Source organism: Nostoc sp. DedQUE02 (genome assembly GCF_034531035.1).
Lineage (GTDB): Bacteria > Cyanobacteriota > Cyanobacteriia > Cyanobacteriales > Nostocaceae > Nostoc.
In genome coordinates this window covers 1-57,671 of the sequence record NZ_JAVRBY020000021.1, presented here as the reverse complement: position 1 = coordinate 57,671, position 57,671 = coordinate 1, and the positions used below count along the sequence as shown (strand labels likewise).

The following is a 57,671-nucleotide window of genomic DNA, read 5'->3' as shown; positions in this document are numbered from 1 at the left end:
TAGGGGATCTCGTTACAAATAGTTTTATTAGAAACTTTTTTGTCAACAAAACTCGCGTCTGGAGATGTTTTTTCCATATCTACTAAGCTCGATTTTATCCATTTTTACGAAATACAAACAGTAGGGCTTAAACTCTTCTAGGGCAGTACTTTAAGTTTTTGGACTCGATCGATAATCAGTAACATGGAAAAAATATTTGGCAAAAACACTAGTTTTTTGCCAAATAAAGAAAGCCGTGTTCTTAATTTTGGATAAAGTCGAGCTAAGGGTAAGTTCGAAGATTCACATCAAGAAATGCTGTAAATTCCTCTTGTATAAAGCCAGCTAGCAGTTTTAGTTCACAAATAAAATTAAGTTAACTAATTATTCGCTTTTTCTCGATTTCATTAGATTCAATAACTCATTAGTAAATAATACGGGGAGTAATATATCCTGATACATATTAACCACATAAGTTTAAGCTCGTCAAGCCCCTATTACTCCTTTATTTATCATGCAAGAAAAATCTGAAACCTATGTTCAGAGAGGGTTTTTGCTATTGAACTTTTTTTGTGTTTCCTGTAGTTATACATAATATACAAATATATTTATTTATACACTTAAGTATAAAGGTTTGCCGCTAGCAATCGCTAATTTCATCCCAAATATGGCTTTTATCATTTAGCTTACTATGTGCATCAGAAGCTCACACTCACCGCTTGCGGTAAGTGTGAGTAATTCACGCAATTCGAGTTACTTGCTGATTCACACGGGGACGGCCAAAGCGTTCCCAAGCACTCCCGCCTCGCAGAAATAGCTCTAAAAAGCGCACTGGTTCTCCTGAATCGCCTCTTGACCAACCGGAACTACCAGGAGCAAAGGCTAAAGTTCCTTCGGACACCTTGAAGCTGCCATCAGAATACACTGCATCACTGACTACATCTCCAATTCGGATCACAATTTTGCTTTGAGGCTCTAAATTCAGTGTATGCGCCCCAATAGTTGTTTTGATGTTGCCGTAGCCATCAATCCAGGCAATTCGATTTGGTGGAACATCTGGGATTTGCTCACTCTTGAGGCTATCTCCCAGAACGCTAAAATCTTCACTCATAATGGCGGCCGCCGCCGGAGGAAAGACATCCCGTGAGCGAAACTGCGATCCACCACGAGAAACGTTGACCACTCGCAACTCCTTTGTATGGTCTTTGATAAAGGAGAGGGTGTAGCCTGCATTCACACCTACTACTTTTACACCATTGGATAAAAGCGCATAAGTTAGTCCTTCACCTTCATTGTCTCGACGGGCTTCAGGATCGTCCTGACGAGGGGCACAGTTATGATAAATTAGGCGATCGCTAGGCCCAGGGTTAAGTCCTAGTTGGGCAATCCAAAATCCCGTTGCCAATGTACTGAATGCTGGAACCGAAAGCAAATGAATTTGGGCATGGGGAAAAGCCATCAGCAGGCGTTGTGTGACTTCTGTAAATGCCGGATCTCCTGTACCGTAGTCTGCAATGACACTGATAAACATTTTGCTCCTCCTCCATTAGGGTAGTAATTTGAAACCAACCTAATTCATAATTCAAAATTAAATCCCGGATGTAACATAATTATGAATTATGAATTATTCGGTCATGATGTGATTAGGGACTGACAAAAAATAAATTATCCAAAATTATTTGTAAATTTGTAGGGGCGCCAAACCTTACGCTTCTAAGATTGGATGTTTTTTTCACTGCAAGTCCCTTACAGGTTGAAATAAGCAATTGTCTGCTGATTTCACTCCTATTAATAACGTTAAAGTCTTAGTCAACGCAATGAAAACAATCACTTCACTTTTTAGCGAAGAACGCAACCAACTTCAGACAGATATTGATAACACAACTAACATTGAGGAGATAGTTAAGTTGGTTCAAAACCGACTTGATGATCTCGAAAGAATTTACATTGAAAAGCTTAATTTGGCTCAAGTTCGTCTAGCTTCCTTTTTCCTGGATACTCTGCGGCAGTCCATCGCTACTCTTGCTGCGGCTAACTATTCTCAAATTGCTCCAACAGAGCAAAAGCAATTTACTAACCCAAGTACAAACCTTTTTTCCAGCAGATTAATCTTGAAGCTGCTAAAGGGGCTAATTTATCTAGGCATCTTAGGTTCGTTGTTCTCTTTAACTAAAACTAGTCCAGGTGCATGGATGGCTATCTTACTAACTTCTCTACTTCTAGGGATAGAAGTTGTACTTCAACTTGACTCAAACAACCAGCAAAATTCTATATCTTCAGAGCTATTGGAATTACCTAAACCTCTGCTTAGGGTTGATAGCAAAGTATTTTTAGATCATCTTGGCGATGCTCTCAACACTATCGACCTAGCAGTAGCTAGAGTAGAAGAATGGAATAAACATGAAGGCGACTTAGCAATAGAAGAACTGCCAGAGTTATTAAATTTTCTGCAAAGGCTAATGGGCGCATCAAAACTTGATAAACCCCAAATGGCTTACGAACTTGCAAAACTTCTGCCACAAATTTTAATGTCTCAGGGAATTAACGCTCAAATTTACCGACCAAATGACCCGCATAGCGATCGCAATTATTTTGACTTTGAGCCAAGTATCGACCCCGATACCAAAGATCACGTAACTCTAACTCCGGCTTTGTTGAAAGGCGATCGCTTGATTCGGCGCGGTAGGGTAATTGAGCCAACATATTCCTCTGCTAGAGAATAATAGACAATTAAGGATATGGAAATTTTAGAAACAATCGGTTTTGATTTGGGGCACGGTGAAACGGCTGTAGCTAAAGCTGTAGTAGAAAGCATCGACCCCCCCCAGATGCTGGAGATTAACAACAAGAAGAACCAAATTACAGCCCTTGGTTGGCATCCTAAACTCGGTTATCTTGTTGGCGAACAAGCATTAATTCAAGCTGGCGTTACCCAACTGACAATTTCATTCAAGCAAAAACCCAACAACGATCCCAAATATCGGGAAACAATCAGCACTTTTGTGGCAACCTACTACCGACTTTTGCAAGAAAGTAAACAACTCGAAGGTGGGGAAGGTAGCTATTTTTACATAGGTTGCCCTTCAGGATGGTCAATTAGCGATCGCACCGAATATCAAAAGCTACTTCAAGAAGCTGGCATTCCCCAACTAAATGTTGTACCCGAATCGCGGGCTGCTTTCATGCAAGCCAAGGAAGCCGGGAAACTGGAGTATGACAAACTTGTTGCATCGGTGCTAATTGTCGATATTGGTTCTTCAACCACAGATTTTACTCTGGTTAAGAGCTTAGAAGAGATACCCATAGATTTCGGGAGTAATACTTTAGGTGCATCTCTAATTGACAAAGCTATTTTTGCCAGGACTCTCGCTAACCACGAGCAAAAAGCATTACTCGAAAAAGTCTTTCAGGAATATCCGCATCACCAAGCTCGTTGTGAACTTGCTTGTCGCAAAGCTAAAGAAGATTACTTTTCTAATGAACAGCTATATACCGATCCTGAATCCTTTGCGCGTGGCTTCGAGTCGATTAACGAACAGATTTATTTTATTCCCCAAGTCAATAAATTGATCATGGAGGAAATTTTAAACCAGCCCTTACCGGAACTGGGGCATCATAGTTGGGTGCGATCGTTTAGCGACTCTTTAACCGAGGCGAAAGAAAAGCTAGAAAAACTTGGAATCGTACCCAAACTTTTGCTGATGACTGGCGGTGCATCTCGGATGAAGTTTACCCACTTACTTTGTCAAGAAATGTTTCCCGAACCAGAAACGCTGCTTCGCCCCGATCCAGAACCGGAACGGTGCATTGCACTGGGATTAGCACGAGTAGGACGATGGGATCTGCGTGCTGCTGCTTTTAAGGAAGAAGTCAACAAACTATTTACCTCGAACAAGCTCAAAGATTTGATTAAGAGGCATATCCCGGAGTTAATCGAATCATTAACTAAACCTTTGACAGATGGCTTAATTGTCAACGCAGTTAAACCTGGTTTAAAAGATTGGCAAAAAAACAAAATACGGACTTTAGCCGATTTGGAAACAGCTTTGATCGGTCGTGCAGAACAATGGCTCAAAAGCGATCGCGCTGTGCAGATCATTAATCATCAATGCGCTTATTGGTTTAGCAATAAAATCCAACCCGATTTAGCTGCACAAACCGATCCAATCTGTCGAAAGTTTCAGATACCTAGAAGCAGCTTAAGGTTTCAGGATAGCATTGACCCAAATTTTGTTAATCCAGAACTCCGAATTGGAGATGCTATTCTGGCTGAGACAGTGGGCTTTATTGTCAATGTAGTAATTGGTGGAGGCACTGTAGCTAGCATCATCACTCTTATATTAACTGGACATTTAACCTGGCCGATTGCACTAGTATATGGGGCTTCGGTGATGGCGGCAGGAATGGAGCTAAATCGCAAGAGTGTTCAAGAAGTAATCAAGACAAATGTGGATGTACCTAGTTGGGTTCGTTCTAGTTTTTTGAGTGATAGAAAAATCGAGGATATGTGTGAGCAAATAAAGCCTGAGTTAGAGAAAGTTCTTCAAGAACAACTAACAGCAGATCAAGAGGCTTTTGATAAACTGATTAGCAAAGTTGAGCAAGGACTTCAAAAAACCCTTTCTACCAAAGTTCAATCTTGCATAATTCTGATCCAATAGTGGTGATACAGCATAATTCAGTATGGGCTAAACCTTAGCTATCCGCTAACAGGAGCCAGAATTCAGAAGTAAAACAGGCTTTATATCTGCCTTTGGGACTTAGCTTATGTACTTCACTAACTTGAAATCTGCTGTATGTGAAATTAGTAAACTTTAGAAAAGAGAGAAAAACCCCATTTAAATTTAGTTATTGAAACGCAACAAGAATAATTATGTTATCTAAATTTTCTGTTTTACAGTGACTAAAATATGTAACCTGCTTAGAAGTCAATGATTCAAACAATAGTTGTATTTCTCATTGTTGGGCTGATTCTTACCGGGATTTTAATCAATCCTGTTCTAGTCAAAAGGCGAAGAAACCGTTTCAAACACCGTCCTTTTCCTCCACTGTGGAATGCAATTATTGAGAATAATCTTCCTATTTATCTGTGTCTCTCTCCCAATGAAATCAGACGACTTCAGGGACATATTCAAGTATTTTTAGCAGAAAAGCAATTTATTGGTTGTAAAGGATTACAGGTAACGGAGGAAATGAAACTGACTCTTGCTGCGATCGCCTGTTTACTTCTATTAAATGAACGTGGGCAATACTTCCCCAGACTTCGTTCAATTCTGGTGTATCCTAACGCTTATTTTGTTCAGGAAACAACTTCCATTGGAAAATATGTTGTTGAGGAAAGGCGTGTAGCAAGACTAGGTGAATCATGGACAAATGACCAAGTAGTATTGTCTTGGGAACAAGTCAAACAAGACATTAATAACTGGAGGGATGGACGTAATGTTGTGCTTCATGAATTTGCCCATCAGTTAGATCAAGAAGATGGTAAAGCTGAAGGAGTTCCGATACTGCAACACAACTCAGACTATGCTATTTGGGCGAAGGTGATGACAGAAGCATATCAGCAACTTTGTAATGATGTTCTACAAGGTGCAAAGACGGTAATGGATAGCTATGGCGCAACGAATCCCGCAGAATTCTTCGCCGTAGCAACTGAGACATTCTTTGAGAAACCACACCAATTGCTGTCTAAGCATCCGGCACTTTATGAGCAACTACAACGTTACTATCAATTAGATCCAGTGCAATGGACGTGAACTAAATAAATAGGCAATAATAAATCATATTATGTCTAGTTAATCAATCTTCCTTCAAAATATTTTACGAATCACGTTAGCGTAGCGGTTTTCATAGCCAAAATCTTCAAAGCTACAGCTTCAGGGACAGGCATCACCGATAAGCGATTTCCTTGTCTCACTAACATTAACTCTTCGGCGCTAAACTCTTCTTTGAGTATTGATAGCAAAATGGGGTTAGAAAAAGTCTCAACGAATTCCACTACAACTGTTTGCCAACGAGGGGATTCGGAACTTGATTTCGGGTCGTAGTATTTACTTTTTGGTTCAAACTGGGTCGGGTCAGCAATATCTTTTTTTACTACACGCATTAACCCAGCAATACCGGGAAGATTAGTGTTGGAATGATAAAAAAAAGCTAAGTCTCCTTCATGCATTTGGCGTAAAAAGTTGCGAGCTTGATAATTGCGAACTCCGTCCCAGATAGTCTCGCTTTGCTGTTGAAGGTCAGCAATACTATAGACTTCTGGTTCTGATTTCATGAGCCAATAATTCATTTACACAAGTTATGGATATACAAAAGTATTTCAATTTTGAGTATGTAAGTTTAGGAGAGGTGATTATTTCAAACTTAAAAGACAACTCTAAGAGGTATTACTTATGTTAGCGACTGCAAGTCGCGGCTACACAGACTTGTGTTGAGCATCTCGACTTACTTCGACTACGCGATAGTTGAATCTCGACTCACTTCGGCGCCGCTCAGTGCAAGTCGCTCGATTACCGCGTAGCGATGCACTGAGCGTAGTCGAAGTGTCGAAACTCAGTACAAGTCGCTCGATGGAGCCGGAGTCGAAATACAAAGCCTACCGTTAGTGTAATCTTTAACAGAGAATTATTGCTATGCTTTTTCAAGCACCTAAGCTATCCATCAAGATTTCTTGATGATTTTAATAATCTCTTATTTATAACCCTCAACTTAATTCGAGGGTTTTTAAGGTTGAAAAATTAATTTTTAATTTTTAATTTTATTGGGATTTAGCTAATTTACTTCAGCTTATAAATGCAGCCTCAATCATCTTCCCACGATTCTTGATTCAATAGGTCGATAATTCTATCTCTGAGTAGAAATTCATTTTTTTCTAACTCAAGTTCAAAATTAACCCAGTCACGATGAGGAATATATTTACAGATGGTATAAATTGGGTGCTGACGGTTAAGAAGTCCCTTTTTAACAAGTTGAAGTGCTTCTTCCTTGATAACCTCAATGTCGTATTTAACGGTAGTATTCATAGGTCGTTCCTTTATTTTCAATCAAGGAATTAAGAATCAAAACAATAGTTGCTTTGTCTCTCCCTTAAACTTATCAAAGAAAATTGGCGAGAATTGTGAAGAATCAAGACATTAACCGTTACTAGAAGTTAGATATCTCAGTAAGATGTTATTCATGGATCTAAGTATACCCTCTCTAGATAGATTCTTGCAGAAAACATCTGGTGAAATTAAATATACATCATTATGAACCCTTGTAGAGAACTAGCAGTGCTAGCTCTGTCTACATTTTCACCAGATATCTGGAGAAAGAAGGCTGGCAAGCTGTATCCAAAATAGCATCTAGATGTTCTCTGGGCGACTTGTCAGAAGGTAGGCTAGGGTAAAGAACATTCTCTAGAAAACTTATATTATGCTCCTGAATCTTGATAAAGTTCGTCAATATTTTCCGGCTCTAGCTGGTGAATGGACTTTTTTTGATAATGCTGGCGGATCACAAACTCTGAAAAAGGTAGTCGATAGAATTAGCGAATTTCTCTTAACTTCTGATGTCCAGTTGGGAGCTTCTTATGGGGTTTCTCAATTGGCTGGAGAACGATTGGCTTTAGCAACTAAGGGAATGGCTACTTTCATTAATGCCAATTCTTATAAAGAAGTGGTCATGGGGCCATCTACTACAATGATGTTGAAAGTTCTTTCAATTTGTCTGGGTCAAACCTTCACACCTGGTGATGAAGTGATTGTTACTAATTGCGACCATGAGGCCAATATTGGTGCTTGGGTAGCTCTTGAAAAACAAGGAATTAAGGTTAAAGTGTGGAAAGTTCGCCCAGATACTTTGGAACTTCATTTAGCAGATTTAGAACCATTAATGAGTCAGCGCACAAAACTGGTAGCCTTGACTCATGCTTCTAATGTCCTGGGAACCATCAACCCGATCAAAGAAATTGCTGCATTCGTACACGATCGCAACGCTATGATTTGTGTAGATGGTGTAGCTTATGCACCCCACAGATTAGTTGATGTCCAAGATTTAGATGTTGATTTTTATACTTTGAGTTTTTATAAAGTCTATGGGTCACATCATGCCTTACTTTATGGCAAAGAAGAACATTTATTAAGATTGCCTGGTCTTAACCATTATTTTATTGACCAGACAGATATACCTTATAAATTTCAATTAGGGAATGTCAATTTTGAATTAAGTTATGGAATGTTAGGTTTATGTGATTATTTAAGTGAATTAGCACAGTTGCACTATGGGAATGAAACTGCACCTGATTTGAGAAATCAAATGGTGCAAGCATTTGATTTAATTAGCATACATGAAGAACATATTAGCGATCGCCTCCTAAATTACCTCAACAGTAAGCCTAATGTGCGAGTAATTGGTCAATCAAAGGCTGACCGCCAAACCCGTGTACCAACTGTATCTTTTGTTGTCGATGGAATAAATAGCTCAACCATTCCGGCAAAAGTTGACCAACATTATATTGGGATTCGCTATGGCGACTTTTATGCTAAACGGCTGATTGAATACTTGGGGTTAGCATCGCAAGGTGGAATAGTCCGGGTAAGTATGGTGCATTACAATACCCTTGAAGAAGTTAACAGTTTGATTGAGGCTTTTGAGCAGATATTTTAAATAATTCGTAATACTCGCCAAAGACGAGTATTACGAATTACGAATTACGAATTACAAAGCTGTAAAACTTGCACTTCTTCTTGTGGCGAAATTAATGTTTGACCCACTGGGAGAACCGCTAAAGCATTGGTTTGAGCTAAATTAATTAAATTGCCGGAACTGTGACTACCACCAGCTTTGTGAAATTCATAAACTCCATCAATTAAATGCAATTTACCCCAAAGGTAAGTTTCACGTTTACCATTCGATCGCAATTCATCATGTGATCGCACTTTCAAAAATGCTGGTTCCCAACCTTCAGTCATTCCTGAAAGTTTCTTGATTGCTGGTAGCACAAATCGCCAAAATGTCACCAACACCGCAGCAGGGTTTCCTGGTAAACCAAAGTATAGTGCTGAATGTGGAGAGACGCGATTAATCGCGTCTGTACTGGGGAAAGTGGCGACAGTAATGGGTTTTCCTGGACTGATTTCCACAGCCCGAATGTGGATTTTTGCTTTTAGTGACTCTAGAATTTTGTCAACATAGTCATAATCTCCCACTGAGACGCCACCAGAAGAGAGAACTATATCAGCGATCGCAACAGCGTGAGTAATAACTTTCTCCAAAGCAACTGGATCGTCTTTTACAATGCCTAAAATTAACGGTTCTGCGCCACTTTGTCTCACCAACGCTGCCAGTGCATACTGATTAGAATCCACAATTTGCCCTGGTTGCAAGGGTTGATCGATTGTTACCAACTCATCACCAGTGGAAAAAATTGCCACACGCGGACGGCGGTAAACAGTTAATTGCGGACACTGTGCTGCTGCCAATACGGCAATTTCTGAGGCATTTAACTTAATTCCTGCTGGTAGTAGTTGTGTTCCAGCTTGATAAAAAGATGCTTTGTGTCTAACAAATTCTTGTGATTTTGGTGCATCCAGGATATACACGCGGTTTTCCTCGCGGCGTGTTTTCTCTTGCATGACTACAGTATCCGCACCTGCTGGGATTACCGCACCTGTGAAAATTCGTGCGGCTTGCCCTGGTTGAATCGTAGACTTGGGCTGATACCCAGCCGGAATTTCCTCAACAATTTCTAAAACGGTTGGTTGTTTGGTGCTGGAGTGCTGTACATCTTCGTAGCGAACTGCGTAGCCATCCATTGCCGAATTATCCCAATGAGGAAAATCTAGCGGACTGGTGACAGGAGTTGCCAAAATGCGACTATCTGCTGTCAATAAATCTACAACTTCTGTATCCCGTTGACGATCCAACGGCTGCACCAAATTTAAAATAATTGCTTGTGCATCGCTGACTGATAACATAGCGATCGCCTCCGACTTTTTTCTTTATCCCTGTAAACTAACACTGACCAATTTTAGATTTTGGATTTTGGATTGATTTCTGCTTGAGGGTAAATCCCAAACTACACACTGTGAGTAAACCGATAATTATGCTTCCTTCGGGGACTTTGGATACCTGAACCGAATTGTTACTTAAATCTAGGATTTGCTTTGTGCCTGCTGCATCTCTATTATTAAAACCAAATTCTTTTGTTAAAACCTCATCACTAAAACCTTCATCTATAAGCGCGAGATTATTATTAAGCCATGTGTCGCCAGGAAGCTCATCATCCTTGCCAACATCAAAGGGGCCAAAGATTTGCTCGGTAGTGCTATCAAAGTTGAATCTCAAAAAGCCGTAGTTAGATACCCCGCCAAGCACTGGAGTGAAACTATTTATCAGATTACTCAAGGGATCAAAAAAGGAAATTGAGAGAGACTGTAAGTTCTTCGTAGTTCCCAAACCAGCTTCAGAAATGATGCTGGGAGCAGTTGTTGCATCGTAGTTAAATGAACCTTTCGCTGAATAACCAGTGTCTCCTTTCCAATTAAAGTTAAACTCAGCAGCATGAGCCAGGTTGTTGGTGGTTATAGCGATCGCTAACACTAAACTAGTAGTTGCCACCATCCTCATAGCTGTTTTAATAAACAGATGTGTCATCGATACAACTTCCAAATTAATTAAAATAGTTCAAGCAAAGATTTTACCTTTTCTTAGTACACATTACCGCGAAAAGGGGTCGGAAATAAAAACTGTAATCCTACTAGACAAGTTTCATTCAAAAAGTGAATTTTGTACCTTATTTATGGTGAGTTATACTAAAAGTAAAGCTTATCTACAAATGAACGATTACGCCCTTGTGCTTTTGCTTGGTAGAGAGCTTGATCAGCTGCTTTGATTAGATCGAGAGTAACCAAATCAGTAACAGGTATTACTGCCGCAATTCCTATACTCAGTGTGATACATTGCTTTACAGGCGATGCAGTATGCGAAATATTCATCTGTTGAATAGCTTCATGAATTTGTTTGGCAACACGGATAGCCCCATTCCTGTCAGAGTCTGGTAAGATGACAGCAAATTCTTCTCCTCCATAACGAGCAACCAAATCTGTAGAACGTTTGACAGTTCGTTTGAGAGTTTGGGCAACAAGGGTTAAACAAGTGTCTCCAGCAGCATGACCATAGGTATCGTTATATTGCTTGAAATAATCAATGTCACATAGGAGTAATGAAAGAAAAGATTTCTTTCGTAAGAGATCGTGCCAGATGTGATTCAGGTTGATATCAAAAACTCGTCGATTGGCAATCTGAGTTAATTGATCGACCATAGCGAGATTTTCTAACTGCTGATTGGCAAGCTGTAACTGTTGACAAAGTTGTGATTGCTGGATGGCAATTGCTACTTGTGTTGCTAATTGCTTAAGTAGTTCACTTTCCCAAAGTTGCCACTCACGAGGAGCGCGGCAATGATGTGCAATTAACAAACCCCAAAGACCATCGCCTTGTAAAATTGGTACAACCAGCTTGGCTCTGACTTGCAACTGTTCCAATAACTCTAGATGACAAGCAGTTAATCCGCCGATGTAGATGTCTGGAGTAACCTTGATCGTACCCTGTTGATAGGACTGTCCCTGTGTCTCGACAAAATAGGTGTCTGTAATTTCCATATTCAGGATTGACTTCCAGCCTTCTGCCACAGACTCTGTGATGACGGTACCACTCCAATTGCTATTCAGGCGGTAAATAATCACGCGATCGGTTTGCAGAAAATGTCGCACATCGGCAACGGTTGTATTCAAAATTTCATCTAAATCTAACGACTGGCGGATGTGTTGAGCGATCGCAAAAACCATACGTTCTCGTTCTGCCTGGTTTTGCAGTGCAAGTTCAATCTGTTTCCGTGCTGTGATATCTGTAAATGAGGCAACCACTGCATAGGGTTTTAATTCATTGAGTCGAAACAATGGTTGAGAATTAATAGAAATCCAAGTTAAGCTGCCATCAGGTTTATGAACTCCCATAACAACATTAAATTGTGGTTGTCCGGTGTGTAAAGTAACGATGGCGGGATGGTTTTCTCCTGGAAAAGGAGTACCATCTTCATGAATGGCTCTCCATCGCGGATCGATAGAAGTTCGCCCCATCATTTGCTCAGTATTTAGCCCCAAAATTTTTTCTGCTCTTTCGTTACAAGCAGTAATGCATCCATCAGCTTGTTGCAGTACGATACCTTCTGCCATTGCTGTAATGACAGAACGATAACGTTCTTCGCTTTCTCTGAGTGCGATTTCTGTACGTAAGCGATCGCTGATGTCTTCAAAAATATATAACCTGCCAAAGTACCGATCTTGAATATCCCGAATCTGGCTGGAGAAACGCCGAATCGTGCGGCCATCTACAAATAAAATTTCATCCTCAACTATGGAACGATTCTCCTCAGACTGTAACGGTTTACAGGATTCAGCAAATGCTGTTAAATCTGCAATTAAAGGTAGACAATCGGGAATTATGTCATTGTTTTTCAACTCGCCAATTTGCATCTGGGTTTTCAAATGCTTAATACCCCAAATTTCACAGAAGCGATCGTTAAAATAAAGAATTTTATCTGTACGATTGTCAACAACATAGAATCCCAACAAAGAAGTATCTGTCATGGAGCGCAGCAAAGCTTGCTGCCAGCGCAACTCGTCTTCCACACGCTGGCGTTCTTTGATAGCAGATTGTTGAAGGGCGATTCCCAGTTGTGTTGCTACCAGTTGTAGAAATTCAATTTCTAAACAACTCCATTGGCGAGGACTACTGCACTGATGAGTAATTAGTAAACCCCACAACTGAGGAGATGAGGTAGAATTTCCAGACAGTTTCTGATTATTTACTAAAATTGGTACTACTAAATTGGCTCGAATCTGTAACTTGGTTAATAGCTGTTTGTAACAGGGAGCGAGTGGTTTAGTATCAATATCTTCAATCACACCTATTCGTCCCTGTTGATATTGCTTTACCCATTGGGCATTAAAGCAAGGATCGTAAATTAATTGTCCCTGAATTGGCATCCATTCTGGGTTGACAGATTCTTCAACGACTACTCCATCTCCATTAGGTAAGAAGCGATAAATAATAGTGCGATCGCTATCTAAAGTTGTCCTAACTTCGGTGACGACTACCTTGAGAATTTCCACCAATTCAAATGACTGATGTATTCGCACAGTCAGCTTTCTAATTTGATGAATAATTTGCTCTAAACTAATTTCATTACCCGATACACGATTGAAGAACATGGCAGTATTAATCAAATAGGAGTCAGAATACAAAATTTAGAAGTGGTGAATACTCTACCATCAAAGGATAAAGTTTTAAGGTGAGACTATATTAATTTTTTTCGCCCACTATTCCACTCGCTTTTAATCAATATTCGTCACCCACTCTTACAGAATTTATATTGAATTCTGACTGGAGCTAACGGAAACGTCTCCGGCTCCGCTTCTGATATCTCAATTATTCAGATGAAAGTATTAACATACAATACTAGTAAATAAGTTTGTAATTATAAAAAAATATTTAAAATTACTTATTTAACTAATTATCTAATTTCAATATACCCAAAGAATAAATTAAGCATGAACAAAATTTTTAAGATTTGCAGTAACTTCACAATATGGCGTTTGCGAATCGATTGAAATCACCTAAAAAATAGATATAAAATCTTTTTTGAAGGATTCAAACATTTTTTATATTTAGAGAACGTCTCAGAAATATTACCAATATTACTATATGATTCGTAGACTATTTATGAAAAATTTAAGTATTTTTATGAGGTATATTATCAAAGTATAATACACCAATATCTAAGAAAAACACGTAGTTTTTTGCGCTCATCCACCTTATATTTATTTCCAAAACAAAATATTAGTCTTATAGTATTAATTGCAATTTGGCACTCTTCTCTAAGGATACATTACGCTTGGCGGCTTATCTGCGAGACTCTAAACACGGTTGTGGATCGATAATTTTCATAACTAAAATAAGATTGCTAGCTATATATAAAACTTAAGCTTTGACAGAAAATACCAAATATTTGAATATGGATTTCAGGCATTAAACCTTGATTTTTCTATACTTTTTAGGCAGGACTATTTATCAAAGGATAATCGCTCAAAGGCTGAAAATACGTATTTTCGTTGATTTACAAGATAATAAATTTGTATAGTGCGTAAGTCCTAATATATTAAAAACAGGAGCGATCGCTACTTCCCAACCCCTAAATAAAATACTTATTTTGTATGACTATCGAACGACTTCCCCAAAAACACTATCCCAAAGCTGAGATTGGGCGGCGAGGTATGGCATTGGGACTTGATTTCCTTGGTGTCTGGTTAGTCAGTTCCCTACTGGGAGGCAGCGATATCGGGATTCAATTTCTTGAAATCTTAGTTTTTGTCATACTTTGGCTGTTTTTGCGGGTAGTGGTGGTATACAACAATCAAGGGCAAAGTTTAGGGCGTTGGGCGTTCGATTTAAAGGTGTTGGAAGTCGAAGATGGGGAAGTAGTGGGCAGAATTCCCGATTTGCTTTCACTAGTGAAGCGAGAGGCGATTATTGGCTTGGGTGCTTTGTTAGTGTCAATTGCCCTGAGCAATATTAGAGCCAATCCCACTGCTATACTGCTAGTAATTCCCCTAGCAATTGATTGCGGGACAGCCTTCTCTGATACCCAGATGCGGCAGGCTTTACACGATCGCTATTGTGGAACTTTCATCGTTTCGTCGCGTCGTGGCTACTCGCTCGATATAAAAGTTAAAAGATTAGTTGAAAATATACGGCGGAATGTGAGAAGATAGTCATTTGTGTTAATTCTCTTCAGGCTTCACTGTTTGTAAGATTATGGCTAAGAGTAAAGGTGCCCGCATTATTATCACACTAGAGTGTACTGAGTGCCGGACAAATCCAGATAAGCGTTCTGCTGGTGTTAACCGTTATACCAGTACCAAGAATCGCCGCAACACCACCAACAGGCTAGAACTGAAAAAGTTCTGCACCCACTGCAATAAACATACCGTTCACAAGGAAATTAAGTAGAGATGAGTTATTTCCGTCGTCGCCTTTCTCCGATCAAGCCAGGAGAACCAATCGATTATAAAGATGTTGATTTACTGCGTAAGTTTGTCACCGAGCGGGGAAAGATACTGCCACGTCGGATTACCGGGCTTACGTCTCAGCAACAGCGAGAGTTGACATTAGCAATTAAACGTTCGCGGATTGTGGCTTTGTTGCCATTTATCAATGCGGAAGGCTAAAACAGTTTTGGATTTGGAATTTTAGATTTTGGATTATTTAAAGAGAATGTCCAAAATCTGAAATCTGAATCAGAGAGTGTAAAATAGATTGCTGCATGAAAAACCCTTGGACTTAGGATTTAATAGCTGTCGGTTATAATATCCCTTTGGGTTCAGCAGTCGCTCATGGGGGAAACCCCCAAGACCGCGCTGCTTCACCAAAATCTAAGTTGCGCTTCCAGCGCACCAAAGGTGCGACCAAAATCTAAAATCTAAAATTATTAGAGTGCGAGAGTTGTGGAGAAGGGGACGCTAGTTGAATTTAGGGTTCAAGGCGATCGCCGTCTGGGCATCGTAGAACGTCCAGACGGTAAAACCCGCTGGTTTGTCGTAGACGATCGTGGTCAATCCCACAGCCTCGCGCCTAGACAAATAACCTATACAGTTACCAAAGAGACTTACAAGCCCTCTGAGATTGCCAATTTTCTCGAGCAGGTCAAGCCTTATTTAGACCCATCTAGTTTAGAAGTGGCTTGGGAATTATTGGTTGAAGATGGGGAAACAGTTACCCCAGACCAAATGGCGAATCTGCTATTTTCAGAATCAGCCGCGCCTGCTTGTTACGCCGCCTATTGCTTGTTATCAGACGACAAACTTTATTTCAAGCAAAAAGGAGACGCTTACGAGCCGAGAACTGCTGCTCAAGTGGCAGAACGCAAGCACCAACTGGAAGTAGAGGCACTAAAAGCTAAAGGACAGCAGGAATTTTTAGCTCGTGTAGAGCAGGCGCTCAAAGGTGAAGCAGTAGAGTGGCAGCGCCACGATCGCCAACGCTTAGAAGGACTAGAAAAATACGCGGCGCTAATAGCTGACACGGTGCGGACGGGGGTTAACTATGACTCCTTGGCTCGCGCTTATCCGCCCAGCGCTCCAGTATTAGAAACTATGACCATGCTGGGACGACCTACAACACCCCAAGGAGCCTTTCAACTATTAGTTGATTTGGGTTGCTGGAGTCCTAATGAAAACTTGTTCCTGCGGCGTTCTTCAATTCCGATCCAATTTCCTCATAAGGTATTAGAAGTGGCGCAACAGCGTTTGGATTTCCCGCCGATTGACTCAGATACAAACCGCCTTGATCTGACTCACCTGAAGGTTTACACCATTGATGATGAAACTACCACAGAGATCGACGATGGTCTAAGTTGGGAAGTACTACCCGATGGACGGGAACGCCTGTGGGTGCATATCGCCGATCCTACTAGATGGTTAGTGCCGGAAGATGAATTAGATTTGGAAGCCAGAAAGCGCGGTAGTACAGTTTATTTACCGACGGGAATGATTCCCATGTTTCCAGAGGTATTGGCAACTGGGCCAATGAGTCTGATCCAGGGAAAGGTTTGTTGTGCTCTCAGTTTCGGGATTATTTTAGGGACAACTGGGGGAGTAGAAGATTACAGCATTCACACCAGCTTAATTAAGCCGACTTATCGCCTCACCTACGAAGATGTAGATGAAATGCTGCAATTACGGGTACAAGCAGAACCAGAAATTGCGGCGATCGCAACTTGGGCACAAAAACGCAAAGCTTGGCGTTACGCTCAAGGGGCAATTAGCATCACTATGCCGGAAGCGACGATCAAAGTCAAAGGCGAGGAGATCCACATTGATATTTTGGACGATTCCCCATCGCGGCAACTGGTAGCAGAAATGATGATTGTTGCCGGTGAAGTTGCGGCTCGTTATGGTAAAACTCATAACATACCTTTGCCCTTTCGCGGTCAACCGCAACCAGAATTACCTCCAGATGAGGAATTGCTGCTACTTCCAGCCGGATTCGTTCGCGCTTGCGCCATGCGTCGTTGTATGCCCAAGAGTGAAATGAGCATTACGCCTTTGCGCCATGCTGGTTTGGGCTTGGATACTTACACCCAAGCAACTTCTCCCATCCGCCGCTACAGTGACTTACTCACCCACTTTCAAATTAAAGCTCATTTGCGGGGTGAAGTTCTGCCATTTTCCGCAGATCAACTTAAAGAAGTGATGATGACTGTCACCAGCATCACCCAAGAGGTGACAATGGTGGAACGACAAACTAATAGATATTATGCACTAGAGTATTTACGCCGTCATCCAGAGGAAACTTGGGATGTGACAGTGTTGATGTGGTTGCGAGAAGACAGCAACTTAGCCCTAATTTTGTTAGAAGATTTGGGCTTACAGTTGCCAATGGCTTTCAAACGTTCTGTGAAGTTGGGCGAACAAATAGTCGTGAAAGTTAGCCACGCCGATCCCCAAAAAGATATGATCCAGTTTCAAGAAATAATTTATCAGGAAGCCCAAACAGCCGCGAATTAACTAATTTGTCATTTGTCATTTGTCATTTGTCATTAGTAATAATCGCTACAGGTTAGTATTATCAATTACGAATTATTTTAGCCTTGCTCCAATTGCTTTCGGTTACTATATAGAGTAAATGGAATGAGGTAATAGTTGTGAATGTATCTTTGACCCCAGAACTGGAGCAGTTGGTTAAGGATAAGGTTAATAGTGGTCGATACCACTCAGTGAGTGAGGTGATGGGCGAAGCATTGAGATTGCTAGATGAACGCGCTCGCGTTCAAGAACAACGTCTAGCAGAATTGAAAGCTAAAATCCAAGAAGGTCTTGAAGCATCAGAGCGTGGTGAAGTAATTGATGGTGAAGAGGTATTTGCAGAAATTGAAGAAGATATCCGACGTGCTGAAGCTCAAATGCAACAAGCTGAGGCCGCTAAATAATGAGTCGGTATGTTTTAACAATTCCAGCCAAGCAAGACTTCAAAGAGATTAATCGCTATATTATCCGCTACAATCCTGATGCGGCTTGAAGACTCAACAAAAAAATTAAACAGCAGTGTAAACTGTTGGCTGATTTTCCTAATATAGGGCAAAGTTGCGATAATTTTGCCAGTGGTTTACGGAGTTTTCCAGTAGAAGATTATTTAATATTTTATCGTTCCATTGATGGCGGTGTGGAAGTTGTACGTATTGTCAGTGGTTATCGAGATTTAGAGATAGTTTTCTTAAGTGAGGATATCCCTTAATATTGCATTTGATGTAAGCGATCGCTATCTCTAGCCAATATGTCAGGAAATAATCACAAAGTAATTATTTTTGATACCACCATGCGTGATGGAGAATTGACGCCTGGTGTAAAGATGAATTTGCAACAAAAAATTGCTATCTCCCAATTACTCGAAGAAATGGGAGTAGATATTATTGAAGTTGGTTATCCAGCAATTTCTCAAAAAGATTTTGATGAAGTCTTTCATATTTCTAAAATAATTAAAAATTCTATTATTTGTGGGCTAGCTAGTTCTAATCCTAATGAAATAATCACTCTTGCTGAAGCAATTAAACCAGCAATTAGAGGTAGAATTCACACTTATACTCCGGTAAATATTAAAAATCAATCTAAATTAAGCACAGAAGAAGTATTAGCAACAATCAAAAAAAGTGTTTCTCTAGCACGCAATTACTGTGATGATGTAGAATGGAGCGCTTTTGATGCCCCCAGAAGTGAGCCAGGTTTTTTGTGTAAATCTATTGAAACTGCAATCAATAGTGGTGCTACTACTGTTAGTATTCCTGATAGCTTAGGTTTGGCATCGCCAGAAGAGTTTTCACAACTTCTGCAAATGATTTTTAATCAAGTATCCAATATTGATGAAGCTGTTGTTTCAGTACACTGCCATGATGATTTGGGTATGGCGGTAGATAATTCACTCATTGCTTTAAGTTGTGGTGTGAGGCAAATTGAATGTGCAATTAATGGTTTGGGTGCGAGGAAAGGTAACGCAGATTTCAGTAAAGTTGTGATAGAGGTTTTAAAAGAGGAGACTTATCAACTTGAAATTAACACTTCGTTAATCAGTAAAGCAGCAGAGCTAATTTTTGAAATAACTGGGATTGCAAAAGCAAAATAGTTTTTATAGGGTGTGTTACACCAAAGGCTAACGCACACTTTATAACTATCATACTTTGAATAGCATACTGGTTTTAATAACGGCTAATAAGTAATTTTTTCACTTTTACCTATTAACCGTTACTACATTTAACTAACTACTGCTTCAGCTTTTTCCTTAACTAGCACATAAGGTTTTTCTGCACCTTGTGCCAAATACTCAGCTAGCTGACTTTCAATTTGATCGCGCACAATTTGGCGATACTCTAGAAAATGCTCATTGTGGGCACAAACGGCGATGTAATGTTCAATAACTCCAGGGTTACGTTTGAGAATGCTAAATAAATGATGCCAGAATTTCCAACGGGTTTCCCGTTTGATTCCTTGTCGCCAAATCACAATCAGCAACGCTTTTATAACTACCCACTCTGGCATTTTCGCTGGCGCTTTCCAACTCGGCAAGCCCATCATCAAGAAGCAGCGATAGGTACGATCCAAATATTGTACTGGGTCGTATAAAGTACAGAATGCCTCAATATATTCTCTGGCTAGTTCTTCCAGGGGACGGGTAGGCAGGAAGTTCATCAATGTTGTTTGGTTGATGTTGCCATCTTGATTTTCCCGGAGTCGTCCTTCCTTTTTCAGGCGATGCCAAAGTGCAGTATTAGGTAACGCTTGCAACATGGCAAAGGTGGTTGAGGGAATTGCTGCTTGTTCTGCAAAGCGGACAATGCGATCGCCTGCACCTGCTTTTTCGCCATCAAACCCGATAATAAACCCAGCCATTGGGCGCAATCCCGCTTTAGTAATAGTTTGCACTGCCTCAGTTAGAGAACTGCGAGTATTTTGAAACTTCTTAGTCATTTGCAAACTATCCTCATCCGGTGTTTCGATTCCCAAAAACACCGCCGAGAAACCGCACTCAACCATCAACTCCAACATTTCTGGATCTTGTGCCAAGTCAACTGAAGCTTCCGTGTCAAATCGGAAGGGATACTTATGTTCTGCCATCCAGACTTTTAACTCTTTCAGCAACAATTTTACATTTCGCTTGTTGCCAATAAAGTTGTCATCCACCATGAACACACCCCGCCGCCAACCCAGTTCATAGAGATAATCTAATTCTGCTAAAAGTTGGGCTGGGGTTTTGGTGCGCGGTTTGCGCCCGTAGAGAACAATAATGTCGCAAAATTCGCACTGGAAGGGACACCCGCGCGAAAACTGCACTGACATCATGTCATAAGCATTCAATTCTAATAAATCAAAGCGAGGTATTGGTGTGCTTGTCACATCAGGTTTTTCTGTGGCGCGGAAAGTGCCAGATGTGTCTCCTCTTTTTATTGCCTCAATAAACATGGGCAGCGTGATTTCCCCTTCATCCAGAATCAGAAAATCTGCGCCAACATTCTCAACTTCATGAGGTACAGAGGTGGGGTAAGGGCCGCCAACTGCGACTAACTTGCCACGTTTTTTAGCTTCCTGGATTTGTTCAAGTAAATCTTGTTTCTGGACAATCATCGCAGAGAGGATTACCACATCTGCCCATGCCCACTCTGCTTCTGTTGCTGGGCGGATGTTGCGATCTACCAGCTTAAATTCCCATTCTTGGGGCAAAATCGCCGCTACTGTTACTAAACCCAGAGGTGGTAATAAAACCTTGCGATCGACTAACTCTAGGATTTTCTCATAAGACCAAAAGGTTTTGGGAAATATTGGATACACTAACAAGATTCGCATGTAGTATCAATCCTCACACTTTGATTGTTATCCCACTCTAACGAAAATAAAGAGTTATTGACTTTTTATTAAAACCCGTTTCCAGATAGAACCAAGAAATGTAAATCATTGCACCTCTGCCGCAAGTCAAAAGGCACAGCCTTTTATACTGGGAACGAGACAAAGAATTATTGACTATTTATCAGCCCGTTCAACGCCACTAATTTTTAAAACATCAGTCATGGTTGCACAATAATTTGGCAAGCCGAAACTATCAGGATTAATGAATTTTTCGTATGTAAAATGCCGATAGTTCATGCAAAATCTATCCCAAGCAGCCATCCGAATGCGAAACAGAACAATAATCAAATTAGCTAATGCTATGGATATGGGAATGCGAAAGTAAATCTTTTTGCCCAGATAAGCACAAACCTGTTTTACTGCTTGATTAGCAGTTAACGGTGCTTGACCTAAAACAAGCCGACGTGGCTGATTATCTTTAGCAGGACGATCAATCAAATATCGCACTACAGTTGCAATATCTTGTGCGTGGATAAAGTGAAAACTACCATCTGCTTTCAAAAAGCGAATCAAATTAATATATTTGGTAACTTCTGTAATACCAGATGTCACAGCAGAATAGGGTTTATTCGCATCACCACCCAATACTACAGTCGGAAAAACTGTGGTAATTTTGGGTGCGATCGCTAATTTGTCTTTTTTCTCTAAGCACTCATGTTTAGAACGGATATAATCTGTTCCAATTTCCCCGGCTTCTTTTAATGGTTGATTGTAGCGATCCAAAACGCTAGCTGTTGAAAAATAAATTACCTGTTGGCAACGTTCTGGATCTAACAGTTCCAGTAACTCTATAGTCTTGACGACATTAATATCAAATGTTTGCTCGCCACCCCAAGCTGTGGCTGTAAGTACGGCTGTATCAATTGTGTATAGCAAATCAGCAAACTGGCGAATATTTTGCATATCACCTTGCAAAACGTTGATACCTGAACGAGCCTTGGTATCAATTTGCAGTTTGCTTGGGTTCCTAACTAGTAGATACAGTTCGTGATCTGTTTCCTTAATTAAGGCTTCTGTTAAATAATGACCTACACAACCACTTGCACCAGTCACTAAAATCCGCTTCTGGCTCATAAAGAATTTATAAAACGTTAGGAGTTAAAACCAAAGAACTAATAATAAAGTTAAAAGTTCCGAATCGCAACTGATAACTCTGGAAATTTTAGATTTTGAATTTTGGATTTTAGATTGCAGGAAAAATCTAAAATCTAAAATCTAAAATCTAAAATTGTATGACTCCTAACCCTTAACTCCTGCAAGATTCAATTCCTTAGCTGTTTCAAAGAAGAAAGCGACATTTTCTTCTGGAGTTTCTGGTAAGACACCGTGACCGAGATTGAGAATATGACCCCAATTACCAGCTTTGCGAACGGTATCGAGAATGCGATCGCGGATAAACTGTTTAGAGCCGAATAACACGCCTGGGTCAAGATTTCCTTGCACTTTCATTTGTTTACCCAATCTGGCTCTTGCGTCTGCCATATCCACTGCCCAGTCTACAGTGACAATATCAGCCCCAGATTGTCCCATTCTTTCCAACACACCTGCACTACCGCTAACTAACAAAATCAAAGGTGTATCGGGGTGGGTTTGCTTAACTTGCTGGAAAACTCTCTGCTGATAGGGGAGAGCAAAGGTGTCATAATCTTGAGGACTCAATTGACCCGCCCAAGAATCGAACATTTGCACAACTTGAGCGCCACAGTCAATTTGGTAGCGGGCATAGATGGCGATCGCATCTGCTAATTTAGCTAACAGTTTATGCAATATCGTCGGATCGGAAAATGCCATGTTTTTGATGATGGAGTAGGTTTTAGAACCTTTTCCTTCAACTGCATAAGCTGCTAACGTCCACGGCGCACCCACAAAGCCCAAAACCGTTGATTTATCGCCTACTTCCGAACGCAGCGCTTGCAAAATTGTCTTGATAAATGGTAGAGCTGCTTCTGGTTCTAAAGGATGCAGAGCATCGATTTGTTCTTGAGTGCGGAGGGGCGAGTGAATGATTGGCCCTTTACCTTCGGCGATATCCATGTCAATGCCCAAACCAGGTAAGGGGGTGACAATATCAGAAAATAAAATTACTCCATCTGGTTGGAAAGCTTTCCACGGTTGCAAGGAAACTTCGATTGCTACATCTGGAATTTCGGAGCGATCGCGAAACGAAGGATACTTTTCTCTTAAGTCTCGATATGCTTTCATATATCGTCCCGCTTGTCGCATCATCCATACAGGGGGACGATCTACTACTTCACCACGAGCAGCCCGTAAGAGATGAGGAGTCGTTGAATAAACACCCATTTATTACTTCATCCTATTTATGCCACTGTTTAGCTTATCATTCTGGGATTACGCTTTTCCAGCAGGTTTTCAGGAAAAGGTGAATAGCAGGGCATAATAGTAATATTTTATAATATTTTGATTATTGGATTATAGTATTAATGCCAGCAAGCGCTACAATTTATTGTTTTTTTGGCTAGTACCACGTAGCAATACACCTCTGACTTCTGCATCAAGGGAACGTATGAGGAAAACTGCATAACAAAATGTGTCTCTACGCATGGCATAGAGACACATCCTTAAGGTTTTGGAACAGGTAACTGGATAAATTTATCCTTTCACTATCGCTTTCTGTTGTGAGCGTTTGAAGAGCGACATCATACCACAAGCACCTATTGCTACCACACCTAACATCGCACTAGGTTCAGGAACGCTGGCTAGTCTATAGGCGTGGTTATCTGTTTCAAAGGCAACACCATTTGAGCGCATCACAACTCGGTCAAATGTTTCTCCTGTATCAGCTACAAGATTGATAAACATATTAGCTTGAGAGCTAGTCCAACTACCATTAGCTATAGCAGTTGGCACATCTGCACCACTAAAAGTCTTTAACAACTGATTGCCTTTGTAAATGTCAACAAAGTTGTAATCATCTAATGAACCTGCATAAAAACCGAAGTAATTAACAGCTTGTTTGAAGTTAATATTGACAAAACCACTGTCGCCTGCGACATTACTACCTACGGGAGCAATTGTGAGAAATTTGGTGTTATCTCCATAAGGTGAGGCGTATTGACCAGATACGCTACCTTGAACGATGTTACTAGTAATATTAGAGTAAGTAACAAATCCATTAGGATCATTTGCTGTACCATCGTCAAAGGTAACAGTTTTGGCATCAGCGTAGCTAGAAAACGGGCCACTATTGACTTGCAGAGTTATGGCACTAGCCGGATTCGCACTCATGACTACAGCAGTCATTCCGAGTAAAGCTAAGGAGATTTTTTGCAGCATTCTAGTAATAAACCTTGAAGAACACAAAGATAATTAAGACTGAACTTTTATTGAAACCTAGCTATGAAAAACTGGTTTCATTACTCCAACAAATTAGAAGAAAACCACAAAGATTATTAGGTCTTTATATATGGCTGTTGTTGGGTAAAACAAGCTCAAAAATGTAAATTTTTCTTGATGCTTTGTAATCCTATTTTGATTTTTATAACTCGCAAAAGATACGGTGTATATACTAAAATATCTTTAAAGATTAAGTGAAGGCTCTTGTGCAATTGTAGTGGGCAGGACAAGCCCATCTAAATTACTTTTGATCGCAACCAAGGTTAAGAACCAACATATTGTTTGGTTTAGTTTCCCAGACTCAAAGAGATGCCTACGATGGACTACCCTTAAATCTTTAGCAAAAAGAATAGGTTAATTAAATTTTATTGAGAATAGGCTGTTCTTATTGACATAAGATTCTCGCCTTGAGGAAGTGGCAAGTGGGGAGTGGCGAGTGGGGAATGGAAAATAGGGACTGGTGATTGAGAAATAGGGTAAAACAAGAATCAATATTTAATTGAAGATTGAGCATTGGGCATTAGTTAATTCTCCCTCTGTTCCCCTATCTTTGCGATCTCCCTATTCTCTCACTCCCCTAACTTCTTATGCAAACTGACTCTAACAGTCCCGATCATCTTGCATCTGCTAATAACGAGCCTAATCTAGGAAAGTTTTTGATTCCGCGATCGCAGCGACAGAGGTTCTTTATTCAGTTTACCTTAATGACGCTCATCGGATGGGTTGTCGGTGGTGTTGCCAGTATCGCCTTAGAGAAAATTATTCTCTACAGTCTCTTACCTAGCGCTGCTACTCAACCACAAACATGGAGCATTTTGGTCAGAAGTCTCAGTAATGTTGTATTTGCAATGATTTTTGCTGCTGACCAAAGCCTTGTTCTTTATCGGTATTTACCAGGTTGGCAGTGGTTATTTGCTACTAGTATTGGTTGGCTGATTGCCAACGGCGTTTCTACAGCCTGGATTAACTACATTTCAACCATTGCCTCATCATCTTCTGAAGATACTTTTATTTTGGGATTTTTGTCTGCGATCGCTTATATTATTTCTGGTATTTGGCTGGGTATGTGCCAATGGCTAGTATTGAGGCGATATACAGCTAGCGTTTGGTGGTGGAATTTTCTGCCTTCAATCTCTTTTTTATTAATCACTATTTTAGTTTGGTTGCTTTTTCTGGTGCAAAATTTGATTCCAGAAACAAACCGTAACTTTATATTGTATTGGAGTGGACAAGGATTTACAGCAATAATTTTGGGGATTATACCAGCAATCGGCTTGTGTACCTTGAAAAGAAATTCACATCGCCAAAGTGGAATTTCTGGTTGATCGTAATTCAGCATCGGTTTTGAAACCTAGTTTTTGCAAGGCTAAGTAATACCAATTGGAAAAAAGAATGCGACAAATAGACCATTTGTAGAGACGCGATGAATCGCGTCTTTACCCAAGGATGTGTTGCAATCATTAATTGAATTGGTATAATTAACGTGAGTTCGATGAACCTCTCCCACAGTGAAAGGGAGGAGCAACGAGAAATTAGGGTCTTGGCTCCCCTCTGGGTGTCCAAGAGGGATTGGGGGAGAGGTCAAAAAAGGCTTGTCGAACTCACGTTATAATTAGACGCGATTAAACCGAACTATGTAAAGTTTTGTATAGGGAAAGATACTCATGTTAAAGGGGAAAGGTTTTTCCCTTTTCCCCTTACCCTTTACCCTTCTTAATATAGTTACATTTATTTCCGGCGGCTTACTTAAGTAAAAAGGAAGCCTTATTAGATTTCATCTAGATTGTAGGGAATCCCAAATTGAATCAAGGTTTGCTTGAGCTTGTTTGAGTGCTGTTTCTGGAGACGCACCTAGCATCGTGGCTTCGATGGCTCGACCTAAACTGTCAGACAAGCGACTATAGCCAGGAATGATTGGTCGAGAACCTGATACAGGCATTTGGTCAATAAAGACTTTCAAGACAGGTTTTTGCTGGAGAAATTCTTGATAAGCCTGACTTTGGACAGATTTGAGGTTAACTGGTAAAAAACCCGTTCCAATACTCCATTCTGTTTGGAATTCTTCACTTAAAACATACTCTAAAAATTTGAGTGCGGCTTGCTCTCTTTCTGGGGTAGTCTTCATCAAATACATGTTTCCAGTAGCTGTCACTGTAGCAGGTTTTACACTTGCAGGTATGGGGAATACTTCAAAGTCAACATTGGACTTCATTATATAAGTCCAAGGGCCTGTAATCTGCATAGCAACACGACCTGCGATAAAAGCGTCTTCTTCATAACCTCGCTCTGGAGGAGAAAGGGTTGCAGAACCATCTTTTAATAGGTCTTGCCAAAATTGTAAGGCTGCGATCGCACCTGGATTCGTCAAATTCGGATGGTTATTGGTAACAACTTCTCCGCCAGCGCTCAATAAAAAGGGGAACCAACTAAAGACAGTCCAATCTCCCTTCCCTAAAGGCAGTAAAATTCCGTACTGTTCGGGTCGATTGTCGCCATTCCGGTCTATGGTTAATTTTTTAGCAACTTCCTTCAGTTTTTCCCAAGTCTTAGGAGTTTGCGTAATTCCCGCCGCTTGGAAAAGTTTTGGTCGGTAAAAAATCCCTAAATTGGCACTATAAAGTGGGATTGACCAAAGATGATCGTCTAATTTTAATTCCTCCAATAGGTTGGGGCTAATTTCTGACTTCAGTGGTAATTTGTCTAGCCATGTTTCTAAAGGTTGAATTGCCCCTAGTTCCATAAACTGACCTGTCAATTGAGGATAGAATGACAGAATATCTGGGGGCGCATTGCCCACAACTGCTGTTAATATTTTTGGCAATTGGGGTTGACCTATAAATATAGATTCCACCTTAACATCAGCATGAGTTTGATTAAATTTATCTACTAGTTTGTTAAACACATCCCGATTAGCAGGGGGATTGATTGATTGCCATAGACTCAAATTAATTACTCTGTCATTCTTCTGAACTGTCCCCTGACAACCATATAAAAATATTAAAAATATACTTAGAATAATTCCCATCACTGAAAGCCGCAAAGCAGAATTGGTCAGCTGGCGGAAAAATTTCTGAAATTGCGATTGGAAAAGCATAATTTTCATGCCAATTTTTAGATTTATTAGGCATTTCTCACTTCACCCTTCTTAAACCACACCCTCGTATAGTCAATTCGATGAAAATTAAATTGCTCTATTTTCAAAGGTTCAAAACCATGTAAGGCTTTTTGACAACCATTGCAATGACCGTAGTCATCCATCTGAATAATTTCATTTAGAACAACACTCTCATAAAGGGTTATTGAAGTTATCCATATTTATTTTATCTCTGAGTTCATTAACACTTTATAGTTAAGAGTATCTACTTGATGTTAAATTTTATATAAAAATTATTTATATTTTTGCATCAGAGTTCAAATAGAATTTGATAACAGAGGTGCAGGAATATAACCTCCAGTAACTCAGGTAATTTTCATGATAAATTTTTTCTATTTTAGAAAATATTGCTCAAACACACTACATTTTGCCTCAATCTTTACGAATGATAATAAGTTAAGCAGGTAGACATTTATTGTATAATATATCTATTTACATTTTGACACAATTTTTATGGGAAACTCTACCAGGGCTTCTTTTTTAAGCAGCTTTTTAGAAAATTCATTTCACTTCAAGCATCATCTACAAGGTTTTTTACATTTAGAACCAGAAACCGTAGAGACAAAGTTAGCAGCAGCACAAGAAGAAATAAAAAACTTAGGACACAAAGATTTTAATTGGCAAGAAGCAAGTGCTTTCTATCGTGATAAAGTAGGAGAACTTTACTTATTTGAATTGGGGGCTTGGCATCTGTCAAGTCATGAGTATATTGGAGATATGTTACGGTTGATTGCAGATTATGCTCAAGGCCGAGTTTTAGATTTTGGTGGTGGAATAGGAACTCATGCCCTTGGCGCTGCTCTTTGTTCACAAGTTGAGCAAGTAATCTATTATGATATTAATCCGATCAATCGTGATTTTGTTCAGTATCGAGCTGAGAAACTGGGACTGGATAAAAAAATAGTTTTTGCTCTTGAAATGCCTACAAAAGAGAAATTTGATACGATTTTGTGTTTTGATGTTTTAGAACATCTGTCAGATCCTAGCCAGCAATTATTAGAATTTTATCAATGTTTGAACTCTGAAGGTAAAATGATAGTTAATTGGCATTTCTTTAAAGGTTTTAATCAAGAATTTCCTTTTCATTTAGATGATCATAAAGTAGTAGAAACATTTTTCCATACACTTCAGAGTCACTTCTTAGAGGTTTTTCACCCTTACCTGATTACAACTCGCTGCTACCGTAAGCTAAGTTGAATTTAATTTCATGTATTTTGGGTGGAGGTACAGCGAAACCCAATAATTACGTTGTTTAGGTGAAAAAATGCTCTTGATGAAAATACATTAACGACAAAAATGTACCATAAATTATTATTTATGTCCACTCCAATTGGTTCACTAGGTTCAGGATTGGGTGGCGGAGTGGAGTTGACCCTCTCTAACATTGCCAAAGAGATGCTGCGGCGAGGAAACAAATTAGAAATAGTCGCCCCCCAAGGATCTGTTAGCAGTTCATTACCTATTAAAGAAATTCCCGGAGAACTCCAGATCCCAGCCCAGAATCAGACTCGTACTGAGCCAATTTTTATCCCAAAAAATTCTGTTCTAGCGAATATGTGGGATTATGCTCGCCAAGTGCAAGCAGATTATGATTTGATTGTGAATTTTGCTTATGATTGGCTACCACTATATTTAACACCATTTTTTAACCGTCCGATCGCTCATCTCATCAGTATGGGTTCTTTAACAGATGTTATGGATCACATGATTGAACAGGTAGCAAATAATTTTCCAGGTACTATTGGCGTTCATGGTCAAACCCAGGCAGCTACTTTTACATTTGCAGATAAATGTAGATGTTTAGTAAATGGTTTAGATTTGTCTGTTTATCAGTTTTGTAGTCAACCTGGTTCTTACCTGGCTTGGGTAGGTCGCATAGCACCAGAAAAAGGGCTAGAAGATGCTGTAGCAGCAGCGAAAATTACGGGTATGCCGATGAAAATCTTTGGATTAATACAGGATGTACCCTACTGGGAGCAAATTTGTCAGGAATACCCTGATGCCCCGATAGAATATGGAGGATTTTTACCAACACATGAACTTCAACAAGAATTAGGTCAGTGTCGAGCATTAATTATTACTCCCAGATGGATAGAGGCTTATCCAAATGTCGCACTAGAGGCACTTGCTTGCGGTGTGCCTTTGATTAGTTATCGTCGGGGTGGTTTAACAGAAATTATTCAAGAAGGCAAAACTGGCTTTTTAGTGGAACCTGATAGTGTCCAAGGATTGGTAGAAGCTATTAAGCGTCTGGCTGAACTTGACCGCCAAGCTTGTCGCCAGAAAGCAGAAACTGAATACTCTTTAGAAGCTATGGGCGATCGCGTAGAAGAATGGTTTCAAAAAATCCTGAAAAAATGAATAATATTTGCGCTTAACTATGGCGCGATTGCTAATATTCCTGCATCCCCATCTAAAGTTACCTCTACACCCACGGGTAAAGCCGCATTGGGATTATCATGACCAAAAGGCAAATCGGAGACAACAGGAATACCCAAATCACCTAAGCGATCGCGCAATACTTCTTCTACACTAAAACTAGATATATTTGGCGGCGCTTCACAGCGAGTAAAACCCCCCAAAGCAATACCGCAGACTTGTGAAAAAGCACCACTCAAACGCCACTGTGTCAGCATCCTATCGATGCGATAAGGTGCTTCTGTAACATCTTCCAACGCCAGAATTACACCATCAAGATGTGGCAGAATTGGTGTACCCAAAAGGTGAGTAGCTACTGTGAGATTACCTGGTAACAAAGTGCCAGTAACCACACCACCACCCCAACCGCAACCTTTAAGAGGCGTGAAAGAACTAGCTTCTACCCAATCAAATAATCGCTTAATTGACCAATCTGACTCATCTACCAAAGTTGTCATTACCGGGCCGTGAACGCCGGAAATTCCTGCTGTATAAAGGCTCCATAATAAAGCTGTAATATCAGAAAATCCTATGAGCCACTTGGGAAGCCCTGATGACCAGTTCCAATCTTCTAAGATGCGGGTGCTGCCAAAACCGCCTCTGGCACAAAGGATACCACGACAATCGGGATCTTGCCATGCTGCTGCTAGTTGTTGACGGCGGGTTTCGTCTGTACCAGCTAGATATCCCCATTTATCATCTATCTGGGGACTGATTTCTAGTTTGTAGCCACGCGATCGCCAAATTTCTATACTTCGTTCAAATGCCTCAAATTCTCGCAAAGCACCACTAGGGGCAATTACTCGTAGTAAGTCTCCAGGTTTTAAGGGCGGTGGTAAGATTTTGGCTGGCATGAAAAAAGTTAGGAGTGAAAAGTATAATATTAACAATGATGCAACTGTGTTAACAATACAACAACTTCATCAATTGCCTGTCGCACAACTGTTGCAGATTGATCCGACTGATTTACGATAATACTAAAAACTAGCGGCTCATACTTCGGCGCATTCAGATATCCAGATAGAGAAACTACACCCGTTAATGTACCTGTTTTTGCTTGTACAATACCCTCAGCAGGTGTATCTTGAAAGCGACCCTTCAGAGTTCCACTTTTACCCGCCACGGGTAAAGATGCGCGATATATATATGCTGCTGGTGTTTTTGCCATTCCCCGCAAAGTTTGTACAAAAGCTTCTGGTGTTACTAAGTTACGACGTGATAAACCTGAACCATCCACTAAAATATAATTTGCTGGATCAACTCCTAATTTAGTTAAACTTGCTTTGACAACCTCTAAACCGACATCAGCACTAGTTTGATTTTTTAATCTGGGTTTGTTTACAGCTAATGCTCTCAGCAGTGCTTCAGCATATAGATTATTACTATTTTGAAGAGTTTCCATTAATAATTCAGATAAAGGTGGCGACTCTACAAATGCTATTTCTTGTTGATTCACACCACCATTTATTACTAATGTTTGTCCCAAGGTAATTTTTTCTGTTGCCAAAGCAGTACGGAAACGCCGTAAGAAGTAATAATTAGGGTCAACTACAGGTAAATCTATTAAAGACGGTTCAGAATTTGTTGTCAGTTGTCCTTGAATTCGTAGTACTGTTCCTGATAATTCGCGGGTAACATTGACATAGCTTGGTTGATTTTGGGGAACGGTTACTGACTGATTGATTATCCGCCACTGTTTTGCCTCGCCAGGATCAATCCACACTACTTGCAAAGATTTACCTACAGCCTGCGGTACAAGTTTGAAGCTAAAAATATTTTCATTCAGTATAAAGCTGCTGACTGGTACGCCATCACTTGATTGCACATCTTCCCATTGCCAGGTGGGGTTAACAATATCCCCTTGAATATAACTATCATCAGCGATCAATCGCTGAATTTGAGTAATACCTTTCTGTTTTAGCTGTTGTGCCAATGTTTGCAGTTGAGTATCGCTTAAGCTAGGATCTCCCCTACCGACAACACGTAAAACACCATTGCCATTCTGATAAATAGAGGTGCGAATCCGAAAATTAGCACCCAATTGCTGCAATGCAGCTGCTGTTGTCAGCAATTTGAGGTTAGACGCAGGAGTAAAATATTTCTCGGCATCTCGACTGTAAAGAGTTTGCCCAGTTGACAGGGGTTGTACCAAAATTCCCCAGCGCCCCCGACTAAATAAGGGACGATTGATTACAGCATCTATAGCTGTTCCCAGTTGGGTAGAGCAAATTGATTTTGTAGTGGTTGTTGGCGCGACTTGGGTTTGTGCTTTTGCAATAGAGCTAAATCCTATCTGGCTAGTGAAAAATATTAACAAAACACCCAGTGGTTGATTGAAAATCTTAAGTCTCACCAATTTTCCTTATCCCAAAGATAGATATTTTGACCTTGCCTACAACTTCTTTCCGGAGAGAGAAGAATTGGCTCAGTAAAGTTACTTAACTAGTATAGGGAAGATGTTCACATGTTTCATACGTGGGCGATCGCACAAACATAATTTATGGGACTACAAAATAGAAACCTAAGTCAACCTGCACATACAGAAATACGAAATCGAGGCAACGGTGTGAGTACATTTTTATCTGGTGTAGCTGTATTACTCTCTACTTTGGCTTTGGGATGTAGCGGCTATGTAGCTTATGAAGTTTTCACGTTACGGCAGACACTAAATGCTACTAATACAGTCAGTAACAGCCTTCCTACTCAAGTGCCAAGTCCTACAGCTACAACTTCTCCCCAAGCAACGGCCTCACCATCCCCAGCTAGTGCTACAACTTCAGCAATTAGCCCTGGTCAATTTGTACAACCTGCTTTTGGCAAAAAGGCAGAAGTTGAGTTACTTTCAGCAAAACGAATTAAAGATCCAGAAACTGGAAACCGTGATGTGGTAAATCTGCAAATGCGTATTCGTCGCCTTGCCACAGACGGAGTTGTTGGTAGCGATATTATATCTGTTGCTAGTACAACAGCCCGCAATCCTGAGACTAGCGTAACTTACAAAGGAGTTGCTCTTAATCGCTCAACAGGAACCGTTTCTTTGTTCCAAGTACGTCCACAAGCCTCCGCAGATGCTTATATCTGGCTAAGAGTTCCCGATGGTGTTAATAACTTGGACATTTTTGTGCCAGATACAGCCGCATTTAAAAATGTACCACTTTCTAATTAGTGGTCTATCGGATTAATTTTGATAACGTGCAAGATTCCCAACTTCTTCATGAAGTCGGGAATCGGAACAACTTAACTCAAACAAAATTATTTCATACTCTAAATTAGCAACCCCAAATTAAAGATGGTAGATGGCTGAGGTTGCAATTCAAAAAAGATTACTCCTCGTCTTCTTCCTCTTCTTCCTCTTCGTCTTCTCCGAACACTGCATCTATAAGTTCTTGTGCGCGTTCGTCTGAAATCTTTAAGGCTTCTTGAAGCTCAGAGATATAATCTTGTTCACTTTCGGGTACTTCTTCGTCAATCCCTACGACTAAAATAGCTGTGATGTATGCAGCTTCACGATAATTTCTATTGGGTAAGGATTCGATGGACTGGGCAATTAAATCTTCTGGTTCTTCTTCTTCAATCAAGCTGACGACTTTTTCGGTCAATTCTTCAAAGTCTTCTTCAGAGTAATCTTCAAATAAGTCAACACGGCCAAGAAATTCACTTAAAGCATATTCTTCTGTTGAAGAAATACCTTCACCATCAGCAGCTGCGGAAAATAACCCAAGGATTGCGATCGCAACTTCTGGTTCTAGAGCAACTGAACTAACACTACGGCCTTTGGGCAACTTGCGTTTAGACATAATTATCCTCTAAAAGTTACGTGATATTTCAGGAAGTCATATTTTGCGGTTTATCATGCTTCCTCGATTTATGATTCCCAAAATAATGCAGAAATATACATTGGGATGAATCTTTTTTTTCATAACAAATACGCAGATATAGCAATCCGATTTGATTTTTGTTCGCGAAGCGTGGCGTAGCTATACTTATTTGCGTAAGAGGTAATAGGGAATAGGCAATAGGTAAGAGGCAATAGGCAATAGGCAATAGGCAATAGGTAAGAGGCAATAGGTAAGAGGCAATAGGCAATAGGCAATAGGCAAGAGGCAATAGTCAAGAAACCTTTTTGAGTTGTAGTGATTTTTTTCAGAATGTAATGTTGGTGACAAATGTTGTAATGTTGATAACCAACATTGCAATGTTTCTTCTTAATGTTGTAATGTTGATAACCAACGTTGTAATGTTTCTCTTTAATGTTGTAATGTTGATGACTAACGTTGTAATGTTTCTCTTTAATGTTGTAATGTTGATGACCAACGTTGTAATGTTAGCTATGCATACTGTCTTGTAGAGAAGCGTTCCTGCTTTTTAGCGCAAACCAACAAACCCAATCCTCAGCCTTTTTTAGACAATTTTCCCAGCACTCAGCACTTTGCTATAGTCACAAAAACAAGCGATCGCCCTTGAGTTACAATAACACCTGCAAATACCTTGCAGAAAACTACCCTGGCAATTTTGACAGATGCAAGCAAGCATCTGATACCTAAACCAAATTTGACACTCAGGAGTTTTTTGTGCCTACTTTGAGAATTCTGCAACCTGGAGATGAAGCATCACTGGAGACATTTCTCTTACAACATACTGATACTTCTATGTTTTTGCGCTCTAATTCGCGAGCTGCGGGATTGCTTGACCAAGGTGCCAGATTTCAAGGAACTTACATAGCAGCCTACAAAGATCAAACTATAGTGGCAGTTGCAGCCCACTTTTGGAATGGGATGATCGTAGTCCAAGCCCCTGTACATTTGTCAGAGGTAGTGCAAGCAGTTGTGGCGCAATCTGGACGTGCTATTTCTGGAATTAGTGGGCCAGCAGCACAAGTCGAAGCGACAAAAAGCATTTTGGGATTTAGTCATCGACCGACTCAACTTGATAAGCCTGAGATATTGTTTTCTCTAACACTGCGAGACTTACAAATACCTCAAGCCTTAACATCAGCAAAGATGCAATGTCGTTTGCCACATCCAGAGGAGTTGGAATTACTCACCGAATGGTGTGCTGCTTTTGATGTGGAAACTTTAGGAGGAAGAGATACTCCCAGTTTAAGACCAGCTTGCCGTCTGGTAATTGAAGCCCGTCAAGCTACGGCTATGCATTGGGTTTTAGTCGCAGGAGATACCCCAGTATCCTATTCTGCTTTCAACGCTAGCCTACCTGATATTGTGCAAATTGGTGGAGTGTGGACACCGCCAGCGCTACGGGGTAAAGGCTACGCCAAAAGTGTGGTAGCAGGTTCGTTGTTAGATGCGCGATCGCAAGGAGTAAAACGTGCCATCCTATTTACAGGTGATAATAACCAAGCAGCCCAAGCAGTTTATCGAGGAATCGGCTTTTTGCCTACTGGCGAGAAGTATGGCTTAGTCTTATTTGAAGAAACTCAGGCTTGATAAATATTTATTGCGTTAAACACAATAATTGTTAAAGGCGCAAGACCTTACGCCCCAATACTTTTTGGTTAAGGGTGAAAGGAGAAAGGAAAAGGATTTGAATTTACCTTTCCCCTTTAACCTTTAACCTTTCCCCCAGACCAAAAAAGAGATTGTTGGGTTTATCCGAAAAGTATTGCCTTATGCCATTGCTATCCATTTATATTTCCCCTTTTTCTGGATTTGCTGGAATTGATTTTGTAGTCTTTACTGAAATTGATCGTAATACTTGAACTATGAGCCAGTATCGCTTCAAACAGTCATTTTCTGCTGATCCTAGCTTGAGCAATAAGCTTTTTGACTTGATGGAGGTCACATTTCCCGGACTCAGTAGTTTAGCAGAATGTGCAAAAAAACTAGGTGCATCCTGGGAAACAGCTTCAACTCCGTTTATCCGCTTTCATGATGATATAGCTATTACCCATGTGGGAGTGTTAGAAATTCCCATGCAAATAATGGGAGAAAGGCTGACTGTGGGAGGGATTCATGGAGTAGCTACCCGTGCAGAATTTCGTAGGAGAGGGTATTATCGTCAAGTGATGGCAGAAGTGTTGGAATATTGCGATCGCATTTACGAAACCCTAGTACTGACTACACCACAACCAGAGTTTTACTTACCTTTTGGCTTTCGTGTAGTCGAAGAACATATCTTCAAAGTTAAGTGTAACTCCACAGGTAGCACTGAAAGCTTCAGAACACTGGATTTTACAGATACGAAAGATTACACATTGCTACACAGACTTTTGGAAACACGCGCCCCTGTCTCTAATATAGTTGGCGTAGTCAAAGAAAAACCTGTGTTCTGTGTCAATGAAGGAAGTCGTCCTTTATACTATGCAGAAGATTTAGATTTAATTGCTTGTATGGAGATAGAAGATAGCCGACTTCATCTTTTCGATTTAGTTACAACGCAGATATGCCCTTTGAAGAATATTCTTGCTAAGATACCTCAACCCATTGAAGAAGTAGTGATTTACTTTAATCCAGAACTTCTCGATGTCAAAGATGTGGAAGCATTCACCCATGCATTTGATGAAACTGTGCTGATGGTTCGTGGTAAGTTTGCAGCCGAGGGCGAGAAATTTATGTTGCCGCGTTCTGCAAGGTGTTGAGTAGAGGAAAAAACAATTGAATCATAATAGAACTGAGAGTTTCATCATCAGGACTTCTTTATGATGTATCAAACTGACCCGCCGCGATCGCCAAAAGATGTATTGCCAACCATGTACGATCTTCCTAGTGAAGATCCAGAGGAACCTGGTTTGCCCGATCAATTTCATTTATTGCAACCTCGTCTGTTAGACGAAACCTTTCGTCCACAGAATTATTCTAGTGATGAAATATTTGTTGCTAGCGATCTGAATCTTTATTATGACCCGCGCCATCCACTGTGGCATAAGCGACCAGATTGGTTTGCCGTTTTAGGTGTTTCCCGTCTCTACGAACAAAGAGATTTACGTTTAAGTTATGTTGTTTGGCAAGAAGGAGTTCATCCTTTTATTGTGGTTGAGTTACTCTCTCCAGGTACTGAAAAGGAAGACTTGGGGCAGACATTGCGGGATATTAAGCAACCACCAGCAAAATGGGAAGTGTATGAACAGATTCTGCGTGTGCCTTATTATGTAGTATTTGATCGGTACAAATATAAATTAAGGGTATTTAAATTAGATGGCGGTCGTTATGCTGAGATAGCACTGCCAGAGTCGCGCTTCTGGATACCAGAACTAGAATTAGGCTTGGGTGTCTGGCAAGGACGCTATCAAGATGTAGAACAGCCTTGGTTACGATGGTATGATGGAACTCTCAATTGGGTATTGACTTCTACAGAACAGGAAAGTCAACGGGCTGAACGAGAAAATCAACGGGCTGAACAAGAAAGTCAACGGGCTGAACGAGAAAGACAACGGGCTGAACGTTTGATTGCACAATTGCGATCGCTAGGCGTTGAACCCGATGTAGATTAGCTTTTTGTCTACCTTATAGCCCTGCAAACCACTCATAGCCCTGATCTTCCCAATAGCCTTTTTTAGTAAGTAATAAATTGCTGACGAATGTAATTTGAGTTACCCACTTGCTTTGCTTATAGCCCAGTTTAATTGGAGATGCTAGGCGCATAGGCGCACCATTATCAACTGATAAGGGTTGTCCATTCTTTTGATAAGCCATGAGAGTTTGGGGATGTATAGCAGAAGCAAGATCCCAGCTTTCATAGTAGCCATCCGCAGATTTGAAGTAGACATAGCGGACATTTGACTTCGGCTGTACCAGCGCTACTAAATCTCGCAATCGCACACCTCCCCATTGAACGATCGCAGCCCAGCCTTCAACACAGATATGGCGAATTACCATTGAAGTCAAGGGCAGTTTTTGAATATCTGCCATGCTCAATTGCATTGCATTATTGACCTCACCATCAATTATTAAGCGAAACTGTGCCGGATCAATTTGCGGTCTGAAGTCAAAGGTATTAACCAGCAATTTATCTGCTTCTATGGCACTGACAGGAAATTCAGGTATAGGTTTTTGAGTTAAGAGGAGTGCTTCAAGACTTTGGTTTAGTGGTTCAGATATTTGATGCAGATTCTCTGAGAACAAATTTGTCCCACAGCCACCAAGAAGAAAGCCTACCCCAGAAAGTCCAGATACTTGCAATAACCGACGACGGGATAGGGTACGTTTGGGAAGAATCAGACTCATAGTAAAACCTGCAAGATGGATTGAGAAAACTTGCTATCTATAGCTTATAGCGATACATACGCCCAAATTGCACTCTACTCTCAATTTGGGCGTATGTATCGCTACAAAAACATGAGTGTTTATTAACTTTATTAATGATTTTTCCTGCGCGATCGCCATACTGCGATACGCTTGGGTTAAGGCTAAAAAATAAAACTGGTGTAAGTTGGGTTAAAAAACGAAACCCAATATGATCAAGGCTTTGTTGGGTAACACTAAAGTTCAACCCAACCTACGATTCTTCTTAACTTCTTGTGGGGTGGGCGACACAAAAGCCCGTATCCAAAGGCGCGCAAGATGCCCACCCCACAAAATTGGGTAATTTATTTGTTGGAAGTCCCTAACTGCTGTAAGTGTTGCTGAATCGAGGTATGAATTTGGATGTAGAGACGTTGCATTGCAACGTCTCTACAAGGATTTTTCATACCGCAATCAGTAACGCCCTGCTGTGAATATTTACGCAAATCTGATTATCATATCAGCGCTAATTAGCAATTAGGGTGGGCGCTGTTACCCACCCTCACACTCTTAACTTGCTACTGCTTCAGCAGGGGCTGCCTCAGCAGCAGTTATGGGTAAATAAACACTAACCTTTTTACGGGTTTTGCCCTTTCTCTCAAACATTACAACACCATCGATTAAGGCAAACAAAGTGTCATCGCTACCAATACCGACGTTGTTACCAGGGTGGAATTTAGTACCACGCTGACGCACGAGAATGTTTCCTGCACGTACAACTTGACCGCCATAACGCTTAACACCTAGACGTTGAGCATTAGAATCACGACCGTTACGTGTACTACCTGTTCCTTTCTTATGAGCCATGATTTCCTCTTGTGTATCTACTTCTTTTATTATTCAGCAACGGCTTCAACTTCTTCAGCAGGAGTCTCATCTATAACAGGAGTTTCCTTCTCCGGTTCTCCTTGGGCAGCAAACACTGCACCGTTAAGAGTGATGGAGTCAATCATAAGTCTGGTAATTTCCTGACGATGCCCCCGTTTTTTGCGGGTTTTCTTCTTCGGCTTCATTTTGTATACCAGGACTTTACGACCTCTGTAATGTCGCATTACAGTCCCTTCTACAGTTGCACCTGTTACTAATGGCTGTCCAATGGTAACTTCGCCATCGTGCTGCACGAGTAATACGGAATCTATTGTAACTTTTTCATCTGGTTCGATCGCCAGCAGTTCAATGTCGTAAAACCGCCCTGGCTCTACTCGTATTTGTTTGCCGCCAGTTTCAATAATCGCGTAGGTCATGGAATTGTCCTTGAGGTTGCCGTACAGGTAGCTGGTTTTGATCTCCTGTAGAGATGCTTTTGCCAGCCTTTGTAATATGTCTACCTGATCCGAGCAGGAATTAGACAGACAATCTAAAATTGTATTTTATTAATAGGCGTAAAGTCAAGCTGTAATAGGATTTTTTGCGTTTGGCATTGCTGTCTGGTCAATTTGAAGATGAAAAATCAGTTAATTACTCTGTGCGATCGCTTATTTTCCAAGAGTGGGGAAGAATGAGGCAACTGTAGTCATGAGTATATGTGTAGCCTATCGTAGACATTGCTCACTCGCACGAATGTAAATTGTATTTACAACAAATCAGAAAAAATACTTGTTAGATAAAAATTACTACTATCTTAGGGCTGAATCTACAAAAAATTAACATTAGTTAGTATTAGCTTAAAAGTTATATTTTTTTATCGAAATCAACACATTTTTCTTCTTTGTTTTAAGATGAAATGTAAGGTGTCTCATCTAGAAATTCTTTACAAAAGTTAGTGAATTCTGAAGAGTTAAACTATCACATTCAAACCTGATATTTCAAACAGGAGATTGATTGTCATGACACAGCAAAATGCTGCCCGACTTTTTCAAGCTGTCAAACAAGATCAAGCATTACAGCAAAGACTCAAAGCAACAGCTGATCCAGAAGCCTTCATCAAAATAGCTCAAGAGCGTGGCTATGATTTCACCGCCACAGAACTGGATAGTGAGATCAGTAAATTATCTGAAGAAGATTTAGCCGCCATTGTCAATCCAGGATGGGGGACTAGACGGCATATTTATCCTAGATAATTCTGTTATAGAAAACCGAACGTATAGGAACAACTGAATTGACAAGTTTTGCTCCTTAAGGGGATAGCGTTGCATCATCTCCTTTAGGGGCATTTTTGTTAAACGCAAGCTTCAAATCCTGGCTTCTTAGAAAAATTGGGGATCTCGTTATTCACGAATGATTAAGTATCACTATACAGTTCAGTTAAGAAAATAATCTGTTGATGTAAGGGAAGCAGGTTACAGCAGTAAATCTTAAGTAGTGGCGTGTTAAGGCTTTAGCCTACACATTACTAAATAAGATGGTGTATTAGGCGCTTTGATAATGTTTGTCGCTACAAATCATATCAAAAATATGCGCTTAACACACTCTAAAGTAGTTTTACTTTATCAAAGACCTCTTATCTATCTTCATAGGTAAAAGTAGAGAGAATAGCGAAAATGTCAGAAATCAGGCGAAGAGGACTAGTAGATACAGAATACCAACGATATGTGTTTAGTAAGTTCCAGTGATTTGCTTGTAACACCGTGCTATCACCATAAGTATAGATAATAACAGGACTTCTCTGCCTTTTAGCCTCATTAAATACGGCTTCAAAGTAATTAAAATCATTTCCTACTCCTAAAATTATAAGACTTTCATTATTTATATTGCTGATCTGCATAATATTAGTATTAAGAATTATAGGCTCTACTTTTTTGAATAATGGATTTTTTTTAATTTCTGCAAATTCAGCATTCATATCCCTATTGTTTTTATTGGGTGGGTCGAATATCTTAATTTTTCTATTCAAATTTTTAAATAATATTTTTCTCGTTTAAAAATAGTATTCAGAACTTTGTAAGTGATAAATGAACCAGTAGCTATCGAAAAAATGATTGTTAAGGTACCAATTAATAAGTCAAGATTACTTAGATTTTGATAAATAGTTTGACCGTTCATGCTTCATTTACTCCACTGAAAGGTGTTTTCGCTGCCTAACTGTCATCAAGATACTCGTAGATTAAAGCATAAAAGCTTTATTACTAGGGGACAAATGTATCAAATACTGCTGGCTATGTGTAGTGATATAGATCATTGACAAAATAGATAAATTAAACTTCAAGTTTATACGTTGAATAAATTTTTTCCTAAAGAGAAATATTCGTTACCAACCAGGGAAAAATACAAATTTTTTTTATTTTTACTGGAAACTCAGTATATAGTAGTGTAATTTACTAACAGATAAAAAAGTTACCTCCTACCAAACCATCTCAGCAGAAAATAAGACTACTGGTAGGTTGAGACTAATCACTCATTGCTTTGATTTAAGCCGATGACAAAAGATGCTCGCACACGCACAATTACTGCATTAGCCTGGTGTCTTGCTTGGGGCGAAAAGCACAATCTCAATCAGGATGAACTCAGTATGTTGCATCAAATGCGACAAGGATTGCAACAAGGGAAGGTTGTACCAAAAAGTATGCCATCTTTTGTGGAGCAAGCACAGCGACTCTACGATATTCCTGAAGACTACGCCCCCAAAACGCTAAAAGAGTTAAAGGACAATCCAGATTATTCAAAACTTTGGGAAGATAAAACGCCTATTGGCTTGGTTTATGGTGGTGCGACAAAGATTAAACAATATGTTTTTGAAGCGGCGAAACTGAACGATATTCGTGGTGCTTCGGCTTTACTTGATCGTATTAACCTTGATGATATTCCCAGTTTTTTTGGGGAAGGCAAGCGATCGCCAAAAATGAGAAAGTGGCTGAATGATAACCAATTCGTCGAATTAAGACAAGCTTTAATTCCCGAACTGATTATCTACTCCACAGGTGGAAGCATTCTTGCCTTTTGCCCTGCCGCATTTGTTCATCAACTCGCCAATGCAATTGAAAAACGCTACACTCACGAAACTCTGACTGCCAACTCCTGTGCAGTTGGTGACACTTTCCGCCTTTTAGAATTCCGGTTTGGGTTATTGCAAAAACCAATTGAGAATACACTATGGCTTGAAGAATACAAGAACAAACAAAATAATCCCATCATTAAAGCTTATTTTGACCAGTCGCACGACGAATCTTATCTTGACAAAGCAAAAGAACCTGAACCTAACTCAGACAAACTCAAAGAACTCATATTAGAAGCAAAATTCTGGCAACGCAAGAATTTTAACGAACTTGTGGGAAAACTTGCGAACCAATTTACCCACCGCCGTAACGGGAATGCATCACCAAAGGCAGAACGTCCCAGTCGTTGCTACCCGCCGATGTTTGAAACCCATCCCTACTTGCAACGGGATGGAACTGACAATCGATCTGCTGTGGCAGAAACGAATTTACCGGGAACGCCCAGTTTTTCTGATGCCCTAGCACGAAAAGTCATCGTCGGGCAGCGCAGCAAACGCGATGCTCGTCAGCATCGGGGGTGGTATAAGCATTTTCGTTTTCGCCTAGCATCAGGTGAAGAGAGATTATGGAAACCTGGCTATTTCCCAAGTTGGGTGACAAGGTTTGGAAAATTCCTAGAAAATGAAAATCACGAAGGTTCAGGATGCTTAGAGGAATATTATCGAGTAACAGAAGGTTCTCCAGTTACACAAGCTCTTTCTTTACGAGAAATCGGTAATGTTAGCACGCCTCGTGGCTTTGTGGGTTATATTTACGCCGATGGCAATAATATGGGTGGCTACCTCCGCCAGCACATTCGCACACCAGAAAAATACCGCGAGTTTAGCGAACAAGTTTTGAAAGCAACGCAGAATTCTGTCTATATTGCCCTGAAAAAACATCTTCAACCCCGCCAACTCAATCATCTCACTGACCCAGATAACATTAAACGTAATAGACAGTGGATTTATCCCTTTGAAATTATTACCATTGGTGGCGATGATGTCTTGTTAATCGTACCTGCGGATAAAGCCTTAGATATTGCCAAAAGCATAGGTGAAGAATTTGAACGAGAAATACTAAAATCATCAAAATTTAAGCTTAACAAACCTTACGATCCTGAAAAAGTCCACCGCTACCAAGGGGAAAACCCATCTGAGTATACATCTCAGTGCGAATTAAGTATGTCCGCAGGTGTGTTGATAACTGCTGAAAATACACCCATTTACTACGCAGAAGAACTTACCAATCAACTGCTGAAATCATCGAAGAAACTCGCTAAAGAACTGAAACGCAAGTACAACTATTATGGTGGAACAATTGATTTTTTAACATTAAAAGCCGTAACAATGATTGCGTCAAATATTAAAGATTTCCGTGAAGAAGGATTAACAAAAGGTAATCTAAACTTTTATGCTTCACCTTACACCCTTCATGAACTAGGAGGGTTATTGCAGACCGTGAAAGTATTGAAAAAAGCTAATTTTCCCAAATCGCAACTATATCAAATTCGCAGTTTGTTAGAGCGAGGTAAACATACTGCCATCCTCAACTATCGCTATTTCCGAGTCCGACTACAACAAGGACAAAACCAACTAGAAACCGGCTTTGAGAAGGCATGGTGTAAACCAAAAGATGAAACTAATCACGGTAATCTTGCTCCGTGGATGTCCAGAAAATCAAAAGAATCTGATGCAGATGCAGAAAAAACTATCTATGAAACTATTTGGCGTGACTTGGTAGATTTATACCCGTTTATAGTGGAAGATGACCAAACACCAGCTAATCAAGGGGAACAGCAAGAACAAGGAGTAAACCAATGATTTACCTGAATGCACTTCCTCAAAGAGTATCTGAACATTGGTCAGTGAGTGCAATTATTGATACTGCTTTGTGTATTGGTGCAGGTGGCTCATCGGGGTCGCTTGCAGATAAACCCATTGTCCGCAATGCCCAAGGACAACTCTTGATTCCTGGTTCTCAAATTAAAGGTAGGCTACGCCACGAATGTGAAAAACTCGCACGGGCGTTAGGCTGGCAAATTTTTTATGCACCAATAGCAACAGAACTTTGTCCAAATGAAGGTCAAGTTTGGAGCGAATTTAGAGAAATATATCAAGTTAGTGGCTACAAAGGCTACCACTGTGTTGTATCGCAAATCTTTGGCGATCCAATCTTACCATCCCGCATCATTGTGGATGATTTTACCTGTGCAACACCAAAAGACGAACTACCAGAAGTTTTGCGCCCTGGTGTCACCATCAACCGCCGTCGCCGCACTGCTGAAGAAAATAAACTCTATCTGCTAGAAACATCTCCTGCGAATACCCAGTTGGAATTTAAGGGTGATATTTACTTACAGCACCCCTTTGAGTCTGACAGTCCTGACTTAGCAAAGCCCTTAATTTTTGCCGCCTTACGTCGCATTCATGCTTTAGGAGGCAGTAAATCAACTGGTTTGGGATGGTTGCATTGGGAGAATTTACCGACGTTATCCTCTGATGACACAATATGGTCGAGCTTGGATGCCAAGCAGTATCTAGCAAATCATCAAGTTTCACTTGGTGGTGCAGCATGAAGAGAATTGAACTGACCATCACAGCATTATCACCCTTAGCAATTGGTCGTCAAAAACCAGGTGGTTCTATCAACGAGGTTGAACAATACATTCCAGGTTCGGTGTTGCGTGGTGCGATCGCTAAACATATCCTACACCGTGCTGGAATGGAACTCGAAAATCTAGCAGCGAACGGTGGTGACTTTGCAGACTTATTTTTGGAAGAAAACCCAGCCATCTTTCAAAATGCCTATCCCGCAGTTGGGAAAGTTGGCAGTAAGCATCAGATAGTAAATAATACGATCAAAGTTTTACCTGCAACTGCTGTTAGTTCCAAAGCCAATCCTGGCTTTTTATCCAAAGGGCATGGTGTATTTGATACGTTAATTGATTTTTTTTGCGCTGAACAATTCAATCATCATTATGACCCCAGCAGTTTGAACGCATTAGACGATAGGGTAGACTCGCGAGTCGAAACCTACAATTCGTTGTATAGCAAACATAACGGGAAACACTGCACTCATGCTGCTACAAGTCGTTTGTTGACGCGAGTTGGCATTAACCGTTACCGCGCTACATCTAGCGATGATATTTTATACAGTATCGAAGTTCTCAACGAAGCATTTATCGCTACAAATGAGGGTAAAAATAAGCAATGGGTTAACTACGTTTATCGCGGTTATGTTAACGTTCCTAATGACTCATTAGCCAAAAAACTCACTGATTTTATCAACGATAATTCTAAAGTTTTTCGGCTTGGTGGTTCAGTATCGCGTGGTCTGGGTAAAGTTGAAATTACTGCTAAAGAAATTCCATTTGCTAATGATATTTCTAGTCGCATTCATAGATTTAATCAAGCATTGTATAAACGCTGGCAAGATTGGTATGATGCATTTGGCGATCGCACACCTAACTCAATTAGTGATCGCACTTTCTTTACACTAAACTTGCACTCTGATGCAATTTTGACTGAAGATTGGCAGCGTACTACAGTAATTTCACCAAAAATGCTCAAGCAGTTTGCGGCTGTGAAAGACTCTACTAACTTAGAACTCCACACAGCTTACAGTAGTTATAGTTACAGTTCGGGTTGGAATAGCGCTTGGGGTTTGATGAAAGATGTTGAACTTGTAACTAATAAAGGGTCAGTTTATTTATTTAGCACTAGCACTCAAAATCGGCAAATATGGGAGAATGCACTCTCTAAATTAGAGTTGTGGGGTGTAGGCGAACGGACGAGTGAAGGGTTTGGACAGGTGGAAGTTTGCAATGAGTTTCATCAAATATTTCGGGAGTGTGCAGTATGACAAATTTGACTGAACAGCAACAAAAATTTGAGAAGCAAAGAGAGATACAACAAAAAGAACTTAAAATTCAAAAAGAAATTCGTCAAGTTGAAGATGATTTAGTCATAGCTATTGAGAAAATTTTGAAAGATGAAGATTCATGTAAGAACTTAGAAGAATCACAATATCGAAATTTAATGCACGTTGCTGATACAACTGATAGCACAGAAGTTATTAAGAATTTTTTACGATACCAATTAGGACGAGATAAAAAATGGGGACAAGGAGAAAACTCCCTCGCTAAAAAAATTATCAATGATATTGATAATTTTCTACCGCAAAAAGCTGGAGAAATAGTTAACAGAGTTAAATATCCCGAAAAATTAAAATATGTCAAATTGGAATTAACTCGGCGTTATCTCGGTTATGGCTCACGTCGTCTTAAATATCTTAAAAATGAAAATAAGTGACAAAGAAAAATAGCGTATATATTTTACAAAACACAAATATTCATAATTATGTTTGAAATCTTTAAAAATCGTCTAGAAATTATCGGTATTCTTGAAAATATTACAGCTTTAAGAATCAGTGCAGGACGTTCCACAGAACCAATAGGCTCGGATTTACCCGTGATCAAAGATGCTTTAGGTAGACCTCTAATACCAGGTTCGAGTTTCAAAGGTGCATTACGTTCGCGTCTCGAAAGTTTTTTGCGCGCAATTCATCTTGATTTTGCTGCCAACCCAGCCCAAGAAACAGATTGGTCAATTCCTCCAGATATGATGTCTGAATTTAAAGAGCAAATTAAAAATTTAAAGCCACAAGAAAAAGAGGAAGAATTACATAGTTTTATTATCAACAAAACTGATTTAGTTTCTTCGCTATTTGGTTCACCTTGGCTAGCAAGCAAATTCCAAATTCGTGATTTAACAGTAAGTGAACCTGAAAACAATTGGTTTGGGCAGTATCAAGAACGCGATGGCGTTGCCATTGATAGAGATACTGAAACTGCTGGTGATGGCAAACTTTATGACTTTCAAGTTGTACCAGCCGGGACTCCATTTATATTTCACGCAGTGATTGAAAATGCCGAAGAATGGGAATTAGGAATGTTGATGATTGGTTTGCACCAGTTTCAAACCGAACAAATTCCCCTTGGTGGCGGGCGTTCTCGTGGATTGGGAGTTGTTAAACTCATAATTAATGATATGAAGTGGGTTGATGTCCGAGATGAAAATTACAAACGAGATAAAAGTTACAAACCGCAAACAGACCCACAGAAAGTAAAAAGTTATCTCAAAGCTTTGATTGATAGCAACTCTAACCCAACTTCTCCCTATATTGATGCCCAACCTTTAAAAAAATTGTGGGCAGACACTTTTATTAATCACCTTTCTATCGAACTTCATAAACGCACCAATACTACAGCAAATTCTTCCCTTCAAAATCATGCATAAGCGATTTGTTAACCACTGCACACTTGACCTGACGATTATTCCAGATGGCCCAATTCTGATTAAATCTGGTCGGGAAGGTGCAGACCCCACTAAACCCCAGATGGAATTTGTCGAAACTTACCATAATGGTAGACCAACAATTTATCTTCCTGGTAGTTCCCTTAAAGGTGCTATCCGCGCCCACGCAGAACGTATTGTGAGAACAGTCGGTCATCCTGAATATGAAAAACCCTCTGACAACCCGAAACTTATTTGGGCGAACAATCCGTTGGATACTGATAAATACGATTATCTATATGAAAATCCTCAAGCTGAACAAGGAGTAAAAAAGAAATTACCCGCACCGAGAATTTATAAAGAATCATCCTTCACTGACCAGATATTTGGCAATATTGCGATCGCCAGCCGTTTCCGTATTCAAGATGCTTATCCTGATACCTCAGTACCAGTAAAAATCGAAGAACGTAACGGTGTGGCGATCGATAGAGTATTTGGTTCGGTAGCACACGGGCCTTTTGATTATCAAGTCTGCACTGGTGGCGCGTTTAAAACTAAAATCCACCTAAAAAACTTTTCGCTGGCACAGTTAGGATTAATTGCACTTGTGTTACGTGACTTAGATGCAGGCTGGTTTGGCATTGGGTTTGCGAAATCACGGGGGTTGGGTATAGTTCGCCTAGAGTACAACAGTGCTGTTGTGCAATACCCAGGTTGCATATTGCGCGACAAACAAATTTATTCATTTGGCAGTTCAACGCCGTGGGATAAGGTTTATCTTTTGGGCGCTGGGGAGTTTTTACAAGGTAATAATGGCAACCCTTATAATTACCCAACTAACGACCAAGAAAAACAAGAAGTAAAAGATATTTCGTTAACAGCAATGGATTTTAACTTTGGCGTACAACTGCGTTGGGATGGTGATGGTAAAAATGGTGTCCCAGATTTATTTACCAAAGCTGTTGATGCTTGGAGTCATTTGCTGCAAGCAGGAGGTGCGGTATGTGTTTCGTAGGGGTAAATCAGCAACCGCTATCTGCGGAAGAATTAATTAAATTACTTCAAACACTCTCAACTCCACCCAGTTATTACTTTTTACGCTGGGCGCATCGGGTTGGTGGGTTTTGGGAGCGGCGAAAAGACAAGTTTAACAACTTGGAAGATGATATACGCGATCGCCTACAACAAAATCCCATCAATCTGCAACCAAATCCTGTCAAAAATTCTACCCCCAAACAACCTAATAAAACTTTCCCCAGCCCACAAGGACAGTTATTTAATTCAATATTAGAAGTACGTTGGCAGCAAAAGCAAGGAAAATATCAAGTGTTACTTCTCAGTTCCCAAGATGAAGCAGCCATTTTTAAGCCTCAAGATGAGCAATATAATTTTCATGCCATTAAAGGTAATTGGGAAATTTTAGAGCAAAATGCCTTATTGCATTCAGCCACAGAAACTCGCTTTCCTAAAGGTTTAAATTCTGAAGAGATCAAAAATATTGCTCAAAGATATTTTCGGAATAAAGACACTGCTTCAGTTCACTTTGTTGCACTAACGATTAAAAATTAGCATGGTTAACAATTCCTCCCGTTCGCAAAATTTTGGTGGTTCAAATCAAGAACGTGGCCCCAGACCATACGATTTTGTTTATTTTCTTAACAAATCAGCAACTTCAAATAGTCCTCCCGGACACCATAAATATTTACCGAACCATTTACATGGCACTTTATTTATTACCCTAAAAGTTCAGACATCACTGCACATTTCAACTGGTGTAGTGTTGATGGGAAGCGATATTAATCGAGAAAACATTCCTTTAGTAAAAACAATGGTTCAAGGGAATGACAACGAACTATTAATTCAAGGTAGTTCTTTAAAAGGTTGTATCCGGTCAGTTTATGAAGCAATTACTAATAGTCGTGTGGGAGTCAAGCCCAAAAACCCTAATGAATACCCCAAAGAACGTCTACCAGCCACTGAGAAAAACCAACTTTGTCCTGCTAGTATAGTTTTTGGTGCATCTGGGGAAAAATGGGGATGGCAAGGGCTGATAACAATTCAGGATGCTCATTGTGAAGTGAGAGGTTTTGAAGTTGGTTTTATGCCTAATCTTTGGCGACCAAGACCGGATGAGAATCAGGCATATTATGATGAGAGGAAAACCGTAGGTTGGAAGTTTTATTACAATATGAAAAATTCTATTGACAAAGGTTTAGATAATGGTATTCCTGTCCAAGTAGCATTTAGAAATGACGAATTTAGCACTCAAGTAAATTTTAGAAATCTCAAGCCAGAAGAATTAGGAACTTTATTGATTGCTTTAGGACAAGATAAAAACTATCCTCTAGTCTTAAAAGTTGGTGCCGGTAAGCCGATTGGGATGGGGAGTATGAGCGTAGACATCGCTGAAGCTGAAATCGTTCAAAATCAAGCTGATTTATACAATCGCTATACGTCTTTGGCTCTACCAGAGAATCAAATTTTAACTGATGAATCGCTCAATGTTTTCATTCAAAATAAAATTCAACAAGCACACGAAGTATTAATTGAACAAGCTCAATTAAAAAAACTATCACAAATTCTCAGTCCTTCTACTAATCGTATCCCTCACGAAAGTTATTAATTAAATAACATGAGCAATCATATTATCTATCATATAGCTGATGAACATCTAGAAATAGCTCATAAAATTGCTAAGTTTTTAGTAAAAGAACAAGAGCGTATTGAACCAGGTAAAGAAGGTATTAATACTGAGTTAAGTAAATTGATCACTTATCTTGACTCGAAAATCAAACAAAATCTATATCTTGATAAAAAAGAAAGAAAACCATCAAGATTTTTTCAATATATTGAACAATTAGCCGAGCATGGAAAAATAATTGGGCATAGTAAAAAAACTACTAGTTACTATGAAAGTATTAATGAAATTTGTAATCAATATCTCAGATTGTATGAGAGAAAACCCTTAATAATTATACAAATATTGGGCTGGTCACAACGTTTAATGCGTTATTATAAAACAGTAGATATTAATGATGTATCTGATATTTTACCAATCGTATCAACAGAATCAGTAGCGAGAAAAACTCCTAAAGTAACAGAGACTTCCAATGTTGTAAAACCTATCAAAACAGAAGATATAAAAACATTAGAATCTCCTCCATTATCAAAGTCTTCTAAACCTGTACTTCCCAAATTGATAGAACCGAAGAAAGCAGAAGATTCACAAGCTTTAAAACCTCCTAAAATATCAGATTCTCCCCAGCCTATAAAACATCCTAAAACAGAAGGTTCAAAAGCTGTAGAGCCTCCAAAACCTTGGGAACGCTATCCTAAAAAACCATCTAAATAAGTTTCTGTGTTCATTGTTCAATAAGTCATATTTACCCCTAATTATTTTGTCCATGTGCTACATAAGCAGCATCAGCCACCATGCCCACTAAAGTAATTGCTGTATTCGCAGGTGCATAGTATCTACCTTTAATTGTTGTATTATTAATCGCTCTGAGTGCTGGTGGAGCAACGTAGATTATTAAAGTAGCTGTTTGTGGCAAAATCTGTAGGAATTCATCAATAATTCGCTTGGCAGTTTCTTCTCGTTTATCTGGTGGCAATTCAGAAAACTTTTTACCCGCAGCATCAATAGAGTTCTCTAAATCCAAAACACATACATCAGCTAAAAACTTCTGTGGAATTGTTGTTTTATTCCAAAATTTTACATATTTAAATTCCCTAGCTACCAGCAATTTATACTCATTTGTTTCTCCATCTGACGATGGTAAATAATAATCAACAGTAGTTGAACTAATAACCCTTTCGCGTTGTAATGTCCGTTTAACATTTCTAACTTCTTTCTTTACTAATCCAGCAATATGATTATCAATTTCCTGCTGAATCGTCTGACTAGCTACTTTTTTAGCATCATCTAAGTTTTTGCCAATCAAGTAGACCAGAAATCCGCCAAAAATAGTACTAAAAAAGGTAAATATCACTAAGGTAAATTGCATTGCTGCAACAAATCTGTTAAAGCTTTCACCTAGTTGACCGTTTGTCGCTTTGAGAAATTCTAACTGGCTTTTTAATAATTCAATATCATTGAGGTTTTTCGCAGGGGTTAATACTGGTGAAGGTGTGGGTGTAGGAGTTGGAGTTTGGGAAATCACCAAATCCCACAGGTGAGGTAAATCAATTGAGGGTAGCCAATTCATAAATATTTTGTTTATAGCAATTATTTAATCATGCGCGATCGCATCACTCTACAAATCCAACTTTAACTAAAAGCGATCACACAATCCACTCTAACTTTAACTAAATCCCAAATGTATTTTCATCCCCGTAAGGGGTAATGATTTGAAAACTTTCTTAAACAAGAGTATACCAAACTACTCACTCTTCAAAGCGCGTCGTGCCAACTTGACATAAGTCTTCACTGTTTCATAAGGCATCTCTAAATCTTCTGCCACCACCTGCAACGACTCGCCCATTTCCCGCCGTGCTAATATTGTCGCCCATTTTGAGGCTATTTCATCTGCGCGATCGCCACCCGTCCGCTTGCGTTTTGCTTTAAAAATCTGTGTTAAATCTTCAATGCGTTTTGCTAAGACAGTTTGCACATCAGGTATATCTTGGACAGCTTGAGATGACCAACCCAAACGTGTTTGTCCCAAGCCAAAAGTAGTTTTGTGACCAGTACCGCAGTAAGGTGCAAGTTTTCCTAAAGCAGAAAATAACTGCCCAAATTCTGGCTGTTTGGTTGCATCTTTAGCTAAACTCAACTCAATCGCCCCAGTAAATCCTGTGACTGCGCCTTTCTTCCCCGCCAATACCTTCGCGGTTGTCAGTTGGCAACGAGTAATCAATATATAATCATCTACCCAAGCCAGAAAAGCATCCTGGTCAACAGACATCCCTGAAAAGTCATTCCAGCGTCGCAGGTAGCTATGAAATACATTTACTGGTACTGGTAAGGGGAAGTGATGGCCTTTACGGCGAAAACTTGTAGGACTGAGAAATTTCAAAGCGAAAGTCTCATTAAGCTCAGATTCTAGCAGTTGCTTATAAGTCGTGGTCGGATGGGCAATTTTAACAGAACGAATCTGCAAAGGGGCATTTTTTAATTCCAGCACCTCTGGCAAATTTTCAACCCATTGCGCCATCCACTGTTGGACTCGATTAGATAAACCTGTGACGTACCAACGATAGGAGGTGTTTGCAGATAGTTGTATTTGTCTACCGCTACTGATAATCTCTCCATTTAAAGCTGAGATAGTAAACGGTTTCTCTGACTCTCCATCATGAAGGTAAGCAGACAGTTCAGAGTCTGTAGAACCTACTTGCTGGAGAAACCAGGCGTGTAGTCCAATAGTGTACTGAGGGAAGAGGTAACAATCTTTTGCAGGCACTAACTCAAATTCTAAGCCGATTAACTCTGTGTCCGGCGGCCATGTAAGCGGAGATGGAGCGATATTTGGCTTTTTTTGAGAGCGTCGAGGCATAGTATCATTTGAGCCACAGTTTCTATATTTTATCTTGTTTTCATCCCCAGCAGGGGATAAAGCTGTGAGTCGTGCTACTGCAATATGGGGTCAAATCAGAGAAAAAATAAAAATCCCTAGCAAACTGTTTGAGCGATCGCTAGGGATAAATAATATTATTGTCATACCAGCTAACCAAGTCTTGCTTCATCACAATTACCCTCCACTGTCCCGATCAAAGGACTTTAGAGAATATAATTTGTAGCAATAATCAGGATAACTGATATTAACAAAGACGCAGGTATTTAGATAAAGTCAATCAACTCAAAGCTTCATTATCGGGTAAATTTCGCACTCCTTGCACATCAAAAATAATCAAGAATTTGATATTTTTGATTGAATGTTGCAACACTTGTAAATAAGCAACTGCATCATTACGGCGGCGAAACCGTGCAACAACATTAGACTGTTGAACACCAGAATTCACGCCAGCATTATCCAACAGTTGTTCGTTAGATAAAACGCGAATAATGCACCACGGATGCAGTTGTTCTTGATAGGTCATAATAACCACCTTACAAATGCTCTAAAATACCCAAAACTCAGCTTTGAAATGACTATCATTACCGTAGGCTATGAGCATTTGCTAAGACAGAGCAAGATGCTATTGACAAATTACTTAAGTTGTGAATTTCTCGGCTATGATTCAAGATGGTCAAGGTGCAACCAGTCCAAAACCTGTTCGGGAATCTCCTCGAAATGTTCGAGAAAAAAATCCATCAAAGCCAGATGCAGTAAATCATTATGCGTAGGATAGCGTCGATTAGAACCATTTCTAAACCAGCCTCGAACTGTTGAATCCGAACGGGAACATATTAAGGCAATTAGTTCATAACTTACAGCCCATTTAGCATAAAATTGTGTTGGTGTCATGCTAAACTCCCAATTGCTATAAAGTAAAATCAGATGTCGTTCGCGTGTGGTGATTCGACGAATATTAGACATGATAAGCAAGTTAAAAGTTAAAAAGCAAAAGGCACTTACAAACAGCAATTTAAAGGAATTATCAAAAGTCAGAATTTATCAAGAGTCTAGTATGATTGATATATTCATTCATTAAAATTTCTCCTGACTCCTGAATTCTGACTCCTAAATTCTGACCTTGATTAGTGCGAATCTAAATGAGTAATGATGATGCTCATATCCTCCAGATAACGCCAGTAAAAGCGTTTCGCCATTGATGCAGAAGAACTCCAGAGTTCGCCATCTTTGCAACGATATCGATGGGTTCTTAAGCTGCGATATGTAGCTCCATTATTAGCGAAACATTCAAAAGCTTTATCGTATTGCTTGCGGTCTTTTGGAGATAATGAATCAAGTTGTTTTTGGGCTTTTGCAGCGAAAATCAAACGGAATTTGACAGCTTGAATGTGCATTCAAAAGTTTCCGAATGTCCAAACTTGACCGAAAGCGCAGAGATTTTTGCACAGGTGGAGCGCGTGCTTTTTTCCAAGCGTTCATTTTGTGATAATTTGTGTGGGTAATACTTTCTCAGGCGTTGCGTGAGCTAAACTATAAACGCAGCGTCATCTACTACAAACTCAGGTTGCGTTCCTAAAACTGCGACCTTGCAACGATTGTGTGCAGACATGGGATAGAATCTAACTTGGTCTTCGCGTTTGTTAACGAGTCGGAAGAGGTATTTGGATAGGCTTTGGTACTGTTTTTCATCCAACACACACTCGAAAACCGACTTTTGCACCCGCAAACCGTAAGCTTCTAGAAGTTTCGCCACTTTATTGCGACGGGTATCGCTCACGATGTCGTAGCAAACTAAATAAAACATCAGAGGAAGTAAAAAGTAAAAAGTAAAAAGGCAAAAGAAAGAAGAAAAGAGAGAGTTGTGTTAAGTTGGATTGAATTCAAACTTAAAAGCTTGAAGTTTAAGCATTTTTTTCTTTTAAACTTTACTTTTTACTTTTTATTTTTGGGGTTGATGAATCAAGATATAACTGAGAGAACATTTGACTTTGCGGTTAGGATAGTTAAATTGTGTCAGTCTTTGGAAGAAAAACCTGGAGTTCCACGCACATTAGCTAAACAGTTACTACGCTCAGGAACCTCAATTGGGGCTAATGTAGAAGAAGCAAGAGCAGGACAAAGCAAAGCGGATTTTATTAATAAAAATGCTATTGCTCTCAAAGAAGCTCGTGAAACTCAATATTGGTTACGCCTACTTGTTGCGACAGAAATTGTCTCACAACATGACCTCAATAAATTATTACAAGAGTCTGAGGAGTTGAAGAGAATTTTGGGAGCTATCATTGTAAAAAGTAAAAGGTGAAAAGTAAAAAGTAAAAAGTAAGAAGAAATGCGTAGATTAGATTACTACAAAAATTTCTTCCTTATAATTATCTTCTGATTTTTAACTTTTGACTTTTTACTTCATCCTCCTCTTCTCTTTTGCCTTTTAACTTTTTACTTTTTACTTCACTTGCAGGACGAAACTTTAACGCTAAGGGACGGTAAAATTCTACATCTCCCAGTAAAGATGCAAGATATTCTCGTACCTGTAAATCGAGACATTGACGATAACTTACTTCTCCGGCGTAAGGATGCAGTACAAAAGTTCGCAGTTTTGCTTCCCAATATTGGAGAAACTTTTGTAGAAGTTTCTGTGACTGGCTTTTCCCGTTACCATTCCCATTCCCATTGGTGTTAGTCAGATTGCGGACAAAATTTAACACCAAGTCATCGACAATAGGTGTGCTAAATTCCGCGGTAAAGTCCCATGCTAAAGGCAATTCCTGATGACTATCGCGGTGTAAAATTGCATAGTTGGGGTCAAGTCCTGCGGTTTTTAACAGTGTGTAAATATATTGATGCAGCAGTTGATTTCCCAGGTTTATTAGTTGGCTAATGCGCTTTGCAGTTGTACGCGGATATTCGTTGTAGAAGGTGATTAGAGAAGCAACGGCACAATAATAAATATTATCAGCTTCTTCGCTGTATTCGTGCAGTTCGTCGATTCCTGGTGCTATTGGTAAGTTGTCCATCAACAGCGTCAGGTAATTTAATGCGCGTTGAGTTGTGTGATTAGCGTGGTGGCGAGTCCAGCTTTGCAGAAAAGTATGCTGATTGTGCAATTTTGCCCAGATAATACTTTCTGCTGTAGCACGGTTAAATTCAGTATCGCGTGTGCGTCTACGTTGAGAAGTAAGATATTTTGCTTGTAGTTGAGATGGATTTTCTAGCCGTCCTAAATATTCCCCAGTTTGGGTTAGATATAAGACGGGAATCTGATGTGAATGAACGATTTGAATGACTTCTTTAGGTAAACTGATATTACCAAAGATGATGAACTGACTGAGATTACGAATTGGAATACAAATACGTTGATTTTGTTGATGAAACACCTTTAAATAATGGTGTTGAATTTGAAATGTTACGTCCTGTTCGGTGATGTAAATGGTAGACATAAATTGAAACCAACTAGGTTTAGTTGTAGGTGATAAAGTTTTCTTTTCTTACCTATATTTCAATTTTGTCAGGTTGATATATGAGTTCGTATTTGTGTAAATGCTATTTTTATATGACTTCGTATATGGGTTATATGAGTTACTAAAAAGGCAAATAGCAATCCTAATTCTCTGGTGGATGCAGATTTGCGTTCCTCAATAAACGGCGTAGATTGACAACACCAAAGCGGTTCAAACGTAAAGCGTCAACTGTTGCTCTACCACAAGCTGTTTTACCAATCACCTGGGTAAAATCATCACTCCAGCTAAAATGTTCGCTCCAAATTTGCTGTCGAGGATTATATAGTGCAATTTTTTCTCCCGTTTCTGGATCGCTGGCCTGTGTTTTGGTATGTTTATGACCGTTGCAACCAAAACAACTCCAAGCAAGATTTTCTAAAACTGTTTCCCCACCTGCTTGTCGGGGTTTTATATGCTCAACCGTAAAACTCTCAGTAGCAAATTGCTCCCAACAACGACAATACTCGCAGTAACCACAGGCACGAGATGCAACAATACGCCTCATTGATTCTGGGGTTCGCTCTGACATTAGGCGAAGTTGCTGTGTTTAGGTAAGAACTCGTTAATTAGCACTTTCAAATCAACTTTGCGAAGTTGAGCCAGTTTTATCAATGCTTCTGCACGTTCCGCATCTTGTTGTTCGACGCGTTCAACGTATATTAGTAGCTCTTGATACTCTAAGTCTGTAATTACTCCAATCTCGTTTTGCTGACGTAGATAAGCTAACCTTTCTTGTTCTTCGGAAGACAGACGGTGTTGAATAATTTGAAGCAAAGCGGCTTCGCTGATTTGAGGGTTTGGTGCTTCTGATACCTGTAAAGCTTCGTGAGAAAGGGCTTCTAAAAATTCGACCGCCTTTACTAAAGATTCTCTTGGTAATTGTTCAAGTAAAGCGATCGCTCTTTTACGAATTTCTGTAGGTACAGCCATTATTACCTGACCTCGTTTGCTTCTAGCTTAGATTATAACCATATTTCCCTGCTTTCTATTATGCGATCGCACTCTATCCTCTCAAGCAAAGAGGTTTTCATCCCCGTGAGGGGTAAGAGATTTAAAACACTCTTTACATTTTAAAAGGGGGTGTTAGGGTTTTGTTTCCATCCCCGTGAGGGGTAAGAGATTTAAAACCCTTCTCAACCAATAGTTGGTACCGAGGTAAATCTAGCAGGGTTTCCATCCCCGTGAGGGGTAAGAGATTTAAAACTATTTGGTGCTTTGGCAATGGTTTCTCAGTATCTTCAGGACTTACGCAACTGTCACAAGCAATGGCGCGGTGTAGCCGCGCCGCGCGCCAAGCAACTACACGATAAACATG

General features: G+C 39.9%; 57 protein-coding genes and 1 pseudogene (1 of these 58 running past the window's edge). 29 read left to right on the top strand and 29 right to left on the bottom strand.

Annotated elements, in window-relative coordinates:
- On the bottom strand, positions 1 to 77 hold the beginning of the coding sequence (locus tag RMX98_RS17760) for an aromatic ring-hydroxylating oxygenase subunit alpha (protein WP_322678058.1). It extends 1,174 nt beyond the left edge of the window; 77 of the gene's 1,251 nt are visible here — the first part of the coding sequence; the start codon lies at positions 75 to 77; its stop codon lies off the left edge, out of view.
- Positions 78 to 718: 641 nt separating this feature from the next.
- Positions 719 to 1,510, bottom strand: a complete 792-nt coding sequence (locus RMX98_RS17755; RefSeq protein ID WP_322678059.1) for a hypothetical protein — start codon at positions 1,508 to 1,510, stop codon at positions 719 to 721.
- 286 nt (positions 1,511 to 1,796) lie between these two features.
- On the opposite strand from RMX98_RS17755, the gene RMX98_RS17750 reads away from it, so the two are divergent.
- The 3 genes from RMX98_RS17750 (at position 1,797) to RMX98_RS17740 (ending at position 5,735) form a co-directional block, all read left to right on the top strand.
- On the top strand, positions 1,797 to 2,702 hold the full coding sequence (locus tag RMX98_RS17750) for a hypothetical protein (RefSeq protein ID WP_322678060.1): 906 nt from the start codon (positions 1,797 to 1,799) through the stop codon (positions 2,700 to 2,702).
- 15 nt (positions 2,703 to 2,717) lie between these two features.
- The gene (locus tag RMX98_RS17745; RefSeq protein WP_322678061.1) at positions 2,718 to 4,640 is read left to right on the top strand and encodes an Hsp70 family protein; all 1,923 of its coding nucleotides are present in this window, start codon (positions 2,718 to 2,720) and stop codon (positions 4,638 to 4,640) included.
- Positions 4,641 to 4,910: 270 nt separating this feature from the next.
- The gene (locus tag RMX98_RS17740) at positions 4,911 to 5,735 is read left to right on the top strand and encodes a M90 family metallopeptidase (RefSeq protein ID WP_322678062.1); all 825 of its coding nucleotides are present in this window, start codon (positions 4,911 to 4,913) and stop codon (positions 5,733 to 5,735) included.
- A 71-nt stretch (positions 5,736 to 5,806) separates the two neighbouring features.
- Here RMX98_RS17740 and RMX98_RS17735 read toward each other — a convergent pair whose 3' ends face one another.
- Positions 5,807 to 6,271, bottom strand: a complete 465-nt coding sequence (locus RMX98_RS17735; protein ID WP_409881327.1) for an EVE domain-containing protein — start codon at positions 6,269 to 6,271, stop codon at positions 5,807 to 5,809.
- 511 nt (positions 6,272 to 6,782) lie between these two features.
- Entirely contained in the window at positions 6,783 to 7,004 is a 222-nt protein-coding gene (locus tag RMX98_RS17730; protein ID WP_322678064.1) for a DUF4327 family protein, read from the bottom strand.
- A 391-nt stretch (positions 7,005 to 7,395) separates the two neighbouring features.
- Between RMX98_RS17730 and RMX98_RS17725 the strand changes: the two genes are divergently transcribed.
- Positions 7,396 to 8,628, top strand: coding sequence for a cysteine desulfurase-like protein (locus RMX98_RS17725; protein WP_322678065.1), 1,233 nt, complete (start codon positions 7,396 to 7,398; stop codon positions 8,626 to 8,628).
- A 44-nt stretch (positions 8,629 to 8,672) separates the two neighbouring features.
- Here RMX98_RS17725 and glp read toward each other — a convergent pair whose 3' ends face one another.
- The 3 genes from glp to RMX98_RS17710 form a co-directional block, all read right to left on the bottom strand.
- Positions 8,673 to 9,938 (bottom strand): gephyrin-like molybdotransferase Glp, encoded by a 1,266-nt coding sequence (glp, locus tag RMX98_RS17720; protein ID WP_322678066.1) that lies wholly within the window; start codon positions 9,936 to 9,938, stop codon positions 8,673 to 8,675.
- A 37-nt stretch (positions 9,939 to 9,975) separates the two neighbouring features.
- On the bottom strand, positions 9,976 to 10,617 hold the full coding sequence (locus tag RMX98_RS17715; RefSeq protein ID WP_322678067.1) for a PEP-CTERM sorting domain-containing protein: 642 nt from the start codon (positions 10,615 to 10,617) through the stop codon (positions 9,976 to 9,978).
- Between the two features lie 158 nt (positions 10,618 to 10,775).
- Positions 10,776 to 13,235 carry a diguanylate cyclase domain-containing protein gene (locus RMX98_RS17710; protein WP_322678068.1) on the bottom strand — a complete coding sequence of 820 codons (2,460 nt, stop codon included), beginning with the start codon at positions 13,233 to 13,235 and terminating at the stop codon, positions 10,776 to 10,778.
- A 1,002-nt stretch (positions 13,236 to 14,237) separates the two neighbouring features.
- On the opposite strand from RMX98_RS17710, the gene RMX98_RS17705 reads away from it, so the two are divergent.
- From RMX98_RS17705 to RMX98_RS17675, 7 genes and pseudogenes are all read left to right on the top strand, one after another.
- The gene (locus tag RMX98_RS17705; protein ID WP_322678069.1) at positions 14,238 to 14,795 is read left to right on the top strand and encodes an RDD family protein; all 558 of its coding nucleotides are present in this window, start codon (positions 14,238 to 14,240) and stop codon (positions 14,793 to 14,795) included.
- A gap of 43 nt (positions 14,796 to 14,838) precedes the next feature.
- Positions 14,839 to 15,033, top strand: coding sequence for a 50S ribosomal protein L33 (gene rpmG / locus RMX98_RS17700; RefSeq protein ID WP_069069844.1), 195 nt, complete (start codon positions 14,839 to 14,841; stop codon positions 15,031 to 15,033).
- A 2-nt stretch (positions 15,034 to 15,035) separates the two neighbouring features.
- Positions 15,036 to 15,251, top strand: coding sequence for a 30S ribosomal protein S18 (gene rpsR / locus RMX98_RS17695; RefSeq protein ID WP_012411240.1), 216 nt, complete (start codon positions 15,036 to 15,038; stop codon positions 15,249 to 15,251).
- A gap of 276 nt (positions 15,252 to 15,527) precedes the next feature.
- A complete protein-coding gene (locus tag RMX98_RS17690; RefSeq protein WP_322678070.1) occupies positions 15,528 to 17,588 on the top strand; it encodes a ribonuclease R family protein in 2,061 nt (686 codons plus the stop codon).
- 137 nt (positions 17,589 to 17,725) lie between these two features.
- Positions 17,726 to 18,010: a type II toxin-antitoxin system ParD family antitoxin gene (locus RMX98_RS17685; protein WP_322678071.1), complete on the top strand. Its 285-nt coding sequence runs from the start codon at positions 17,726 to 17,728 to the stop codon at positions 18,008 to 18,010.
- A gap of 101 nt (positions 18,011 to 18,111) precedes the next feature.
- Positions 18,112 to 18,315: pseudogene (locus tag RMX98_RS17680) on the top strand (type II toxin-antitoxin system RelE/ParE family toxin); the annotation flags it as partial.
- A 39-nt stretch (positions 18,316 to 18,354) separates the two neighbouring features.
- On the top strand, positions 18,355 to 19,197 hold the full coding sequence (locus RMX98_RS17675) for a 2-isopropylmalate synthase (protein ID WP_322678072.1): 843 nt from the start codon (positions 18,355 to 18,357) through the stop codon (positions 19,195 to 19,197).
- A 128-nt stretch (positions 19,198 to 19,325) separates the two neighbouring features.
- Here RMX98_RS17675 and RMX98_RS17670 read toward each other — a convergent pair whose 3' ends face one another.
- From RMX98_RS17670 to RMX98_RS17655, 4 genes are all read right to left on the bottom strand, one after another.
- Positions 19,326 to 20,912 carry a B12-binding domain-containing radical SAM protein gene (locus tag RMX98_RS17670; protein WP_322678073.1) on the bottom strand — a complete coding sequence of 529 codons (1,587 nt, stop codon included), beginning with the start codon at positions 20,910 to 20,912 and terminating at the stop codon, positions 19,326 to 19,328.
- 174 nt (positions 20,913 to 21,086) lie between these two features.
- Positions 21,087 to 22,046 carry an NAD(P)-dependent oxidoreductase gene (locus RMX98_RS17665; RefSeq protein WP_322678074.1) on the bottom strand — a complete coding sequence of 320 codons (960 nt, stop codon included), beginning with the start codon at positions 22,044 to 22,046 and terminating at the stop codon, positions 21,087 to 21,089.
- Between the two features lie 165 nt (positions 22,047 to 22,211).
- Entirely contained in the window at positions 22,212 to 23,273 is a 1,062-nt protein-coding gene (gene hemE, locus RMX98_RS17660) for a uroporphyrinogen decarboxylase (protein WP_322678075.1), read from the bottom strand.
- Between the two features lie 309 nt (positions 23,274 to 23,582).
- Positions 23,583 to 24,266, bottom strand: a complete 684-nt coding sequence (locus RMX98_RS17655) for a PEP-CTERM sorting domain-containing protein (protein WP_322678076.1) — start codon at positions 24,264 to 24,266, stop codon at positions 23,583 to 23,585.
- Between the two features lie 647 nt (positions 24,267 to 24,913).
- Here RMX98_RS17655 and RMX98_RS17650 point away from each other — a divergent pair.
- Complete coding sequence (locus tag RMX98_RS17650) at positions 24,914 to 25,651, top strand: hypothetical protein (protein ID WP_322678077.1); 738 nt, start codon at positions 24,914 to 24,916, stop codon at positions 25,649 to 25,651.
- A 449-nt stretch (positions 25,652 to 26,100) separates the two neighbouring features.
- Here RMX98_RS17650 and RMX98_RS17645 read toward each other — a convergent pair whose 3' ends face one another.
- Positions 26,101 to 27,429, bottom strand: a complete 1,329-nt coding sequence (locus RMX98_RS17645; protein ID WP_322678078.1) for an ABC transporter substrate-binding protein — start codon at positions 27,427 to 27,429, stop codon at positions 26,101 to 26,103.
- Between the two features lie 504 nt (positions 27,430 to 27,933).
- Here RMX98_RS17645 and RMX98_RS17640 point away from each other — a divergent pair.
- Together RMX98_RS17640 and RMX98_RS17635 are read left to right on the top strand one after the other, a co-directional pair.
- The gene (locus tag RMX98_RS17640; protein WP_322678079.1) at positions 27,934 to 28,677 is read left to right on the top strand and encodes a class I SAM-dependent methyltransferase; all 744 of its coding nucleotides are present in this window, start codon (positions 27,934 to 27,936) and stop codon (positions 28,675 to 28,677) included.
- Between the two features lie 120 nt (positions 28,678 to 28,797).
- A complete protein-coding gene (locus tag RMX98_RS17635) occupies positions 28,798 to 29,841 on the top strand; it encodes a glycosyltransferase family 4 protein (RefSeq protein ID WP_322678080.1) in 1,044 nt (347 codons plus the stop codon).
- Between the two features lie 17 nt (positions 29,842 to 29,858).
- Here the strand turns inward: RMX98_RS17635 and RMX98_RS17630 are convergent, their stop codons facing one another.
- Positions 29,859 to 30,752, bottom strand: a complete 894-nt coding sequence (locus tag RMX98_RS17630) for an LD-carboxypeptidase (RefSeq protein WP_322678081.1) — start codon at positions 30,750 to 30,752, stop codon at positions 29,859 to 29,861.
- Between the two features lie 29 nt (positions 30,753 to 30,781).
- Complete coding sequence (dacB, locus tag RMX98_RS17625; RefSeq protein WP_409881336.1) at positions 30,782 to 32,224, bottom strand: D-alanyl-D-alanine carboxypeptidase/D-alanyl-D-alanine-endopeptidase; 1,443 nt, start codon at positions 32,222 to 32,224, stop codon at positions 30,782 to 30,784.
- 240 nt (positions 32,225 to 32,464) lie between these two features.
- Here dacB and RMX98_RS17620 point away from each other — a divergent pair, with 240 nt between their 5' ends.
- The gene (locus tag RMX98_RS17620) at positions 32,465 to 33,064 is read left to right on the top strand and encodes a hypothetical protein (protein ID WP_322678108.1); all 600 of its coding nucleotides are present in this window, start codon (positions 32,465 to 32,467) and stop codon (positions 33,062 to 33,064) included.
- Positions 33,065 to 33,221: 157 nt separating this feature from the next.
- On the opposite strand, the gene RMX98_RS17615 is transcribed toward RMX98_RS17620, so the two are convergent.
- A complete protein-coding gene (locus tag RMX98_RS17615) occupies positions 33,222 to 33,695 on the bottom strand; it encodes a tellurite resistance TerB family protein (protein WP_322678083.1) in 474 nt (157 codons plus the stop codon).
- Between the two features lie 774 nt (positions 33,696 to 34,469).
- Between RMX98_RS17615 and RMX98_RS17610 the strand changes: the two genes are divergently transcribed.
- From RMX98_RS17610 to RMX98_RS17600, 3 genes are all read left to right on the top strand, one after another.
- Positions 34,470 to 35,342 carry a GNAT family N-acetyltransferase gene (locus RMX98_RS17610; RefSeq protein ID WP_322678084.1) on the top strand — a complete coding sequence of 291 codons (873 nt, stop codon included), beginning with the start codon at positions 34,470 to 34,472 and terminating at the stop codon, positions 35,340 to 35,342.
- Between the two features lie 275 nt (positions 35,343 to 35,617).
- The gene (locus tag RMX98_RS17605) at positions 35,618 to 36,493 is read left to right on the top strand and encodes a GNAT family N-acetyltransferase (RefSeq protein WP_322678085.1); all 876 of its coding nucleotides are present in this window, start codon (positions 35,618 to 35,620) and stop codon (positions 36,491 to 36,493) included.
- Between the two features lie 63 nt (positions 36,494 to 36,556).
- On the top strand, positions 36,557 to 37,345 hold the full coding sequence (locus RMX98_RS17600) for a Uma2 family endonuclease (RefSeq protein WP_322678109.1): 789 nt from the start codon (positions 36,557 to 36,559) through the stop codon (positions 37,343 to 37,345).
- Between the two features lie 13 nt (positions 37,346 to 37,358).
- Here the strand turns inward: RMX98_RS17600 and RMX98_RS17595 are convergent, their stop codons facing one another.
- From RMX98_RS17595 to rplU, 3 genes are all read right to left on the bottom strand, one after another.
- A complete protein-coding gene (locus RMX98_RS17595) occupies positions 37,359 to 38,078 on the bottom strand; it encodes a molybdopterin-dependent oxidoreductase (protein ID WP_322678086.1) in 720 nt (239 codons plus the stop codon).
- 567 nt (positions 38,079 to 38,645) lie between these two features.
- Complete coding sequence (gene rpmA / locus RMX98_RS17590; protein ID WP_099099325.1) at positions 38,646 to 38,942, bottom strand: 50S ribosomal protein L27; 297 nt, start codon at positions 38,940 to 38,942, stop codon at positions 38,646 to 38,648.
- Between the two features lie 29 nt (positions 38,943 to 38,971).
- Positions 38,972 to 39,379 carry a 50S ribosomal protein L21 gene (gene rplU, locus RMX98_RS17585; RefSeq protein WP_322678087.1) on the bottom strand — a complete coding sequence of 136 codons (408 nt, stop codon included), beginning with the start codon at positions 39,377 to 39,379 and terminating at the stop codon, positions 38,972 to 38,974.
- Positions 39,380 to 39,961: 582 nt separating this feature from the next.
- On the opposite strand from rplU, the gene RMX98_RS17580 reads away from it, so the two are divergent.
- Positions 39,962 to 40,195 carry a Nif11-like leader peptide family natural product precursor gene (locus RMX98_RS17580; RefSeq protein ID WP_322678088.1) on the top strand — a complete coding sequence of 78 codons (234 nt, stop codon included), beginning with the start codon at positions 39,962 to 39,964 and terminating at the stop codon, positions 40,193 to 40,195.
- Between the two features lie 380 nt (positions 40,196 to 40,575).
- On the opposite strand, the gene RMX98_RS17575 is transcribed toward RMX98_RS17580, so the two are convergent.
- The gene (locus RMX98_RS17575) at positions 40,576 to 40,917 is read right to left on the bottom strand and encodes a hypothetical protein (protein ID WP_322678089.1); all 342 of its coding nucleotides are present in this window, start codon (positions 40,915 to 40,917) and stop codon (positions 40,576 to 40,578) included.
- A 573-nt stretch (positions 40,918 to 41,490) separates the two neighbouring features.
- Here RMX98_RS17575 and cas10 point away from each other — a divergent pair.
- From cas10 to RMX98_RS17530, 9 genes are read left to right on the top strand one after another with little or no spacing between them, the layout of a single operon-like run.
- Positions 41,491 to 43,869, top strand: coding sequence for a type III-B CRISPR-associated protein Cas10/Cmr2 (cas10, locus tag RMX98_RS17570; RefSeq protein ID WP_322678090.1), 2,379 nt, complete (start codon positions 41,491 to 41,493; stop codon positions 43,867 to 43,869).
- Positions 43,866 to 44,624, top strand: coding sequence for an RAMP superfamily CRISPR-associated protein (locus RMX98_RS17565; protein ID WP_322678091.1), 759 nt, complete (start codon positions 43,866 to 43,868; stop codon positions 44,622 to 44,624). Before cas10 ends, RMX98_RS17565 begins: the two co-directional genes overlap by 4 nt.
- Positions 44,621 to 45,910 carry a CRISPR-associated RAMP protein Csx10 gene (csx10, locus tag RMX98_RS17560; protein ID WP_322678092.1) on the top strand — a complete coding sequence of 430 codons (1,290 nt, stop codon included), beginning with the start codon at positions 44,621 to 44,623 and terminating at the stop codon, positions 45,908 to 45,910. Before RMX98_RS17565 ends, csx10 begins: the two co-directional genes overlap by 4 nt.
- Positions 45,907 to 46,359: a hypothetical protein gene (locus RMX98_RS17555; protein ID WP_322678093.1), complete on the top strand. Its 453-nt coding sequence runs from the start codon at positions 45,907 to 45,909 to the stop codon at positions 46,357 to 46,359. The genes csx10 and RMX98_RS17555 overlap by 4 nt, the downstream gene beginning before the upstream one ends.
- A 48-nt stretch (positions 46,360 to 46,407) precedes the next feature.
- Positions 46,408 to 47,346: a CRISPR-associated RAMP protein Csx7 gene (gene csx7 / locus RMX98_RS17550; protein ID WP_322678094.1), complete on the top strand. Its 939-nt coding sequence runs from the start codon at positions 46,408 to 46,410 to the stop codon at positions 47,344 to 47,346.
- Positions 47,339 to 48,358: an RAMP superfamily CRISPR-associated protein gene (locus RMX98_RS17545; protein WP_322678095.1), complete on the top strand. Its 1,020-nt coding sequence runs from the start codon at positions 47,339 to 47,341 to the stop codon at positions 48,356 to 48,358. Before csx7 ends, RMX98_RS17545 begins: the two co-directional genes overlap by 8 nt.
- Complete coding sequence (locus RMX98_RS17540; protein WP_322678096.1) at positions 48,346 to 48,912, top strand: hypothetical protein; 567 nt, start codon at positions 48,346 to 48,348, stop codon at positions 48,910 to 48,912. The genes RMX98_RS17545 and RMX98_RS17540 overlap by 13 nt, the downstream gene beginning before the upstream one ends.
- Position 48,913: 1 nt before the next feature.
- Complete coding sequence (locus RMX98_RS17535) at positions 48,914 to 49,966, top strand: RAMP superfamily CRISPR-associated protein (protein ID WP_322678097.1); 1,053 nt, start codon at positions 48,914 to 48,916, stop codon at positions 49,964 to 49,966.
- A 9-nt stretch (positions 49,967 to 49,975) separates the two neighbouring features.
- Entirely contained in the window at positions 49,976 to 50,695 is a 720-nt protein-coding gene (locus RMX98_RS17530; protein WP_322678098.1) for a hypothetical protein, read from the top strand.
- Between the two features lie 37 nt (positions 50,696 to 50,732).
- Here RMX98_RS17530 and RMX98_RS17525 read toward each other — a convergent pair whose 3' ends face one another.
- The 6 genes from RMX98_RS17525 to cas2 form a co-directional block, all read right to left on the bottom strand.
- Positions 50,733 to 51,551 carry a hypothetical protein gene (locus tag RMX98_RS17525; protein WP_322678099.1) on the bottom strand — a complete coding sequence of 273 codons (819 nt, stop codon included), beginning with the start codon at positions 51,549 to 51,551 and terminating at the stop codon, positions 50,733 to 50,735.
- 174 nt (positions 51,552 to 51,725) lie between these two features.
- Positions 51,726 to 52,838, bottom strand: coding sequence for a CRISPR-associated endoribonuclease Cas6 (cas6, locus tag RMX98_RS17520; protein ID WP_322678100.1), 1,113 nt, complete (start codon positions 52,836 to 52,838; stop codon positions 51,726 to 51,728).
- A gap of 298 nt (positions 52,839 to 53,136) precedes the next feature.
- Positions 53,137 to 53,382 (bottom strand): hypothetical protein, encoded by a 246-nt coding sequence (locus RMX98_RS17515; RefSeq protein WP_322678101.1) that lies wholly within the window; start codon positions 53,380 to 53,382, stop codon positions 53,137 to 53,139.
- Between the two features lie 134 nt (positions 53,383 to 53,516).
- On the bottom strand, positions 53,517 to 53,822 hold the full coding sequence (locus tag RMX98_RS17510) for a hypothetical protein (protein WP_104898456.1): 306 nt from the start codon (positions 53,820 to 53,822) through the stop codon (positions 53,517 to 53,519).
- Positions 53,823 to 53,983: 161 nt separating this feature from the next.
- Positions 53,984 to 54,253, bottom strand: coding sequence for a hypothetical protein (locus RMX98_RS17505; protein WP_322678102.1), 270 nt, complete (start codon positions 54,251 to 54,253; stop codon positions 53,984 to 53,986).
- 131 nt (positions 54,254 to 54,384) lie between these two features.
- Positions 54,385 to 54,663 (bottom strand): CRISPR-associated endonuclease Cas2, encoded by a 279-nt coding sequence (cas2, locus tag RMX98_RS17500; protein WP_322678103.1) that lies wholly within the window; start codon positions 54,661 to 54,663, stop codon positions 54,385 to 54,387.
- Positions 54,664 to 54,720: 57 nt separating this feature from the next.
- On the opposite strand from cas2, the gene RMX98_RS17495 reads away from it, so the two are divergent.
- A complete protein-coding gene (locus RMX98_RS17495; protein ID WP_322678104.1) occupies positions 54,721 to 55,161 on the top strand; it encodes a four helix bundle protein in 441 nt (146 codons plus the stop codon).
- A gap of 67 nt (positions 55,162 to 55,228) precedes the next feature.
- Here the strand turns inward: RMX98_RS17495 and cas1 are convergent, their stop codons facing one another.
- From cas1 to RMX98_RS17475, 4 genes are all read right to left on the bottom strand, one after another.
- Entirely contained in the window at positions 55,229 to 56,296 is a 1,068-nt protein-coding gene (gene cas1, locus RMX98_RS17490; protein ID WP_322678105.1) for a CRISPR-associated endonuclease Cas1, read from the bottom strand.
- A gap of 163 nt (positions 56,297 to 56,459) precedes the next feature.
- A complete protein-coding gene (locus RMX98_RS17485) occupies positions 56,460 to 56,885 on the bottom strand; it encodes an HNH endonuclease signature motif containing protein (RefSeq protein WP_322678106.1) in 426 nt (141 codons plus the stop codon).
- Positions 56,885 to 57,286 (bottom strand): hypothetical protein, encoded by a 402-nt coding sequence (locus tag RMX98_RS17480; RefSeq protein ID WP_322678107.1) that lies wholly within the window; start codon positions 57,284 to 57,286, stop codon positions 56,885 to 56,887. The genes RMX98_RS17485 and RMX98_RS17480 overlap by 1 nt, the downstream gene beginning before the upstream one ends.
- 133 nt (positions 57,287 to 57,419) lie before the next feature.
- A partial coding sequence (locus RMX98_RS17475) for a hypothetical protein (protein WP_409881587.1) occupies positions 57,420 to 57,671 on the bottom strand: 252 nt, incomplete at its 5' end.

Coding starts and splice junctions, on each gene's coding strand:
- RMX98_RS17755 (WP_322678059.1), bottom strand. CDS start 1,510: ATGTTTATCAGTGTCATTGCAGACTACGGTACAGGAGATCCGGCATTT.
- RMX98_RS17750 (WP_322678060.1), top strand. CDS start 1,797: ATGAAAACAATCACTTCACTTTTTAGCGAAGAACGCAACCAACTTCAG.
- RMX98_RS17745 (WP_322678061.1), top strand. CDS start 2,718: ATGGAAATTTTAGAAACAATCGGTTTTGATTTGGGGCACGGTGAAACG.
- RMX98_RS17740 (WP_322678062.1), top strand. CDS start 4,911: ATGATTCAAACAATAGTTGTATTTCTCATTGTTGGGCTGATTCTTACC.
- RMX98_RS17735 (WP_409881327.1), bottom strand. CDS start 6,271: ATGAATTATTGGCTCATGAAATCAGAACCAGAAGTCTATAGTATTGCT.
- RMX98_RS17730 (WP_322678064.1), bottom strand. CDS start 7,004: ATGAATACTACCGTTAAATACGACATTGAGGTTATCAAGGAAGAAGCA.
- RMX98_RS17725 (WP_322678065.1), top strand. CDS start 7,396: ATGCTCCTGAATCTTGATAAAGTTCGTCAATATTTTCCGGCTCTAGCT.
- glp (WP_322678066.1), bottom strand. CDS start 9,938: ATGTTATCAGTCAGCGATGCACAAGCAATTATTTTAAATTTGGTGCAG.
- RMX98_RS17715 (WP_322678067.1), bottom strand. CDS start 10,617: ATGACACATCTGTTTATTAAAACAGCTATGAGGATGGTGGCAACTACT.
- RMX98_RS17710 (WP_322678068.1), bottom strand. CDS start 13,235: ATGTTCTTCAATCGTGTATCGGGTAATGAAATTAGTTTAGAGCAAATT.
- RMX98_RS17705 (WP_322678069.1), top strand. CDS start 14,238: ATGACTATCGAACGACTTCCCCAAAAACACTATCCCAAAGCTGAGATT.
- rpmG (WP_069069844.1), top strand. CDS start 14,839: ATGGCTAAGAGTAAAGGTGCCCGCATTATTATCACACTAGAGTGTACT.
- rpsR (WP_012411240.1), top strand. CDS start 15,036: ATGAGTTATTTCCGTCGTCGCCTTTCTCCGATCAAGCCAGGAGAACCA.
- RMX98_RS17675 (WP_322678072.1), top strand. CDS start 18,355: ATGTCAGGAAATAATCACAAAGTAATTATTTTTGATACCACCATGCGT.
- RMX98_RS17670 (WP_322678073.1), bottom strand. CDS start 20,912: ATGCGAATCTTGTTAGTGTATCCAATATTTCCCAAAACCTTTTGGTCT.
- RMX98_RS17665 (WP_322678074.1), bottom strand. CDS start 22,046: ATGAGCCAGAAGCGGATTTTAGTGACTGGTGCAAGTGGTTGTGTAGGT.
- hemE (WP_322678075.1), bottom strand. CDS start 23,273: ATGGGTGTTTATTCAACGACTCCTCATCTCTTACGGGCTGCTCGTGGT.
- RMX98_RS17655 (WP_322678076.1), bottom strand. CDS start 24,266: ATGCTGCAAAAAATCTCCTTAGCTTTACTCGGAATGACTGCTGTAGTC.
- RMX98_RS17650 (WP_322678077.1), top strand. CDS start 24,914: ATGCAAACTGACTCTAACAGTCCCGATCATCTTGCATCTGCTAATAAC.
- RMX98_RS17645 (WP_322678078.1), bottom strand. CDS start 27,429: ATGAAAATTATGCTTTTCCAATCGCAATTTCAGAAATTTTTCCGCCAG.
- RMX98_RS17640 (WP_322678079.1), top strand. CDS start 27,934: ATGGGAAACTCTACCAGGGCTTCTTTTTTAAGCAGCTTTTTAGAAAAT.
- RMX98_RS17635 (WP_322678080.1), top strand. CDS start 28,798: ATGTCCACTCCAATTGGTTCACTAGGTTCAGGATTGGGTGGCGGAGTG.
- RMX98_RS17630 (WP_322678081.1), bottom strand. CDS start 30,752: ATGCCAGCCAAAATCTTACCACCGCCCTTAAAACCTGGAGACTTACTA.
- RMX98_RS17615 (WP_322678083.1), bottom strand. CDS start 33,695: ATGTCTAAACGCAAGTTGCCCAAAGGCCGTAGTGTTAGTTCAGTTGCT.
- RMX98_RS17605 (WP_322678085.1), top strand. CDS start 35,618: ATGAGCCAGTATCGCTTCAAACAGTCATTTTCTGCTGATCCTAGCTTG.
- RMX98_RS17600 (WP_322678109.1), top strand. CDS start 36,557: ATGTATCAAACTGACCCGCCGCGATCGCCAAAAGATGTATTGCCAACC.
- RMX98_RS17595 (WP_322678086.1), bottom strand. CDS start 38,078: ATGAGTCTGATTCTTCCCAAACGTACCCTATCCCGTCGTCGGTTATTG.
- rpmA (WP_099099325.1), bottom strand. CDS start 38,942: ATGGCTCATAAGAAAGGAACAGGTAGTACACGTAACGGTCGTGATTCT.
- rplU (WP_322678087.1), bottom strand. CDS start 39,379: ATGACCTACGCGATTATTGAAACTGGCGGCAAACAAATACGAGTAGAG.
- RMX98_RS17580 (WP_322678088.1), top strand. CDS start 39,962: ATGACACAGCAAAATGCTGCCCGACTTTTTCAAGCTGTCAAACAAGAT.
- RMX98_RS17575 (WP_322678089.1), bottom strand. CDS start 40,917: ATGAATGCTGAATTTGCAGAAATTAAAAAAAATCCATTATTCAAAAAA.
- cas10 (WP_322678090.1), top strand. CDS start 41,491: ATGACAAAAGATGCTCGCACACGCACAATTACTGCATTAGCCTGGTGT.
- RMX98_RS17565 (WP_322678091.1), top strand. CDS start 43,866: ATGATTTACCTGAATGCACTTCCTCAAAGAGTATCTGAACATTGGTCA.
- csx10 (WP_322678092.1), top strand. CDS start 44,621: ATGAAGAGAATTGAACTGACCATCACAGCATTATCACCCTTAGCAATT.
- RMX98_RS17555 (WP_322678093.1), top strand. CDS start 45,907: ATGACAAATTTGACTGAACAGCAACAAAAATTTGAGAAGCAAAGAGAG.
- csx7 (WP_322678094.1), top strand. CDS start 46,408: ATGTTTGAAATCTTTAAAAATCGTCTAGAAATTATCGGTATTCTTGAA.
- RMX98_RS17545 (WP_322678095.1), top strand. CDS start 47,339: ATGCATAAGCGATTTGTTAACCACTGCACACTTGACCTGACGATTATT.
- RMX98_RS17540 (WP_322678096.1), top strand. CDS start 48,346: ATGTGTTTCGTAGGGGTAAATCAGCAACCGCTATCTGCGGAAGAATTA.
- RMX98_RS17535 (WP_322678097.1), top strand. CDS start 48,914: ATGGTTAACAATTCCTCCCGTTCGCAAAATTTTGGTGGTTCAAATCAA.
- RMX98_RS17530 (WP_322678098.1), top strand. CDS start 49,976: ATGAGCAATCATATTATCTATCATATAGCTGATGAACATCTAGAAATA.
- RMX98_RS17525 (WP_322678099.1), bottom strand. CDS start 51,551: ATGAATTGGCTACCCTCAATTGATTTACCTCACCTGTGGGATTTGGTG.
- cas6 (WP_322678100.1), bottom strand. CDS start 52,838: ATGCCTCGACGCTCTCAAAAAAAGCCAAATATCGCTCCATCTCCGCTT.
- RMX98_RS17515 (WP_322678101.1), bottom strand. CDS start 53,382: ATGACCTATCAAGAACAACTGCATCCGTGGTGCATTATTCGCGTTTTA.
- RMX98_RS17510 (WP_104898456.1), bottom strand. CDS start 53,822: ATGTCTAATATTCGTCGAATCACCACACGCGAACGACATCTGATTTTA.
- RMX98_RS17505 (WP_322678102.1), bottom strand. CDS start 54,253: ATGCACATTCAAGCTGTCAAATTCCGTTTGATTTTCGCTGCAAAAGCC.
- cas2 (WP_322678103.1), bottom strand. CDS start 54,663: ATGTTTTATTTAGTTTGCTACGACATCGTGAGCGATACCCGTCGCAAT.
- cas1 (WP_322678105.1), bottom strand. CDS start 56,296: ATGTCTACCATTTACATCACCGAACAGGACGTAACATTTCAAATTCAA.
- RMX98_RS17485 (WP_322678106.1), bottom strand. CDS start 56,885: ATGTCAGAGCGAACCCCAGAATCAATGAGGCGTATTGTTGCATCTCGT.
- RMX98_RS17480 (WP_322678107.1), bottom strand. CDS start 57,286: ATGGCTGTACCTACAGAAATTCGTAAAAGAGCGATCGCTTTACTTGAA.